This is a genomic window from Phenylobacterium sp. (assembly GCF_035539035.1).
In the GTDB taxonomy this organism is placed as follows: Bacteria; Pseudomonadota; Alphaproteobacteria; order Caulobacterales; family Caulobacteraceae; genus Phenylobacterium.
This window is the reverse complement of the sequence record NZ_DATLJI010000016.1, coordinates 446,952-500,560: the sequence shown is the minus strand read 5'-3', so window position 1 is coordinate 500,560 and position 53,609 is coordinate 446,952. Positions and strand designations below refer to the sequence as shown.

Genomic DNA, 53,609 nt, shown 5'->3' with positions numbered 1-53,609 from the left:
CTGGCCTCGGGGAAGCTGGTGATCCTGCAGAAGGGCGACCACAGACCCGGCATGTTCATGGGACCACTCCGCCTGGGAGCGGCGCGACGTGATCCACGCGGGGCCGGACAAGGTGCACATCGACACCCGCTTCACCCGCTACCGGAAGGACGGCTCGGTGATCGGAGGGTTCGACAGCATCTACGTCGTGACCCTGGAGGACGGCCACTGGGGCGTGAAGATCCGCTCCAGCTACGCGCCCTAGGCCTCGCGCTTCACCCAGAGCATCCGGCGCAGGGTGGCGTCGCGGTCGACGATCAGGTGCTTGAGCGCGCCCAGCACGTGCAGGCCGAGCAGCGGCCAGAACAGGTTGGCGGTCAGCTTGTGCACCGTCTCGGCGCCCTCGTGCAGCCATTCCACCTTGGCGGGGAAGGGGCTGGCGATGGCGAACCAGTCGAAGACCTCCAGCGGCCGGGCGTTCGACCAGATGACCAGCGGCCCGCTGAGGATCTGGATGGCGATCATCGCCAGGAACAGGAACTGCACCGCCTCGGCGATGAACCGGAACGGACGCCGCGTCTCCAGGGCGTCCGGCCGGACCTGCGAGGCGCTCCAAAGGAGGCGCGCCAGCAGGAAGGTGAATAGCAGGAGCCCGATGGAGACGTGCTGGGCCCGCGCCGCGAGCTCGGCGGTGCGGTTGGCCGCCTCTTCCATCTGCTCGCCGGTCAGGTAGAGCACGATCACGCCCACCGCCGAGATCCAGTGCAGGACGATGGCGGCCCAGCCGTAGCCGGTGCGGGTGTTGACGAGGGACATGGCGAGCGTCTCCGGAGGATGACACGCCCAACCTAGGCCTTGCCGCGCCGGCGGGCCTTGATCCAGGTCAGGTCACCGCCGCGCGTTCAGCCAGTCCACGACGGTGCGGTTCACGAGGGCGCTCGCGTCGTGCTGCACGAAGTGGGCGGCGTCCGGGATCATCACGAGGGTGGTGTCGGCCTGCACGTGATCCCAGGTCCCGGAGTGCCCCGCGGCGTTGAGCGCGGTGTCCTTCATCCCGTGGATGACCAGCGTCGGCGCCTTCACCGGCTGGCTCGTGGCCATCGTCGCCGGCGCTGCGGTCTGCTCGCCGGTCGCGCGCGGGTAGTTGGCCCGGTAGTAGTTCAGCATGGCGGCGAAGTCCGACCGCTTCAGCGCCTCGACGTAGCCGGCCTTCTCGGCCGGATCCTTCACCCAGCCGGCCAGCCCCTCGGCGGTGAGGTTCTTCTCGAAGCCGGGCTGCTGGAAGTTGCGGGCGTACTGGCTGTTGGCCTGCTGGTCCTTGTTGGTCGCCATCTCCCGGGCGAAGCCTGCCGGGTGCGGGACGCTCATGACCACCAGGCGGCTCACCAGCTCGGGCCGGTTCATGGCCACCTGCCAGGCGATGGCGGCGCCCCAGTCGTGGCCGACCACGATCGCGTCCTTGCCGCCCTCCGCGGCGATCACCGCCGCCACGTCGCCGATCAGGTTCGGCATGGCGTAAGCGGCCACGCCCTCCGGCTTGTCGGAGAGGTTGTAGCCGCGCAGGTCCAGGGCCGCGGTCCGGTAGCCCGCCCGGTTCAGCGCCGCCGTCAGCGGCTTCCAGGTGGCCGAATAGTCGGGGAAGCCGTGCAGCAGGACCACGAGCGGGCCCTTGCCGTCGGCGACGTAGTGGATCTTCACCCCGCCGTTCTCGGCGTAGCGGTCCTGCGGCGCGGCCTCGGCGGCGCCGGCTAGCGCCAGGGCCGCCAGGAGCCCCATCAACATCCGGATCATCGCTCCCTCCCTCTTCGGCTTACAGCGTAGACCAGACGCGGCCGCCGTGTACCCCGTGTGTCGCACAGTATGCGCTAGACAGTGTGTGTCGCACAGTATATGACGCACAGCATGCCGGTTGAGAGCGACATCTTCGAGACCCTCCGCCTGGAGCTGCGCCGCGGCTCCCTGATCCTGGCCGTCCTCGGTCAATTGCGCGGCGAGCACTACGGCTACACCCTGCGCAAGGCGCTGGCCGAGGCGGGCGTGGAGATCGAGGAAGGGGCCCTCTACCCGATGCTGCGCCGCCTGGAGGCGCAGGGCCTGCTGACCAGCGAATGGCGCGAGGAGGAGAAGCGCAACAAGCGCTTCTACCGCCTGTCCGCCGAGGGCGAGGCCGTGCTCGCCCGGCTCATTGACGAATGGCGGGGGCTGAACGCCGCCGTCGACCAGATCCTGAAGGGAGACGCGTGATGGACCTCATGGAGCGTTACCTGGCGGCCGTCGGTCGCGAGCTTCCCGAAGGCCAGCGGGCCGACATCACCGCCGAGCTGCGCGACGAGCTGCTCTCCAAGGTCGAGGAGCGGGAAGCCGCGCTTGGCCGCCCTATCGACCGGCGCGAGCTCGAGCGCCTGCTCGTGGAGTTCGGCCACCCGCTCGTGGTGGCGCACCGCTACCGCCGGATCCAGCACCTGGTGGGGCCGGCGGTCTTCCCGTTCTGGTGGGCGGGCCTGAAGGCGACGCTGGTCATCGGCGCCGGCGTCTACGTGGTTCTGGCGGTGATCGGACTGCTGACCACCGGCGACCTCAACCGGATCATCGCCCGGGCGGTCCCGGACCTCTGGGAGGCGTTCCTGGTCGCCTTCGCCGTGGTCACCCTCATCGCCGTCGGCGTCGAGCAGGGCGGGGGCGTGCGGCGGCTCGCCAGGTGGCGGCCCTCGCAACTGCCGCCGCCCAGGCTGCGCACCCGCTCGCGCTTCGACCACGTGGTCGAGATCGGCTTCGGGGTGATCTTCATCCTGTGGTGGGTGGGGGCGATCCGCTTCCGCGACCTGGCGCCGGAGCACCTGGAGGGCGCCATCGTCATGGCGCCCACCTGGGACCTCTGGCGGGGCCCGGTGCTCGCCTACCTGCTGTTCGAGCTGTTCGCCAACGTCCTGAGCTTCGTCCGGCCGGCCTGGGCGCGGACCAACGCCACCCTGCGCCTCATGCGCAACCTGGCCGGCGCTGGGCTGCTCGCCGGGATCGCACAGACCGGCCCCTGGATCGAGGTGGCCGACGCCGCCAGGCACTCCCTGAGCGAGGCCACCATCAACAGCTGGATGCAGATCGGCTTCACCGCGACCGCGGTGGTGATGCTGGCGCTCGCCGTCCACTCGGCGTGGCGGCTCGTCCAGTCGCTCGGGCGGGCGGACGGGCCCGACGGGGCCCTGAACGCCGCCTCCTGAGCCGAGGCGGCGGCGCGGGACGTGCCGCCCCGCGCCGCCGGCCGGACCTAGTTCTTGCCGTCGGTGGCCTTGCCGACCGCGGCGCCCGCGGCGCCGCCGACCGCCGCGCCCACCGGGCCGCCCACGACGGCCCCCGCCACCGCGCCGGTGGCCGCCTTCTGCTCGGTGTTGTGGCCGCAGGCGGCGAGGGTGGTCAGAAGGCCCGCGGCGGCGAGCAGGCTCAGCGTCTTGCGCATGTGAATCTCCAGTCTCCAGATGTCGGCAGCCAAACGTAGGTTGTCCGGCGCAGGTTCCTGGAGATGCCGGGGTTGGCGCGGGTCTTGCGGCTGTTCTGTGCGAGTGGACCAGAACGGGAATTAACCAAGCTAAGCCCTAAATCTCATGCTGCATTGCAATATCGGCTTGCCAAACGGCGATGTTGCATTCATAAACGCTTCACCTTTTGCCGTCGCCTGTCCCCACCGTGACCCGGACAGGCCTGCCGGCGGACGCTTCCAGCACGAGCAGGGGCGACCGCGGCGACAAATTGTCGGGGGGCACTGTCGCCCTCGCCGTGCAGGACACGAAATCCCTTGAGTATTGGAACGCAGGCAAGCGCCGAATGGCGCGTGCTGTTCAGCGCCGCTTTGATCGGCTCGGGCGTGGGCCTGGCCCTGGGCGCCGGCTACATGGCCGGCGGCATGGCCGAGGCTGCGTCGGACCATGCGCGCGCCGAACGCATCGCCGAAGCCACCTCGGGCCGACTTTCGGAGACTGTGCTGCAGCGCAACGCCGCCGGCATGGACCCGGGGGTGATGCGCGTCGCCCGTAACCATGATCCCCTAGCCGCCGCCGGTGATCGGGACCGCCAAGCGGTGGTCCTGGCCCAGGGGCTGGAGCGCAAGCAGAACGACAGCCTCGCCCTGCGCGCCAGCCTCACCTCGCTGGGCGCGAGACCCGCGTCCGGCATGGACGCCTCCCGCGAGCTGGATTGCCTCACCCAGGCCGTCTACTTCGAAGCCCGCGGCGAGTCCGCCCAGGGGCAGGCCGCGGTGGCCCAGGTGGTGCTGAACCGCGTCAAGCATCCGGCCTTCCCGAAGACCGTCTGCGGCGTCGTCTTCCAAGGCTCCAACCGCCGCACCGGCTGCCAGTTCAGCTTCGCGTGCGACGGCTCCATGCGCGGTCGGCGCGAGGCCAGCGCCTGGGCCCGCGCCCGCAAGGTGGCCGCCCGCGCCCTGTCGGGCCGCCTGCTGGGCGACGTGGGCTCGGCCACGCACTTCCACACCACCGCGGTTTCCCCCGCCTGGGGCCCGCAGATGCGCCGCGTGGCGCAGGTAGGGATGCACGTCTTCTACCGGTTCAATCCGCGCGGCGCGAAGCCTGCGCGTCCGGCCCCGGGCCTGTCCGAGCCGGTGATGCTGGCCGCCAACACCGGGCCTGCCTCCATGGAGCTGCGCCTGGCGGCTGCCGTCGCCGAGAAGGCGGCCGACGCCGCCGTCAATGCGGTGAGCCAGGCCCCCGATCCCCAGGTGGCCTCTGCTCCTGAAGCGAAGGCCGTTCCCAAGCCTGCGGCGGATCAGGCGCCCGTGGGCCTCGGCAAGGCCGACAACACGGCCCCGCCGGCGCCCGCCGCCGCGGGCACGGAGGCCTCCGCCTCCTGACGGGGGCGCCTAGTGGGCCGCGGCGGTCCGGCGGGCCAGCACCGCGCCCAGGGCGCGGCTGAGCTCGGGGAGCTGATAGGGCTTCGTAAGGATCGGGAACTCGTCGCCCATGGCCTCGGCGGCCTGGCTGTAGCCGGTGGCGAGCAGGATCGGCAGGTCAGGCCGCTCGGCCCGCAGGCGGCGCGCCAGCGCCAGGCCGTCCATCTCACCGGCCATGACGATGTCGCTGAACACCAGGTCCGGCTCGTCGCCGTTGGCCAGCGCCCTCAGCGCCGCGTCGGCGCTGTTGACCACATGGGTCCGGTTGCCGAGCTGCTCCAGCAGGCCCGCCACGACTTCGGCAACCTCGGGGTTGTCCTCCACCACCAGGATGCTGACCCCTTCCGGCGCCGCGGCGGGCGCCGGTCCGAGGTCGCCGCTGGGCTGCAGTCGCGTGCGCGGAAGGTAGAGGGTGATGGTCGCGCCTTCGCCCAGCCGGCTGTCCACGGTCACCCGCCCGCCCGACTGCTGCACGAATCCGTACACCTGGCTGAGGCCCAGGCCGGTGCCCTTGTTCACCTCCTTAGTGGTGAAGAACGGCTCGAAGACGCGCGCCAGGATGTCCGGCGGGATGCCCACGCCGGTGTCGCGGACGGAGAGGGCGACGAAGTCGCCCCGCACGTCCGTATCCACCTCGCCCCCCGTCAGGGTTCGATTGCGGCCGACGATCGACAGCGAACCGCCTGACGGCATCGCATCGCGCGCGTTCACCGCCAGGTTCAGGAGCGCGAGCTCCAGCTCACCCGGGTCGACCTCCACGGCCCAGAGGTCCTTGGGCAGGTTGACGTTCAGGGTGACCGCCGAGCCCAGGCTCGTGCCCAGCAGTTCGCGCAGGTCGGCCGAGCGTTCATGCAGGGAGATCGGCACCGGCTGCAGCCGCTGGCGGCGGGCGAAGGTGAGCAGGTGCCGCGTGAGGTCCTGGCCGCGCTTGGCCGCCATGTCGATGGCGTCCAAGGCCCGCAGCGCCCGGATGTCGTCCGCCACGCGCTTGCGCAGCAGCTGGGCCTGGCCGCTCACCACCATCAGCAGGTTGTTGAAGTCATGGGCCACGCCGCCGGTGAGCTGGCCCATGGCCTCCATCTTCTGCGCCTGTCCCAGGCGCTCGTGCGCCTTCTGGAGCTCCAGCTGGGCGTTGCGGCGCTCGGTGATGTCGCGGGTGATCTTGGCGAAGCCCACCAGCTCGCCGCTCTCGTCCCGGATGGCGTCGATCACCACGCTCGCCCAGAACAGGCTGCCGTCCTTGCGGACCCGCCAGCCCTCCGCCTCGTAGCGGCCCTGCTCGCGGGCGGTCTCCAGCGCGCGGGTCGGGACGCCCGCCGCCCGGTCGGGATCGGTATAGAAGCGGGAGAAGTGCTGCCCGACGATCTCCTGGGCCGAATAGCCCTTGATGTGCTCGGCCCCGACGTTCCAGTTCGTGATGATGCCGTTGGGATCCAGCATGTAGAGCGCATAGTCGACGACGCCGGCGACCAGCATGCGGAACTGCCGCTCGCTCTGGGCCAGCGCGTCCTCGGCGGCCTTCCTGTCGGAGATGTCGCGGGTGATCTTGGCGAAACCGATGTGGCGGCCGTTGTCGTCCCGGATGGGGTCGATCACCACCGAGGCCCAGAACCGCGAGCCATCCTTGCGCAGGCGCCAGGCCTCGGCCTCGAAGCGTCCCTCCCTCAGAGCCGTCTCCAGGGCGCGGACAGGCGTGCCGGCGGCGCGGTCCTCCGGCGTGTAGAAGGTCGAGAAGTGCCGCCCGACGATCTCGCTGGCCTTGTAGCCCTTGATCCGCTCGGCCCCGGGGTTCCAGTTGCTGATCGTGCCGTTCACGTCGAGCATGTAGATGGCGTAGTCGACCACGCCTTCGACGAGGTACCGGAAGCGGCGTTCGCTCTCGAGCAGGGCTTCCTGCGCGGCCCGCCGCTCGGTCATGTCGCGGGTGATCTTCGCGAAGCCGATCAGCCCGCCGTCCTCGCCCCGGATCGCGTGCACGGTAGCGAGCGCCCAGAAGCGGGAGCCATCCTTCCGGACGCGCCAGCCTTCGCTCTCGTAACGGCCGGTCTCACGGGCCTCCGCCAGGATCTTCTCCGGCACGCGATCGCGCTGGTCCTCGGGCGTGAAGAAGCGCCGGAAGTGCTGGCCGTCGATCTCCTCGGCCGTATAGCCCTTGATGCGTTCGGCGGCCGGGTTCCAGCTCGTCACCCGTCCGGCCAGGTCGAGCATGTAGATGGCATAGTCGCTGACCGACTCCACCAGGAGCTGGAAGCGCCGCTCATTGTGCTGGGACGTCTCGCTCACCGTCGCCACTAAGCCGAGGCGCCGCGGCGGTTCAACCCTGCCGACGGGCTTGTGTGGAAGTTTTGCAGCACTGGCGCCCCCCGCGCGATAGCTCAACCCTAGAGAACGGCTTGACCATGGTCCGGTTCCCGAAGGGGGCAGACGCCGCGGGCGCGGTTTTGCTCCGCCTCGACTCCCCTGATGATATCCGGCTGGAGCTCCTTGCGACCCGGAGGCGCCGATGCCCAACCAGCACCGTCAGCAGCTCGCCCAGGAGCTTCTCGGCTGTTCGTACGAAGCGCTCACCGACGTGCAGCGCAGCGTCATCGACCTGATCGCCACCGAGGCGCCCAGCGGCGTGGATCCGCGGCTGCTTATCGACGAGCGGACGCCCGGCCAGCGGCTCGCCGACCGGGTGGCGAAGATCGGCGGCTCCTGGGCCTTCATCGCCGGTTTCGCGCTCGCGCTCGCTCTGTGGATGGGCTGGAACGTGCTGACGACGGAGGAGGGGATGGCCTTCGACCCCTATCCCTTCATCTTCCTCAATCTGATGCTCTCGACCCTCGCCGCCGTGCAGGCGCCGATCATCATGATGAGCCAGAACCGCGCCGCCGCCCGCGACCGGGAGGCCGCCGAGCACGACTACCTGGTCAACCTGCGGGCCGAGCTCGAAATCATGCACCTGCACGACAAGATCGATAACCTGCGCCACCGCGAGATGCTGCAGATGATCAAGCGGCAGAACGAGGCGCTGCGAATTCTGCGGGCCGAGCTCAGCGAGGCGATCAAGCCCGCGCGGCCCGTCGAAGAGCCTGCGGCGGCTGGCCGTAAGCGCGCAGGAAAGCGCGGCGCATCCGCTCCGGATCGCTGAAGCCGGCCGCCTCCGCCACGCGCTCGATCGGCTCCGCCGTGGCCTCCACGCGCGCTCGCGCTGCCTCCAGGCGCAGGCGCTCCACAGCCTTGGCCGGCGTCAGCCCGGTCTCGGCCCGGAAGGCGCGGGCGAAGTTGCGCGGGCTCATGGCGGCCTGCTCGGCCAGCCGGTCCACCGGCAGCGGTTCGGCGAGCCGCTCGCGCGCCCAGTCCATCAGGCCGGCGAAACGACCGTGCACGCCGCCGCCGTCCAGCAGGGCGGAGAACTGAGACTGGCCGCCCGGCCGCCGCTGGTGGACCACCAGCTGCTGGGCCGTGCGACGCGCAACGTCCGCGCCCAGGTCGTCCTCGATCAGCGCCAGGGCCAGATCGATGCCGGCCGTGATGCCGGCGGAGGTCCAGACGGCGCCGTCGCGGATCCAGATCCGGTCCGCCTCTAGCCGGACTTTCGGATAGCGGCGGGCGAAGTCGTCGGATCGGCCCCAGTGGGTCGTCGCGCGCCGCCCCTCCAGCAGTCCGGCCTCGGCCAGAAGATAGGCGCCGGAACAGACGCTCGTCACCCGCCGCACGGAGGGCGCGATCCGCTCCAGCCAGGCGACGATCTTCGCCAGGTCGGGCAGGGCGCGGGTTCCGTCGCCGCCGGACACCAGGATCGTGTCCCAGGGCCCGTCGTCGACGGCGTCGGCGGCCATCTTCACACCGGAGGAGCTTTCGATGTCCCCGGCCTCCGCCGCCAGCACCCAAAGCTCGTAGTCGCCGGGCCTGAAGCGCTCGGCGATCTCGAACGCCGCGATCGGCCCTGCCGCGTCCAGCAGCTGGAAGCCCGGGAAGATCACCACGGCTAGGCGGCGGGTCATGGCAGGATCAGAGGGAACAATGTCATTTCTGCCGTAGCCTAGGTTTGGCAGGATGAGGCGTCAAACCAGGAGCCGTCATGGCCGAATTCGTCGTCGTCTTCCCCCTCTATCCGGGCGTCACCCAGCTGGACTTCACCGGCCCGCACCAGGTGTTCAGCCGCCTGCCGGCCGCGAAGGTGATCGCCGCCTCCATGGGGGGGCAGGACATCGAGGCCGACGGCCTGGTGTTCGCCAAGCTCGCCGATCTGGCGAAGGTCGAGCGCTGCGATCTGATCTGCGTCCCGGGCGGCCTGGGCACGACCGACGCCATGCTGGACGAGGCGTTCGTCCGCGAGGTCCGCCGGCTGGCGGCGGGGGCGACCTATGTCACCTCGGTCTGCACGGGCTCGCTGATCCTGGCGGCCGCCGGTCTTCTGGCAGGCAAGCGGGCGGCCACCCACTGGGCCTGGCGCGGGCTCCTCGAGCCGTTCGGCGCCATCGTCGACGAGGCGCGGGTGGTGCGCGACGGGAACATCTTCACCGGCGGCGGCGTCACCGCCGGCATCGACCTGGCGCTGACGGTCGCGGGCGAGGTGGCGGGCGTGGACTACGCCCAGGGCGTCCAGCTCGGCGTCGAGTATGCGCCGGCCCCGCCGTTCGACTCCGGCCGGCCCGAGCTCGCCCCGCCCGAAGTCCTGGCGCGCGTCCAGCGGGCCATGGCGCCTCTGTCGCAGGGCCGCATGGCCTCGGCGGAGGAGGCGGCCCGGCGGCTGCAGCCCGCCTAGGGCCGCGCCTGCGGGACGTAGGCGATCATCTGGATCTCCACCACGCCGTTGGGCGCGAGCAGGCCGGTCGTGCCGACCGCCGTCCAGGCCGGGTGCGGGGCGCTCATGAACTCGTCCTTCACCGCGCTGAAGGCGGCGAACTGCTCCTCCCGCGTGCCCTCGAAGCCCGGGCCTTCCCAGACGTGGAAGGTGTTGATCATCACCACGTCGGCGAAGCTCGCGCCGCCGGCCGCCAGGGTGCGCTGCAGGTGCCCGAAGGCGCGGCGGGCCTGGACCTTGAAGGCCTCGGCGTCGCGCGCCTCGGCGTCGGCGGGCCCGGCGATCACGCCCGAGACGTAGAGGTAGTCCCCCGCGCGGCGCGCAGGCGCGTAGTGCATGTCGTCGTAGGCGCGCTGCGATCCGGGCGTGGGAATGATCGCCGCGCCGCCGGGGGCGGGGATCAGTTTCGGATAAGGCTGCGCCGCCGGCTGGGCGGCGGCGGGCACGGCGAGGAGCGCGCAGAGCGCGGCGAGGCGGAGCTTCATGCGGCGCCGCTTAAGCCAGGGCCGTCTCCCGTGCAAACCCGGAGGAACGCTTCGTGCGGACGGACCAGCACAAGCGGCCAGGGCGCACCCTGGCCGCTGCGAAGCGTGGTGAGTCCCCGGAGGGCTCCTGCGCGCCTGGACCGGTCAGTGCTGACGGGGCTGTTCGCCGTCGTGCTTGCGCCGCTCTTCGGAGTTCTGCTCGAAGTCGCGCTTGCCCTCGGGGTCGTGGGCGTGGTGGCGGTCGCGTTCGCCGCCACCGCCGGAGACGCCGCTGAACGGCGTGTTGGTCGGCTCGCCCGGGGCCCGGGGATCGATCTTGGCGGGCTCGGGCTCGGTGCGGTCCTCGTGGCTCGCGCCGGGGCCGCCCCAGCGGTGGGTGTTCGGGTGCTTTTCCGGCATGTCAGCGGTCCTGCTGGTAGCCCTGGTGATGGGTGTTCTGGTTGATGTTGCCGTGACGGCCCTGTTCCTCGAGGTTCACGTCGTCGTCGCCGGGCTGGCTGGACTGCAGGTCGGTGACCTCGTCACGCCGCCCCAGGGTCGAGCCTTCGACGTTCGGCTTTTCGCCCGGGTGCGAGCGCTGTTCGGGGGGGATCGGGGGAGCTTTCGAAGCCATGGGTTCGTCTCCTTCGGTTGAAGGGTGAACCCGGCGGGGAGGGGCTGGTTCCGAGGAATCCGCCGCCGTCAGATGGCGTCGAGGCCGATGTCCAGCACGCCCACGGAGTGGGTGAGCGCGCCCACGCTGATGACGTCCACCCCGGTCTCGGCGATCGCCCGGACCGTGTCCAGGTTGACGCCGCCGGAGGCCTCCAGCGGAATCCGGCCCGCCGTGCGCCGCACGGCCTCGGCCAGGTCGCCCAGGCCGAAGTTGTCGAGCATGATCACGTCCGGGGCCTCGGCCAGAGCCTCGTCGAGCTGGGCCAGGCTGTCCACCTCGACCTCGACCTTGGTGAGATGGCCGGCGAAGGCCTTGGCCCGCCGCACGGCCTCGCCCACCGAGCCGCAGGCCGCCACGTGGTTGTCCTTGATGAGAATGGCGTCGTCGAGGCCGAAGCGGTGGTTCACGCCCCCGCCGCAGCGCACGGCGTACTTCTCCAGCGCCCTGAGGCCCGGCGTGGTCTTGCGGGTGTCGACAATGCGCGCCTTCGTGCCCGCCACGGCGTCCACATAGGCCCGCGTCAGGGTGGCGATGCCGGACAGTCGGCCCATCAGGTTCAGCCCGGTGCGCTCGGCGGAGAGCAGGGCGCGGGCGTTGGCGTCCACGCGGGCCAGGGCCGCGCCGGCAGCCACGGCCTCGCCGTCCGCCACCAGCGCCTCGAAGCGCGCGTCGGGGTCCAGCTCTGCCAGCGCCAGACGCGCGCAGGCGAGCCCCGCGATCACCCCCGGCTTGCGGGCGGCGAACACGGCGGCGAGCCGCGCGTCCGCCGGGATGCAGGCCTGGGCGGTGATGTCGCCGGCCCGGCCGAGGTCTTCGGCGAGCGCCGCGCGGACGATCGGGGCGATCAGCAGGTCGGGAAGCGGTTCGATCATTCGGCGGCGTACTTCAGGGCGGGCCGCACCTCGGCCAGGGTGACGAAGGTCCGCCGCGGGTACGCCTGTCCGGCGGCGTCGCTGCGGAAGTGGCCGCCGCGGCTTTCGGCGCGGGCCAGGGCGCAGGCGGCCGTGAGGCGGGCGGCGACCAGCGCCGGCGCCTGCCCGTGGCCGGCCTCCAGCGCGTCGATGACGCCCAAGAGCCGGGTCAGGCCGTGGGCGTCGCGCACCACGCCCGCGTCGCGGCTCATCGCCTTGCGCAGGATCTGCAGCCCCGAGGCGGGCAGGACCGGCGGCACGGCAGGCGAAAGCGCCCGCGTGCCGGGGTCGGCCGCGTCGCGCGCCGCCGCGCCGGCCCGGGCGCCGAACACCGCGGCCTCCAGCAGCGAGTTGGACGCCAGCCGGTTGGCCCCGTGCACGCCGGTGGAGGCGCATTCGCCGGCCGCGTAGAGGCCCTCCAGGCTGGTGCGGCCCTGCGCATCCGTGACGATGCCCCCCATGTGGTAGTGGCAGGCCGGCGCCACCGGAATCGGCTGCTTGCGCGGGTCCACCCCGCCCGACAGGCAGGCGGCGAACACCGCCGGGAACTCGTCGGGGAAGTGCGCGCCCACCGCGGCGCGGGCGTCCAGGAAGGCGCCGCGGCCGGCCTCGCGCTCGGCGTGGATGGCGCGGGCCACCACGTCGCGCGGCGCGAGCTCGGCGTCGGCGTGGTAGCGGGCCATGAACCGCTCGCCGTCGGCGTTGACCAGCACCGCGCCTTCGCCCCGCAGGGCCTCGGTGGCCAGCGGCGCCGGATCGCGGCCGATGTCGATCGCCGTCGGGTGGAACTGCACGAACTCCGGGTCGGCGATCATCGCCCCGGCGAGCGCCGCGAGCCCCAGGCCATCGCCGGTCAGCTCGGCGGGCGTGGTGGTGACGGCGTAGAGCCCGCCGATCCCGCCGGTCGCCAGCACCGTGGCCCGCGCGGTGATCTCCGTAAGCGTGCCGTCCTGTTCGGCCACCACGCCGCGCACCCGCCCGTCGGCGTCCTGCAGGAGCCCGCGCAGCACCGTCCCGGTGCGCACCTCGATGTGCCGCGCGGCGAGCACGGCGACGCTCACCGCCTCCATGATCGCGCGGCCGGCCTGGTCGCCCTTCACCCGGGCGACGCGGGCCTTGGAGTGGGCGGCCTCGAGGCTCTGGGCGAAGTCGCCGCCGGCCGTGCGGTCGAACGGCGCGCCGAGCGCGGCGAGCGCGCGGACCGCGGCGGGGCCTTCCTCGGCCAGCAGCCGCGCCATCTGCGGATCGACCAGGCCCGCGCCGGCCGCCACCGTGTCGGCGGCGTGCAGTTCGGGCGTGTCGTCGCCGGCCAGCGCCGCGGCCATGCCGCCCTGCGCCCAGGCCGAGGAACAGCCCTGGTTCAGCGGCGCGCCGGTCAAGAGCAGCACCTTGGCGGGCGCGGCGGCGAGGGCGGCGGTGAGGCCCGCCAGGCCTGCGCCGACCACGACCACGCCGTCGTGGCGGATGCGCTTCATCAGATCAGCTCCACGTCCACGTGGTGGCGGGCCTTGACCAGGTCGTAGCGGGCGGGGACGGCCGGCGGCGGCAGGTCCACCATCCGCTGCACGGCGAGCCGCGCGCGCTCGGCCACCGCCGGATCGACGCTGACCTCGTGACGGTCGTAGAGCAGGGCCTCGTAGATGTTCTCGAGCGTGATCCGCTTCATGTGCGGGCACAGGTTGCAGGGCCGCACGAACTCCGTGCCCACCGCGTCGGCGGCCACGTTGTCGGCCATGGAGCACTCTGTGATCAGCACCACCCGCTTCGGGCGCTTCTGGATCACGTAGTCGTTCATGGCGGCGGTGGAGCCGGCGAAGTCCGACACCTCCAGCACCTCGGCCGGGCACTCGGGGTGGGCCAGGACCTCGGCGCCGGGGTAGGCGGCCTTGATCTCCAGGATGTCGGCGGCCGTGAAGCGCTCGTGCACCTCGCAGCGGCCCTGCCAGGCGATGATGCCGATGTCGGTCTGCCGGGCCACGTTGCGGGCCAGGAACTCGTCGGGGATCAGGATCACCCGGTCGACGCCCCACATCCGCGCGGCCTCCTCCACCACCTGCACGGCGTTGGCGCTGGTGCAGCAGATGTCGGTCTCGGCCTTCACGTCGGCGGTGGTGTTCACATAGGTGATCACCGGCAGGCCCGGGTAGCGCTGCTTGATCAGGCGCACGTCCGCGCCGGTGATGGAGCTGGCGAGCGAGCAGCCGGCGCGCAGGTCCGGGATCAGGACGCGCTTCTCCGGCGACAGGATCTTCGAGGTCTCGGCCATGAAGTGCACGCCGGCCTGGACGATGATCTTCGCGTCGGAACGGGCGGCCTCCTTCGCCAGGCCCAGGCTGTCGCCGACATAGTCGCCGACGCCGTGGAAGATCTCCGGCGTCATGTAGTTGTGGGCCAGGATGACGGCGTCCTTCTCCCGCTTCAGCCGGTTGATCTCGGCGATCAGCGGGGCGTGCAGGCGCCACTCCATGGGGGTGACGTGCCCCTTCACCTTCTCCCAGGCCGGGAGGGTCTGGGCTTCAACCTCGGGGGTGAAATCGAACTGGAACCCGTCGGCGGCCATGTGAACCTCCCTTATGCTCAATCTGAGCAATTCCCTGGCCCAAAAACACGCCTCGAGCTTCGGGAGCCGGGGCGCTGGTTATGCTCAGATAGAGCAAAACTGGGTCAAATATAGCGCTCCGCCTTCCGGGCGCAAGTCGCATTCGCCGAACGTCGCTTGATTTCCCTCATGGCGAAGCTCGCGCGGGAGGCTTCTACACCCTAAGTACGGGGCCGCCCGGATGGCCACCTTTCGCCGAATTAAGGACCCATCTCCCTGCGTTGATGCCAGAACGCCGCGACGAAAGCCGAAGAGCCGCACCCTGATCCGCACCGCCGACCTCCTGCGCCGCGTCCTGCCGGCCGCCGCCCTCGCGGCCCTGGCCGTGGGCGCCTGCGCGCCGCAGCCGGAGCATGCGCTGACGCACGAGCAGCGCCGCTGGGCCGCGGCCGGCATGTCGCCCGAGGCCCTGCGCCTGCTGACCAATCGGATGGATCCGGCCGCGCGCGCCATCGCCGTCCGGCACGACCCCTTCCTGCGCCAGGCCGATCCCTGGAACCGCACCGAGGGCTGGGAGAGCCTGGACATCCGCCAGGTCCCCGACCTCGGCCTGCCGCAGGTCGGCCGCACCGCCGAAGAGGTGAATGCGCTCAGGCCCTTCACCGACCTGCCGATCCGGCCGATGAAGCCGTTCTACCTGAAGGCCCAGGGGCAGGACCGCGCCCGCGCCGTCGAGTGCCTGACCCAAGCCGTCTACTACGAGGCCGCCCGCGAGCCGGCGCTGGGCCAGGAGGCGGTGGCCCAGGTGGTCCTGAACCGCGTCCGCCACCCGGCCTATCCGAAGTCCGTCTGCGCGGTGGTCTACCAGGGCGCGGCCCGCACCACCGGCTGCCAGTTCACCTTCACCTGCGACGGCTCCCTGCGCTGGGCGCCGGAGCCCGCCCTGTGGCGCCAGGCTCGCCGGGTCGCGGAGCGGGCGCTGGACGGCCATGTGGCCAAGTCCGTGGGCTCGGCCACGCACTACCATGCGAACTACGTCGCCCCGTACTGGGCCCCGACGCTCGTGAAGATGACGAAGGTCGGCGCGCACATTTTCTACCGCTGGACCGGCCCCTGGGGTGAGCCGCCGGCCTTCACCGGCCGCTACGCCGGCCGCGAGGCCGAGCTGACGCCCGCCATCCTCACCGGCCTCGACGCCCGCACCCAGGGCCTGCTGTCGCCCGAGAAGCAGGACGTGCCGGCCGCTCGGGAGATCAAGCTGGCCGTGGCCGGCGAGGTCCGCACCTACACCGTCGTCGACGCCACCGCCGCCGACGGCGAGCGCACCCGCGTCCGCGGCACGCTCTACGCCCCCCGCCGCCAGCCGACACCCGACGAGGTCCGCAAGATCAACGAGAGCCTGGCGGCCATGGAAAAGGGCCTCGCCTCGCCCTCCGCCCCGGCCCAGAGCGCCGCCGAGTCCGCCAGCCCCGCCAGCGACGCCGCGGCGAGCCAGTAGCCGCCCGGCGATCCCGCTCCCGCCGCTGCGCCCCGGGAGTTGAAGAACCGACGCCCTCCACCGGTCGGCCGACGGCCACGGAACCGGTCCCCTCAACCTAGCCGTCGAGACCGTTGACCTTCTCCCGCAGCGGTCCGGGCACGAGGTTCCGCTACTTGCCCGCTTCCGCCTGGGCTCGCAGCAACTCCCGCTCCAGGCTCGTGTATTCCGTGGTCCAGGTGACGCCGTCGTCGCTCGAGTGCGAGATCAGGTCGTAGTCGGGCGTGCCCATCGTGACGGGCTTGGCCAGCTTGAAGAGGCCCGTCGTGGGCATGACCAGCACCACGTCGGTCACGGCCACCTTGTCGCTCAGCACGGCCCAGGTCTTCCCAAGATCCCTGCTGCCCTGCAGGGCAGCGCCGCCGAACACGCCCCCCGACTGCAGCATCAGCCCCGACGTGGTGAGCTTCGGCGGCTGGACCTTCACCCTGTAAGGCGAACCCGTCGACTCCCAGGTGTTCGCGCCATCGCGGGAGAGCCAGGCGGCGGCCGTCACGCCGCCGAACCCGCCACCGGGCGACGAGAGGATTCCGATTTCGCCGCCTGGGCTCTCGTAGATGGTGATGATCGGCTTCTTGTTCGGCGAGGTGCGGTCGGTCCAGCTCCGCGTGGCCGTGTTGTAGAACCTGATCTCGCCCGTGGAGCGGGCATATCCGAACCCGGTTTTCGTCGGCCAGAGCCAGAGCTGCTGGCCGCCGCTCCAGAAGTTGGCGGTCAGCTTGTCCGTCAGCAGCGGGGTCCAGTCCGGCTTGTCCAGCGAGTCCGTGCGGTAGAGCGTCACCGTGGTGTTGAGCTTGAGGGCCACGACCCATCCGTGCGCCGCGTCGCCGGCGACGAAGATCAGGGTGCCCATCGGCAGGTTGCCGCGGTCCACGGGGTGGAAGGCGCCGGCCGCATCGACCCTGGCGATGTTCGAATACTCGCCGACGGCCACCAGCATGGCGTCGGGTCCCGTGCCCGGAGCGACCCCCAGCCATGCGTCAAGCGTGCCGCTGCGTAGCGCCTTCCATCGTCCGTTGGCGCCGCGTAGCAGGATCGTGCCCAGTCGGGTCGCCGCCGCCACTTGCCCGTCTGGCAGTTCGACGAGGGTGCTGGCGCCCACGGGATGATCGAGGGCGAACTGCTCGATGACGTCCGTTTCCGAGCGGGGTGTGTTCCAACCGCTTGAGAGGGTCTCACGATAGAAGTTGCTCGTCGACGGGGCGAAGCGCGCCACCAGCGCCGCGTTGCTCGGCACGAGACTGCTGCGGCCAACCCCGACGTGGAAGTTGACCGGAGTGACGACGATCCGCCCCAGATCGGTCAGCTTGCCGGCCGCGATCTTGAAGCTGCCGAGCGTCGAGTTCGCCTTGCCCGGCGTGAAGGTCGTCAGCCGTTCGGAGTCGCGAAGCTCGACAATGACGTAGTCGCCCGCCTTCAGCGAGGCGACGAACAGGGACGTGTCGCGCGCGACCCGACCGGTGATCTCGGGCGCCCGGTACTCGTACTTGGCCTCCGGAGCCTTCGGATCGGAGATGTCGGCGCGCTTGAGCACCAGCGTATCGAACTGGCCCACTGCGCCGGTGTTCACCGTGACGGAGAGCGTGAGCACCCCCTCGTCCGGGGCCGGCGCGCGCTGGGAAGGCGGAACCGCATTGATGACCTGGGCGGCGGTCGCCGGTCCGGCCAGCAGGAGGCTCAGCACGAAGCATGAGGAGAGTAGCGCCTGGACGACGGATCGCATGCATCCGCTCCTGATCAATGGGGAATGTAGACGGGAATGACGATGGGACCGGGAATCTCGACGGGTTGGATCCATCCGGGAGATTCGAAGGTGCGGACGCCGGCCGCGATCAGGCGCTCGTAGATCTGGGACGCCAGATTGGCGCTGTCGATGAGCTTTCCGAAGTTGCAGGCGACGAAACCGCTCTCCGTCCGGATCTGCAACTGCCGGCGGCCCAACGGCCCCGCAACCAGGGCGACACCCGGAATGGACGCCGTCTCGAAGGACATGTCCTGCCGGAAGGATTTGCTGACGCGGTCATAGCTCAGCAGGTGGATGTGCCGTGCGCTCTGCGCGAAGACACCGGACACGAAGTCCACGTTCATGCGCCCGCCGTAGGTGCTGGCGTATACGGCGGGGGCGTAGAGGATCAGCCCGCCGCTCTCGACGTTCGCGGCCTTCTCCAGCTCAGCCTGCTTGACGGCGGCGATGGCTGGCGCAGGTGCGGAGACGTACGCCGCGACGGCGAGGCCCGTGGACAGAAGCGCGCTGATGCGCGTCGTCATGAGAAACCCCCCGGCTTCCATTGGCGGCGCCAGCTTAGCGAAGCTGGGCCGTGGCGCACAACGCTGTCGTGTGTTGCGGTCGAGGGCGCAGGCGAGGCGGCCTCCGCCGGTTGCTGACGCGCCCTAGCCCGCAAACGCGTCCGGATAGGCCACCGTCATCGGCGCGTCGAACGCCCCCGGCTCCAGGGCCAGCGCCATGAACGACGGCTGCCCCGCATAGGGCGAGCTCACCTTCGCCGCCGTCTCCGCCGAGAAGCCGAAGCGGGGATAGTAGGCTGGGTGGCCCAGTACGATGACGCCGTGCGCCCCGAACTCCTTGGCGCTCTCCAGCCCCGCGCGGACCAGGGCCGAGCCCAGGCCTGTGTTCTGCAGGTCCGGCCGCACGGCGAGCGGGGCCAGCGCGGCGAACATCTCGTAGCGGTCGGCCCACAGGCGGCTGAACAGGACGTGGCCGACCACCTCGTCGGCCTCCACCGCCACGAGTTCAAAGAGGGCGTCTTCCTCGGCGCGCAGGCGCTCCACCAGCCGCGCCTCGGCCGGCTGGCCGAAGGCGGCCTCTACGACGGCGGCTATGGCGGGGTGATCTCCGGGGCGGGCGTAGCGGATCATGCGCCGAGCTTACGCGGGCTCCGGCGCGCGCGGGAGGCTATTCGGCGGCCCTCAGGCCCTCGCCTTCGCGGCGGTCGGCCTCCTGCCGCTCGTTGCGCATGGCCTCGCCCGCCAGCTTGCGCCAGCCTTCGGCGATACTCAGGTACACCGCCTTCTCGGCCGGGCTCTCGGCCCGGACGGCGAGCCGCGCGACCGCGTCGGCTTGCGCGAGGTATCGCTCACTGTCTCTCATTCGACTGTACGCTCTCCCCGCCCTCAACCTGCCAAAAGGCGGTCGGGTTGCGGTCGGCAGGCGAGGATCAGTCGAAAATATCGCCTAAGTCATTGGTGAAGCTCACCAAGCTCCGATCTTCTCGGCCTCGGCGTGGCTGATCGGCTTGTGCGCCTTGGCGTGGTCCTCCTCGGCCAGGAAGCGCACCGCCTCCAGGGCCGCCATGCAGCCCATGCCCGCCGCCGTCACCGCCTGGCGGTAGACGTCGTCGGTGACGTCGCCGGCGGCGTAGACGCCCTTGATGGCCGTCGAGGCGGTGCCGGGCTTCACCTTCAGGTATCCGGAAGAATCCATCTCCAGCTGGCCCTGGAACAGCTGCGAGGCCGGGGCGTGGCCGATGGCGACGAAGACGCCGTCGCAGGGAATGGTGCGGGTCTCGCCGCTCTTCACGTTCTTCAGGCGCACGCCGGTTACGCCCATGGGGTCGGTGTCGCCGATCACCTCGTCGATGGCGTTGTCCCACACCACCTCGATCTTCGGATGGGCGAACAGCCGCTCCTGCAGGATCCGCTCGGCGCGGAACTCGTCGCGCCGGTGCACCACCGTGACCTTGGCGGCGAAGTTGGTGAGGAACAGGGCCTCCTCGACGGCGGTGTTGCCGCCGCCCACCACCACGACGTTCTTGCCGCGGTAGAAGAAGCCGTCGCAGGTGGCGCAGGCCGAGACGCCGAAGCCCTGGAACTTCTGCTCGCTCTCCAGGCCCAGCCACTTGGCCTGGGCGCCGGTGGCGATGATCAGGGTCTCGGCGAGCCACACCTGGCCGCTGTCGGTCTCCAGCCGGAACGGCCGCTTGGAAAGGTCCGCTGTCACCACGATGTCGTTGACGATCTCGGTGCCCACATGCTCGGCCTGGGCCTGCATCTGCTCCATCAGCCAGGGGCCCTGAATCACGTCGGCGAAGCCCGGATAGTTCTCCACGTCGGTGGTGATGGTGAGCTGGCCGCCGGGCTGGATGCCCTGGATCAGCACCGGCTTCAGCAGCGCGCGGGCGGCGTAGATGGCGGCGGTGTAGCCGGCGGGGCCAGAGCCCACGATCAGGCAGCGGACGGAGCGGGGATTTTCGGACATGGCGCCAATGTAGTGACGATTCCGCCGGACCGCGACGGCCGAGCGGCGCTTGCGGCGCCATGCCCCCCCGCCGTAAGCCAGCGGGGATGAGCGACGTCCTCGACATCGCCGCCCGCGGCGCGAATATCCGCTTCCACGTGGGCAACGGTCGGCTGCGCGTCTGGGCCGAGCGCTACGAGGAGATCGAGCCCGAGCTCCTGGACCTCGTGGACGCCCTGCCGGAAGGGACCGTGCTCTACGACGTGGGCGCCTCCATCGGCCTCTTCTCGCTCTACGCTGCGATCCAGCGCGGCTGCCGCGTGGTGGCTTTCGAGCCCGAGGCGCAGAACTACGCCACTCTGGAGCTCAACCACTTCCTGAACCGCGACCGGCTGAAGACGCCGCTCACCGCGCTCAACGTCGCCCTGTCCGACGAGGCGGGGCTTGGGGCGATCCACACCCGGGTCTACGGCGCGGGCGAGCACGGCAAGATCCTCGACCAGGCGATCACCCAGGACACCAAGGAGCGCTTCGACCCGGCCCACGTGCAGTCGGTGCTCAAGTACCGGCTGGACGACCTGATCGACCTCTGCCGGCTGCCGCCGCCGCAGGTGCTCAAGGTGGACGTGGACGGGGCCGAGGCCGCCGTCCTGCTGGGCGCGGCCAAGACGCTCCGGGCCCCGTCGCTCCACACCGTCTTCATCGAGCTGTCCGACCATAGCGCCTCGGACGAGGCGGCGGTCCTAGAAGCCCACGGCTTCCGCCCGGCGGAGAAGCACCCGGTGGTGCGCCTGCGCGGCGGTCACTACCCGGGCCTCTTCAACTGCGTCTTCCGGCGCTGAGCCTCAGCCGAACAGCGCCCTGATCTGCTCCGGCGTCGGGAAGTCCGCCACGTACTGGTCGCGGTGGACCGTGCGCTGATAGGCGGTGGGGTAGGCGCGGCCGACGAAGGTCGGCTCGGCGGCGTTGTCGAAGCGGGTGGAGAGCGCCAGCCGCAGCCTCGCCGGATCGCCCTCCCGCCGGCTGCGGTGCACCGTGAACACCGACAGGAACACCACGTCGCCCGCTTTCGCCTCCACAGGCCGCCACTCGGCGTCGCCCAGGGCCTCGGGCCGGATCTCCCAGCCGTTGCGGGTCTGGTCCACGTCGGTGATCAGGCCCCGCCGGTGGCTGCCGGGGATCACCTCGACCGGCCAGCCGTCGCGGTCCACGTCGGTCAGCGGGATCCAAGCCACCACCCCGTCCAGGCTGCCCTGCACGGACGGGAAGTCCTGGTGCGCGCCCAGGCCGAAGTAGCCGCCGGGGATCTTCAGGTCGGCGGCCATCAGGAGCGCCACCTCGCCGCCGGGCAGGAAGACGTCGGTCCAGCCGAACGCCTCGCGCAGGAAACCGAACAGCGCCGGATGGCGCATGAGCCCCGAGACCTCCGCCTTGCGCCAGAGCGCGCCCAGCACCCGCTTGTAGCGCTCGATGTCGGCGGCGTGCAGGGCGCGCAGCGCGCCGTGCAGGTCGTTCCCCGACGCCGTGGCCCCGATCTCCCGCAGCTGGTCGCGTATGGTGCGGTGGACGCTGTCCAGCGTCGCGGTCACGTCGGCCTTCGGCAGCAGGCCGCGGGCGATGCAGAAGCCGTCACGGCGCAGGGTCTCGAGCTCTTCCGACATCGGCGTCCTGTCTGGCAGCGCGGTGGTGGCCAAGACATACAGCCCGGAAGACGGCGAGGCGACTTCGTGCCATAGGCGCGGACATGGGGGAGCCTGGGGCCCGCGCGGACACGGTTGCGATCATGCAGCCCTACTTCGTCCCGTATGCGGGCTATTTCCGCCTGCTCGCCGCGGCGGACCTCTTCGTGATCTACGACTGCGTGCAGTTCCCCCGCCGCGGCTGGGTGCACCGCAACCGCTTGCCGGACGCGACGGGCGAGCTGCAGTGGCTGACCCTGCCGCTGGCCAAGGCGCCGCGCGACGCCGCCATCCGCGACCTCGCCTTCCGCCCGGACGCGCCCGAGGCCATGGCCGCCGAGATGCGCCGCTTCCCGCTGTTGGCCGGCGAGGACCCGCACGGGCTGGTCGAGGCCGTGCGCGATGTGCGCGGCGCGCCGCTGGACTACATCGAGCGCCTGCTGGCGCTGGCGGCCGGCGCGCTCGGCCTGCCCTGGCGCGTCCTGCGCTCCTCCAGCCTGGAGATCCCGCCCGACGTCCGCGGCCAGGACCGCATCCTGGCCATCGCCCGGGCCATGGGCGCCAAGCGCTACGTCAACCCGCCCGGCGGCCGCGAGCTCTACCGGCACGAGGCCTTCGCCGAGGCCGGCGTCGAGCTGCGCTTCCTCAGCGACTACGAGGGCGGCTACGCCTCCATCCTCGCGCGCCTGCTGCAGGAGCCGGCCCCGGCCGTCGCGGACGAAGTCCGCGCCAACACCCGGCTGCTGGCCTAGGCCCTCAGTCCTCCCAGACCGCCAGCCCGAAGCCCGAGCGGCCGAAGCCGTCGCCGCAGTAGAGCATCCAGCGCCGCCCGAGCTGCTCGAACACGTGCGGATAGGCGATCATCCCGCTGTCCCAGCCGCTCTGCGCCGGCTCCAGTCCCGCTAGCTCCGGCGCTCGCGTCCAGGTCTCCCCATCCGCCGAGCGCGCGGCCCGCAGCCGGTAGGGCCGGGTGCGGGTGCGGGCGCAGAACCACATGAGCCACTCGCCGCCGGTTCGGAGCACACTGGGCCGGGCCAGGGCGTACTCGTCGCCCTCCAGCGGGATCGCCGTGCGGCCGCGATCGCGCCAGGTACGCCCATCGTCCGAGCGGGCGTGGCGGATGTCGTAGGAGGGCGACCAGCGGCCGTCGATCTCGTGCCAGCCCAGGCCGCCCAGGTACCACATGCGCCAGCCGTCCCCCTCCGGCAGCACGCAGGGATTGGAGCAGAACCAGGGGTCCTCCGGCGTCCGGTCCAGGATCGGGCCCTCGACCCGCCGCCAGCCGCCGTCCGCCGCCGCCTCGGCGAGCCCGATCGAGACGTGGAAGGGCACCGTCGCGCGCACGTTCCAGCCGATGTAGTAGAGCCGCCCGCCGGCCAGCCACGACATCATCGCCCCGCTGTCGTCGAACGCCCCCGCGGGCCCGCAGCCCAGCACCGGCGCTTCGGCGTGCTCCAGGACCGCGTCCGGCCGGGCGAGGTCCACCACGAGCCAAGCCACGTGCGAGCGGTTCGCCGCGTCCCGGGGCGAGAACCAGATCCGCACCAGGCCGCCCTCGAGCGGCTCGGCGAACGGCACGGAGGCGTGCGAGGCCAGCCAGGGCGCCTCGCCCCGCGGCTCGTAGATCCGGCCCAGCCTGCGCCAGCCCAAGGTCAGATCCGGACGCGGGAGGAGGGGACCCGCGAGGCGGGCGTCGGCTCGGCCATGAACACCTGCTCCTCCTCGGTGTCGGCCAGCAGCAGGGCGCCGGCGCCCACCAGGCACCGGGGGGCCACGGTGATGCCGTCGCGCAGGGTCGCGTTGACGCCGATGAAGCAGTGGTCGCCGATCGTCACCCGGCCCGAAACCACGATGTGCGAGGCCAGGAAGCAGTGGTCGCCGATGATCGAGTGATGGCCGATATGGTTGCCGGCCCACAGCGTGGTGTCGGCCCCGATGCGGGCGAACGGCTGCACCACATTGTGCTCCATGACGAAGCTGTTCTCGCCCACCTGCAGCCCGTCCCAGACCTGGGCCTTCGGGCTGACGTGGCTGGCCAGGCGATAGCCCGCGGCCTTAGCGGCGGCGAACTTCTCCGCCCGGATGCGGTTCATCTTCGCGTAGCTCAGCGCCACGAACATCTCGTGCTCGTCCGGCCCGAACCGCCGCGCCACCTCCTCGAACGCCACCACCGGCCGGCCCTGGAAGCTGGTCTCGGTCAGGTACTCGCCGTCGACCGTGAAGGCTTCGATCCGGTAGTCGCTCTCGCGCTCGATGTACCAGGCCAGCACCTCGGCGATCTGCCGGGTTCCGAACATCACCAGCTTGCGGGTCATCGCGTCCACCAGTCTTCCGGCGCCAGCGGCGCCGGCCGCTGCGGCTCCCGCCAGGCGAAGGCGGTGAACTCGTAGAGGCCATAGTCGGCGCGGAACGCCATGTGCCGGGTGACGTCCCGCTTCAGGAAGGCCGCCACCTCGTCGAAGCCCCAGTGGAAGAGGTCGTCGCGCTCCCAGTCCACATGCTTGCTCATGGCGTTGAAGGCCACGCCGTAGCGGGCGGCCCGGAAGGCGGCCGCCACGATCCCCTCGGCCAGGGCGACCATCCGCTCGCGCGGGATGCCCTGCCGCTCGGTGAGCACCCCGTTCATGATCGCCGCGTCGACGCTCTCCGGCTCGAGCGGCTCGGCGACGATGTCGCGGACCTCGAAGGCCTGCTCCGGCCAGCGCGCCCGCGCGGCGGCGACCATGGCCGGCGAGATGTCCACGCCGCGGTAACGCACCTGCGAGAGCCGGCCGGTCTCGGCGAGGTAGTCCAGCAGCAGGCCCGGGCCGCAGCCGACGTCCAGCAGCAGCGGCGCCTCGCCGCCCGCCGGGACCGCGTCGAGTACGCGAAGCTGGGTGGCGAAGCGCGCCTCCAGCCCGGGGCCGTCGGGCCAGTCCACGCCCTGTGGCGTCGCCCCGGCCTCCCGCAGGCGCCGCTCGTAGTGGTCCTGCAGGGGCAGCCAGTCGCCGGACATGCGACCGGCGTAACACGACTGTTCCCGGGGCGGGAAGGGCGGCTCAGGTGAGCGCGCGCGCCGCGATCAGTTTCAGGAAGGCCTCGGCGGTTCGGCTGGCGCCCTGGCCGTCGCAGATCTCGGCGCTGGCCTCGGCCAGCTGGCGGCGCAGGTCGGCGTCCTTCAGAAGCTTCGTCACGGCCCGGTCGAACTGGGCGTCGAAGTCGGAGGCGGCGGCGTCCACGACCAGGGCAGCGCCCCGCTGGGCCAGCGCCGCGGCGGCGGAGCGCTGGTTCTCGGCGACCACCACCAGGATCGACGGAAGCCCCAGCGTGCAGCGCTCCCAGGTGGTCGAGCCGGCCGAGCCGATTCCGATGTCGGCCTCGGCGGTGAGCCGGGCCATGTGCGGGGTGTCCACGTGCAGGACCAGGCGCGGGTCCCGCCGGGCGACCTTCTGGAATCCCGGCAGGCTCGGCGCGCCGCTGCCCAGAACCACGTCGATGCCGGCCTCGCCGACGCGCAGGCGCAGGCGCTCCACCACGCGCGCGGTGATCCCGCCCACGTCCGTCAGGCCCATGGAGACCAGGAACCGCTGCACCGGCTCGCCGCGCCAGGCGAGCGCGGTCTGGCGCAGCGCCGCGAACTCCGGCCGCACCGGGGCGTAGCTGGGGCCGAGCAGCAGGCGGGCGTGCTCGGGGATCAGGCCGTCATAGTCCTGCACCCGGCGCTCGGGTCCGGAGTCGAGGACCAGGTCCGCGCCCAGCGGCCGGTCGGCCAGGTCGTCGATCACCAGCACCGGGCGGCCCTGGCCCATGGCCCGGTGGTCGCGCTCGGAAAGGCCGTAGTGGTCGAAGACGATGGCGTCGAACTGCTCCGAGCCGATGGCGGCGGCGAGGTCGCGAGGCTCCGTCGAGGCCGCCGCCAGCTGCTGGGCCGCCGGCGCGAAGCTCTCGAGGATGGCGCTCACCGCTGGAGGGCCCATGAAGGCGCAGGTGGCGCCCTGGGCGGACAGCGCGCCGGCCAGGGTCAGGCAGCGCATCACATGGCCGCCGCCCACCTTGGCGCCGGCGTCGACCACGAAAAGGATCCTGGGCCCGGTCATATCCGCCGATCACTTCCGAATGCGGCCGAAGCGGGGCGAGGGCGTCGAGTCATGCCGCGGGAGAAGACGGCGCCTCGCCCGAAAAGCAAAGGGCCGCTCCGAAGAGCGGCCCCCGCCGTGATCGATCGTACGTGTCGTCAGCTGAAGTCGGCGAAGGAGATATCCGCGAGGGTCTTGCCCACGAGGATGATCGCCTGGTCGTCGTTCTGGATATCGCCGTCATTGTCGACGTCGACGAACACCACCACGTCCGAGCCCACCTGCACCGCGACCAGCACGTCCGCAGGGGTCGCGCCGATAAGGGTGTTGGCGTCGCTCAGGGCCGCGTCGAAGTCGGCCGCCGTGTCGGTCTGGAGCCCGGTGCCCAGGCCGCCGCCCGCCGTCACGTCGAGGATGTCGTCGGAGCCCCAGTCGAGGATCCGGTCGGCGGCCACGCCGCCGGCCGTGGCGAGCGAGTCGCCGGCCGCCGCGAAGGTGTAGGTGTCGACGCCGCCGCCGCCGGTCATGCGGTCGACGCCGCCGCCGCCGGTCAGGGTTTCGGCGCCGGAGCCACCGACGATGGTGTCGTTGCCGCCTTCGCCGTTGAAGTGGTCAGCGCCGCCGCCGCCGGAGACCGAGTCGTTGCCGCCGCCGGCGCTGATGCTGTCGTTGCCGACGCCGCCGAAGATCGCGTCGTCGCCCGTGCCGGAACCGACGGTATTGGCCCCTGCGCCGACGTTGATCTGGTTACCGCCGTTGCCGGCCACCACGTGGTCATCGCCGGCGCCGCCGGTGATGGTGTTGGCGCCGTCACCCATGGTGATGGAGTCGTTGCCGTTGCCGCCGTCGACGATCGAGGCGGTGTTCAGGCCCGTGATCGTGTCGTTGTCGTCGCCGCCCTGGACGCCGCCCTGGCCGTCGAAGTCGATGCTGTCATCGCCCGCGCCGCCGTTCAGGATGTCCGAGCCGGAACCGGTCGTGCCGCCGGAGGTGATCGTGTCGCCCCCCGCGCCGCCGGACAGGGTGTCGTTGCCCACGCCCGAGGTGATCGAGTCCGCGCCGCCGCCGCCGAAGATCGAGTTGTTGCCCGCATCCCCGGCGATGCTGTCGACGCCGTCGCCGGCAGTGACCGTGTCATGGCCCGTGCCGCCGGTGATGGTGTTGGTCCCGCCCGTGTCGGTGACGGCGTTGTTGCCGTTGCCGGTGGTGACGTTGTCGTTGCCGGCGCCGACGGTGATGGTGTCGGACCCGCCGCCCGTCGTGATGACGTTGTTGCCCGCGCCGGCCGCAACCGTGATGGCGTCGGTGGCCGCGCCCGCGATGACGGTGTCGTTGCCCGTGCCCATGGTCACGGAGCCGCCGCCACCCATGGTGACGCTGTTGGCGCCGTCGCTGACGGTGATGGTGTCGGTCCCGCCGCCGCTGTTGACGGTGTCGTCGGCGACGCCGGTGGCGATCGTGTCGTTGCCGCCGCCGCTGCTGATCGAGCTGGCGCCGGTCCCGCCGTCGATGCTGTTGGCGCCGGTGCTCGCGGTGATGGTGTCGGCCCCGTCGCCGCCGCCGATCGTGTCGTCGCCGGTCCCGGCGGTGATCGAGTCGTCGCCCGTGCCGCCGAAGATGGAGTTGTTTCCGTCGCTGGCGGCGACACTGTCTCCGCCGGCGCCCGCGTCGACGATATCGACGCCCGTGCCGCCCGTGATGTCGTCGTTGCCGCCGCCGGAGGTCACGGTGTTGGCGCCCGCGCCCAGGGTGATGGTGTCGTTGCCCGAGCCGGCGTCCACGTTGTCGTTGCCGGCGCCGCCGTCGACCGTGTTCTCACCGTCGCCGGCCGAGAGGGAGTCGTTGCCGTCGTTGCCGCGGAGATCGTCGTCGCCTTCCTGGCCCTGCAGGGTGTCCGCGCCGAGGCCGCCGTCGAGCGTGTCGTCGCCCAGGTTGCCGAGCAGGTAGTCGTTGCCGTCGCTGCCGCTGATGTTGTCGTTGCCCTGACCGCCGAGCAGCAGGTCGAAGCCCGCGCCGCCGGTGATGGTGTCGTCGCCCTTGTTGCCCTGGGCGAAGTTGTCGTTGGTCCCCAGGTCGAGCGTGTCGTTGCCCTGGCCGCCGTAGACGACATCGTTGCCGGCCCCGCCGGTGATGGTGTCGTTGCCCTGGTTGCCCTGCAGCACGTCGCCGCCGGCGTCGCCCACGATGCTGTCGTTGCCGTCGCCGCCGTAGATGCCGTCGGACGCGGCCGTGCCCGCCTGGCTGTCGTTGCCGGTGGTGCCCGCGTAGAGCTTCGTTCCGTCGGGGAAGATGACGGCGTTGGCCTGGTTGCGCAGAACGGCGTCGTCGAAGGTCAGCGACTTGCCCGGCGCAACCAGCGTCACGCTGGCGGGGGTGTCGATGGTGAACGCATTGAACACGACGGCGACCTGAGCGGCCGTGCCGGACGTGAAGACGATGCGGTCAGACGCGGTGAAGGCCTGGGCCTGCGCCGTCGTCATTTCATCCCAGAAGTAGATCGCCACGTGATGGCCCCCGACTCAGAATTCAGAAAGAGAGAGCTGCACCCTAGGAGCAGGGTGTTGCGATTTTCTTGCCAAGGTTGAAGGACGTTAACCCTCTGGGCAAGCTCGCCTTTGGGGCGAGCGCGACTATTCGCGCGCGTCAAAGCGGCGCAGCAGCTCCTTCGCGGCGCGATCCGTTTCGGCGAGCGGGGCGTAGCGCCAGGCTGGAAAGCCGTCGTCGAACGGCCGGGCGACGCCTCTGCGGGCGAGGTCTTCGTGGAATTTCCGGAACTTGTCGCTGCCCCGGCCGACCATGGGCAGGACGTGCACGGGCTTGCCTGTGGCCGCAGCGTCGGTGGCGAGGTTGGTGGAGTCCTCGGTGATCAGGATCGCGTCGGCCGCCGCCAGGAAGGCGAAATAGGGGTTCTCGCCCTGATCGTCCCAGATGATCCCCGGCAGGCGGGCCAGGCGCTCACGCATGGCCCGCCTGGCTGCCTCGGGGGTGCGGCGGGTGAAGCTGAGCAGCAGCGAGCCGCCGGCGCGCTCCACCGCCCCGGCGATGCGGGTGGCGAGCGCCGCGGCGTGCGCTTCGGGCAGGTCGAACACCTTGGACCGGCCGCCGACGATCACGGCCACCCGCGGATGGGGCAGGGCCGCGAGCCGGTCCTGCCAGCGGGCGAGCTCCTCGGCCAGGCGCTCCGGCGTCAGGCGGTTCGGCGCGCCCAGGATCGGGAAGACGTTGGGCCCCACGAGCTGGTCGTGGGCCGGCGGGATCACCAGGTCGAACGGATCGAGCGGGACCCGCGGATCCTGGGTCTGGACCACGAAGGTGCGGCCGCCGGACCGGGCGCGCATCCGTACGGAGAGCGGCAGGGTCGCGCGGCCGGCCGCGATCCACAGGTCGGGCCATGGCGGCGCGATGGGACTGTCCGCCTCGATGGTCCAGGGTAGCGCCGGGTTGAGGCGCGAAGGCAGGCGGCCCAGCCCCCACCGCCAGCCGATCCGCTTGACGATGACCTCGGCCGACCGCAGCCGCGCGACCGCGTGCGCAAGGCCGACCGCCTGGGCTTCGATACCGGCTCGGCCGTCTGAGACGGCCCAGATGGTCAGGGGAGGCTTGGCGGCCCGGCCCATGCGGAGTGGGTCAGACCCACTCCACCTTGAGGATCTCGTAGGCCTTCACGCCGCCGGGGGTGTTCACCTCGACCACGTCGCCCGTCTCCTTGCCGATCATCGCGCGCGCGATCGGTGACGTGATGGAGACCCGGCCCTGCTTCACGTCGGCTTCGTGCTCGCCGACGATCTGGTAGCGGGCCTCCTCCTCGGTGTCCTCGTCCACCACCGATACGGTGGCCCCGAACTTGACCTGGGTGCCCGAGAGCTTGGAGACGTCGATCACCTGGGCTCGGGCCATCTTGTCTTCGATGTCGGCGATCTGGCCTTCGATCCAGCCCTGGCGCTCCTTGGCGGCGTGGTACTCGGCGTTCTCGGAGAGATCGCCGTGCGACCGCGCTTCGGCGATGGCGGCGATGACCGCCGGCCGTTCCACCGTCTTCAAACGCTTCAGCTCTTCGTCGAGGGCTTGATAGCCCTCGGCGGTCATCGGGACTTTTTCCATAGAGGTGATGACTCGGGTCCGCCCTAAGTGAGAGTTCCGTCCAAACCGGCCGCGGGCGCAGGCGTCCGGGGGGAAAGAAACTAGGATTGTGCGCCGCAAAACTCAAGAGCGGCGGTACGCAAGGCGGTTTGGGCTCCGCCTTCAGCCTGGCGGGCGCATCTGGACCGGGTCGTAGAAGAACTGCTCCTCGACGATCCGGTCGCCCTCCCAGCGCTGCAGCGCCAGCTCCTCGAGCAGGAGGGTAGGACCGCCCTCGTGCGGCGTGAACTCGAAGCGCCAGCGCACCACCGAGCGGTCGCCGTCCACCAGGATCACGTCCGCGGGATGGGTGTGGACCCGGTTGCGGGCGAGCATCCGCCGCTCCCCCTCGACCAGCGCGTCGCGGCCCGCTCGCGGCGGCTGCTGGTTCTCCTGCATCGAGGCATGCGGATGGTAGAAGGCCTCTATCGCCTCCACGTGCCGGTTGGATTCGACCATGGCGACGAAGGCCGCCACGCGTTCCCGGGTGGGCATCGGCTCCTCCTTCAGGCGCTCTCGCTCACGATCGCCCCCTCGAGTTCGGAGGGCTCAGGCGTCTCGAACACCCCTTCCACGAACTCGAACATCTCGGGCGAGACCTCGATGGCGAAGTTCTCGCCGCGGACCACGTTCCGCTCGGCCACCCGGGCCCGGCGCACCTCGGCCGAGGCGGTGACGTAGTGGAACTGCAGCGGAAGCTCCGCGGCCTCGGCGATCTCGCGCACGCGATCACGGTCGGCTTTCCGCATCAGGCCGATGTCGAGGATCACGGGCGTGCCGGTGGCCAGCACGCCGGCGGCCACCGACCAGATCTGCGCCTCGCAGCGGGCGACGCGCTGGATCATCCACTCGTATTCGATCGGCTCGGGCATGTCCGGCGCGAAGAGCCGCGCCATCCACTCGTCGAGGATGAAGGCCACGGCCTTCTCTCGCCGGGCGAAGGCGTTGGCGTAGGTCGTCTTGCCGGCTCCGGAGGGGCCGAAGATCACATGCAGGGTCGCGGGCATGGCCGCGGTCTAGCGGACGGAGAGGCCCCCGTCGATCACGAGCTCGGCGCCGGTGACGTAGCGGCTCTCATCGGAGGCCAGCCAGAGGACGCCGTTGGCGATGTCGGCCGGCACGCCCTTCACGCCCAGCGGCACGGCGAGTTCCGACAGGGCGTCGAGGTCCGGCGGGGCGTTGGTCCCGAACTCTCCCCCGAGCACCGTGCTCCAGATCGGCGTCTCGATGATGCCAGGGTGCACGGAGTTCACCCGCACGCCGTCCTTGGCCTGGGCGCATTCCAGGGCCACCGCCTTGGTGAACAGCCGCACGCCGCCCTTGGTGGCGCAGTAGCCGGCGAGGCTCGGCGCGCCCTTCAGTCCGGCCACGGAGGACATGTTGACGATCGAGCCGCCGCCGCCCTCCCGCATCAGGGGGATGGCGTGCTTCACGCCCAGGAAGACGCCGTCGAGGTTGACCGCCGTCTGCTTGCGCCAGGTCTCCAGCGTCATTTCCAGGATCGAGCCGCCCAGCCCGATGCCGGCATTGTTCACGAGGATGTCGAGCCGGCCGTGCCGGGCGCGGACCTGGCCCAGGACGTCGATCCAGGCCTGCTCGTCGACGACGTCATGGTGGATGTAGTCGGCCACGCCGCCGGCCTTGCGGATCGCGGCCGCCGTCTCGTCGCCCTTGAGGTCCTGAAGGTCGGTGATCACCACCGCGGCGCCTTCCTGCGCCAGCCGTTCGGCGCAGCTTCGCCCGATGCCGCTCGCGCCCCCGGTGACCAGCGCCACCTTTCCCGCCACGCGTCCCGCCATGATGTCCTCCCGACTTTTCCCTTGGCTTACGGCGCCGGAGGGCGGCGGGCCAGAGCGACGCCACGGAAGCATCTGTGCTAAGCGGCGCGCGGGAGGCGTAACCATGGAAGTCACCGTCCGGCCCTGTGACGCGAACGATGCGGCGGCGCTCGCCCTCGTGGGACAGGCGACGTTCTTGGAAACCTATGCGGGCGCGCTGCCCAAGACCGACATCCTCGCGCACTGCCGCGTGGAGCACGGCGAGGCGCGCTACGCCGAATGGCTGGCCGACCCGCGCTATGCCCTATGGATCGCCGAGGTGGACGAGGGGCGCGCGCCGCTCGGTTACGCCGTCCTGTCGCCGCCCGACCTGCCGGTGCCGCTGGCCGAGGACGACATCGAGCTGAAACGGATCTACCTGCTGCACCGCTTCCACGGCGTGGGCATCGGCGCGCGGCTGATGGCCGCCGCGGCGGACGGAGCCCGGGCCATGGGGGCGCGCCGCCTGCTCCTGGGGGTGTTCGGCGGCAATGTGCTGGCCATGGCCTTCTACGCCCGCCAGGGCTTCGTCCAGGCGGGCGAGCGCAAGTTCAGGGTGGGTGCGAACGAGTACGACGACCTCGTGCTCGCCCGCACCCTGCCCGCCTAGCGGCCGACAGGCGCGGCCGCGCGCCCTCCCGGGACCGGAAGCTCGTCCTTCCGCCCGGTTGCGACAGGCGCCGCCCAGGAGCGCGGGCCCGGCGTCGCGCCGGCGCGCCCATGCGCCTGTGGCAGCCCGGCGCCGTCCTCGGAGACGGCGCGGGAGCTACTGCAGATAGCTGGGCGTGCTGCCGTTCATCAGGCCCCAGATGAGCACCACCGCCAGAATGGCGACGGCGATCAGCATCAGGACCGGGATCACCCCTTCCATCTTCTCGGGGAGGTGGCTGTTCTTATGGTGGGGGCGAGCGTCGCCGTGATGTTCAGTCGACATGCCGTAATCCTCACAATCTGCAGGGGATTTCTCCCCTGTGAGCCAGACTGCGGCAGGCGCCACGGGCGCGCCTTTGGCTGGTCGATCTCGCGGCCGCCGGAGCGCGCCATATGCCGCCTGTTTCAGTCAGGCGATGACGCGACTCTGCGCCCCGGAAGAACAACGGTCAATTAACAGATCGGTCATGCGTAGCTCTGGAGCGGACGCACCTCCAGCGGGGCCTGCGAGGTCGCGACGATCGCCTGGGCGGCGGCCAGGGCGCCGGCTGCGGTCGTGAAGTAGGGGATCTTCATCATCAGCGCCGAGCGACGGATCTCGAAGCTGTCGACCAGCGACTGCTTGCCCTCGGTGGTGTTGAAGACGAGCTGCACGTCCCCGTTCTTCATCGCGTCGACGATGTGGGGACGGCCTTCCAGCACCTTCTTCACCTGCTCCACCTTCAGGCCCTGCTCCTGCAGGAACTTCGCCGTGCCGGCCGTGGCCAGAACCTTGAAGCCCTGGCCGAGCAGCAGCCGCGTGGGCTCCAGGATCCAGGCCTTGTCGGCGTCCTTCACCGAGACGAAGACGCACCCCTTCTGGGGCAGCGTCACGCCGCCGCCCAGCTGGCTCTTGGCGAAGGCGCGGGCGAAGGCGGGGCCGAGCCCCTCGCCGGGCCGCACCCAGTCCAGCCCCATGACCTCGCCGGTCGAGCGCATCTCGGGGCCCAGCACCGTGTCGACGCCGGCGAACCGGGCGAACGGGAAGACCGCTTCCTTCACCGCGATATGGTCGTAGGGCGTCTCGGTCAGGTCGAAGTCGGCCAGCTTCTTGCCCGCCATCACCTTGGCGGCGATGGAGGCGAGCGGACGGCCGATCGTTTTGGCCACGAACGGCACCGTGCGGCTGGCGCGCGGGTTGACCTCCAGCACATAGATCCGCGGGCTGTCGGAATGCGGCTCCTCGATCGCGAACTGCACGTTCATCAGGCCGCGCACCTTCAGCGCCCGCGCCATGGCCTCGGTCTGGCGCTTCAGCTCGGCGATGGTCTCCGGCTTCAGCGAGAACGGCGGCAACGAGCAGGCGCTGTCGCCCGAGTGCACGCCGGCCTCTTCGATGTGCTCCATCACGCCCGCCACGAACACCTGGCCGGTGTCGTCGCAGATCGCGTCCACGTCCACCTCGGTGGCGCGCGAGAGGTACTGGTCGATGAGCACGGGGCTGTCGCCGGACACCTGCACGGCGGTGCGGATGTAGCGGTCGAGCTGCTCGTCGTCGCGGACGATCTCCATCGCCCGGCCGCCCAGCACGTAGGAGGGGCGGATCACCACCGGGTAGCCCACCTTGTGGGCCCCGGCGAAGGCCTCGTCGCGGCTGCGGGCGATGGCGTTCACCGGCTGCTGGATCTCCAGCTTGTGCAGCAGCTGCTGGAACCGCTCGCGGTCCTCGGCGAGGTCGATGGCGTCCGGCGAGGTGCCGAGGATGGGAATACCCGCGTCCTCGAGCGCCTGGGCGAGCTTGAGCGGGGTCTGGCCGCCGAACTGCACGATGACGCCCAGGAGCTCGCCCCTCGAGCGCTCCACGTCGATCAGCTCCAGCACGTCCTCGGCGGTGAGCGGCTCGAAGTAGAGGCGGTCGGAGGTGTCGTAGTCGGTGGACACCGTCTCCGGGTTGCAGTTGACCATGATCGACTCCACGCCGATCTCGTCGAGCGCGAAGGCCGCGTGGCAGCAGCAGTAGTCGAACTCGATGCCCTGGCCGATGCGGTTCGGACCGCCGCCCAGGATGATCGCCTTCCTGCGGTCGGAGGGATCGCTCTCGCAGTCGGGCGCCTGGCCGAGCGCGCCGGTCTCGTAGGTCGAGTACATGTACGGCGTATCGGCCCGGAACTCGCCGGCGCAGGTGTCGATGCGCTTGAACACCGGCCGCACGCCCAGCGCATGGCGCGCCTGGCGCACCTCGCGCTCGCTCATGCCGGTGAGGGCGGCGATGCGGGCGTCGGAGAAGCCCGCCGCCTTCCAGGTGCGCAGCGTCTTCTGGCGCCTCAGCGCCTCGTCGTGCCCGAGGCTCAGCGCCACGCCCTCGGCGTCGCCGCCGGCGCGCAGGTCCACCGACGAGAGGAGGTGGCGGCCGTCGCGGGCGATCTCGCCCTCGGTGCGCACCAGGTCCTCGAGCTGCCGTAGGAACCAGGGCTCGTAGGAGCAGGCCGCGTGGATCTCGTCGCAGGTCAGGCCCTGGCGGAAGGCCTGGGCGATCACCCGCAGCCGGTCGGGCGTGGGGGTGGCCAGGGCCCGCAGTACCGCGGCGTGGCCCATCTCCGGATCGCCGGCGTTCTCGATGGCCACCTCGTCCAGGCCGGTGAGGCCGGTCTCCAGCCCGCGCAGCGCCTTCTGCAGGCTCTCGGCGAAGGTGCGGCCGATGGCCATCACCTCGCCCACGGACTTCATGGAGGTGGTCAGGTACGGCTCCGACCCCGGGTACTTCTCGAAGGCGAAACGCGGGATCTTGGTGACCACATAGTCGATCGACGGCTCGAACGAGGCGGGCGTCGCGCCCGTGATGTCGTTCATCAGTTCGTCGAGGGTGTAGCCGACGGCCAGGCGCGCGGCGACCTTGGCGATCGGGAAGCCGGTGGCCTTCGACGCCAGCGCCGAGGAGCGCGACACGCGCGGGTTCATCTCGATGACCACCATCCGGCCGTCGGCGGGGTTCACCGCGAACTGGACGTTGGAGCCGCCGGTCTCGACGCCGATCTCGCGCAGCACCGCGATCGAGGCGCGGCGCATCCACTGGTATTCCTTGTCGGTGAGCGTCAGCGCCGGGGCGACGGTGATCGAATCTCCCGTGTGCACGCCCATCGGATCGATGTTCTCGATGGAGCAGACGATGATGCAGTTGTCCGCCTTGTCGCGGACGACCTCCATCTCGTACTCCTTCCAGCCCAGCACGCTCTCCTCGATGAGGACTTCGGTGGTGGGCGAGAGGTCGAGGCCACGCTCGACGATCTCGCGGAACTCCTCGAGATTGTAGGCGATGCCGCCGCCCGTGCCGGCCAGGGTGAACGACGGGCGGATGATCGCGGGGAGGCCCACGAAGTCCAGGCCGGCCATGGCCTCGTCCAGGGTGTGCGCCACCTTCGAGCGCGGGCTCTCGAGCCCGATCGCGTCCATGGCGTCGCGGAATTTCTGGCGGTCCTCGGCCTTGTCGATGACGTCGGCGCGCGCGCCGATCATCTCGACGCCGTACTTCTCCAGCACGCCCATCTTCTCGAGGGCCAGGGCCGTGTTCAGCGCCGTCTGGCCGCCCATGGTGGGCAGGAGCGCGTCGGGGCGCTCCTTGGCGATGATCTTCTCGACCATCTCGGGCGTGATCGGTTCGATGTAGGTGGCGTCGGCGATCTCCGGATCGGTCATGATCGTCGCCGGGTTCGAATTGACCAGGACGATCCGGTAGCCCTCCGCGCGCAGCGCCTTGCAGGCCTGGACGCCGGAATAGTCGAACTCGCACGCCTGGCCGATGACGATCGGGCCGGCGCCAATGATCAGGATCGAGGAGATGTCGGTGCGTTTGGGCATCTTTTCTCGCGCGCGACGGCGGCCGCGAGGTGAGCGCGCCCGACACCGGTCAGAACTGCAGGTTAAGCGGGCGATTTAGAGAGGAGGGCCCGCGCGCGCAAGCGTGGCGCGCGCCGGGGCCGCACCCATAAGAAAAGGGCCGGCGCAGCGGCCGGCCCTTTCCGTCGTTCTGGAAGCGGTCCTCAGACCTGCAGCTGGCCTGCCGAGGACTTGCCGCTGCGCGCATCGCGCTCGATTTCGTAGGTCACCTTCTGGCCGTCGTTGAGCGAGGTCAGGCCCGCCCGCTCGACCGCGGAGATGTGCACGAAGACGTCCGGGCCGCCCTCATCGGGTTGGATGAAGCCGTAGCCCTTGGCGCCGTTGAACCACTTGACCGTGCCAGTAGCCATGTAATTTCGAAGTCCCGTATTGGTTTAATCCCGCCCGGCGCAAGCATTTGCGCGTTCGATCAAGTTCGAGAGGGGTCGGGAGGCACGTCCGCGCCCGTTCGAAGCGGGCAGGAAGAGACGGCCGAACCATGACGAATTCGATGCGGCACCCTGCCGGATTTCCTCCGCCCCGGCAAGGTGACTAAAAAAACTGCTGATTCGGCGAAACTATTTCGCGCCTTAGCCATATTGGAAGGGGAAGACAGCGGCGCGCACGCCGCCGTCCTCCCGTATGGAGAAGTAGCGTCCATGTCCCTGATCGAGAAACTCCCCCTGATGAGCGACGAGGAGGTGATGAACCTGCTCGCGAACGCCCGTCGCCTGCAGGCCCAGGGGGACGACAAGCAGCAAGCCGCCGCGGCCGAGCTCCTTCCCGCGCTCGAGGAAGTCGCCGCCGAGCGCCGCGCTGCGCGCCAGGAAGCCATCCAGGCCAAGCGCGCCGCCGCCCGCCGCCCGAAGAAGGCCGCCGCCTGACCGCTCGCGCCGGGGCGTGACCGGCGGACCAAGCTGCGCCATGGTCGGCGCATGAAGTCCGTCCTGATCTTCGCCCTGGCGCTCGCGACCGGCCCCGCCGCCGCCCAGCCCGCGGCCGTCTCCAAGCCCATCTCCGCCCAGCAGAAGACCCTCTCGGGACAGGCGATCGTCCTGCCTCAGGGGCCGGTGGAGGTGACCTTCTCCGAGATCGTCGTGCCGGCCGGCGGGGCGATCGCTCCACACAAGCACCCCTATCCCCGCTACGCCTACCTGGTGTCCGGCCGGCTGAAGGTGACCAATCTGGTCACCGGGACAGCGGCCGAGGTGAAGGCGGGCGACCTCGCCATCGACGCCATCGACCAATGGCACGAGGCCGCCGTCGTGGGCGGGGAGCCCGTCCGCATGCTGGTCATCGACCAGGCGCCGCCCGGCTTCGTGAACACCGTCAGGCGGGACTAGGCGCTACCCTCTTTCCTTTTGAGCCCTTGCCGCAGCGCGCCGGAGCAGGCAGCTTCGGCGCCGGTTCCTCCGCATGCGCGAGATCTCCTTGGCCGCCTCAGACACGCTTGCGCCGCTCATGGCGCGGATCGCGGCGGGCGACCGGGCGGCCCTGCGACAACTTTACGACGCCACCTCCGCGAAGCTTTTGGGCGTCTGCCTGCGTATCCTCTCCGACCGGGAGGAGTCCGAGGACGTGCTGCAGGAGGTCTATGTCACGATCTGGCGCCGGGCCGACCGCTTCGAGGCGGCGCGGGCCAGCGTCATGACCTGGATCTCGACCATCGCCCGCAACCGGGCCATCGACCGGCTGCGCGCCCGCGGGCCGCTGGCCTACGCCGAGCCGGTGGAGGGGTTGGAACTCGCCGACGGCCAAGCCAGCGCCGAGGCCCTGCTCGAGGCCGGCGACGACGCGGCCCGCCTGCAGGGCTGCCTGTCCGAACTCGACGACCGGACGCAGGGCGTGATCCGCACCGCCTTCTTCGAGGGCGTCACCTACGAGGCCCTGGCCCGGCGCATGGACGCGCCGCTCGGCACGGTGAAGAGCTGGATCCGCCGCGGTCTGGCCAAGCTCAAGGGGTGCCTCGAGCGATGAGCGACGCGCCCGACCTTTCCGAAACCGAAGCCCTGGCCGCCGAGCACGCGCTGGGCGTCCTCGCCGGTCGCGAGCGCGCCGAGGCCGAGGCGCGCATGGCCCGCGACGCCGAGTTCGCCGCCCTGGTGGACGCCTGGCGCGAGCGCCTGCAGCCCCTGGCCGACGCCGTGCCGGCGGTTGCGCCGCGGCCGGCCGTCTGGACGGCCATCGAACGCAGCCTGCCGGCCAACGACGACAACGCCGGGGCGGTTCGGAGCCTGCGATTCTGGCGGGGCGCGACCCTGGGCTCGCTGGGTCTCGCCGCGGCCAGCCTCGCCGCGGTGGTGGTCCTCGCCAACCGACCGCCCGCCGCTGCGCCGCCGGCGCCGATGGCGCCGCTGCTCAACGCCAACCTGGCGGGCCAACCCGGGGCCCAGCCGCTGTTCGTCGCGGCGTACGACCCGATGCGCAAGGCGCTGATTGTCACCTCGCTGGTTCCCGCGGGGACAGACCCGCTGCATGTCCACCAGCTCTGGCTGATCCCGCGGGACGGCAAGCCGCGCTCGCTGGGCATGGTCGAGCCGGGCACGTCGAAGACCATGACCATGCCCAGGCCCATGGAGGAGCTGGTGGCCGAGGGCGCCCAGCTCGCCGTCTCCGTGGAGCCGCCGGGCGGCTCGACCAACCCCGAGGGACCGTCGGGCCCGATCGCGGCGCGCGGCCTGCTCGCCAAGATCTGACGGCGCCGCCGGCCTTGGCGGCCGGGGCCGGTGCGTGCTGAAGATGGCGGATGCAGACGCCCTCGCTCACCCGCCGCGCCCTGACCGCCGCCGGCTTCGCCCTTCTCGCCACGCCCGCCGCCGCGGCCAGCGCCGCCGACGCCCGCTTCGCCCGGCTCGCCGCGCGCTACATCGACACCGCGGCCAGGCTCTCGCCGATCGGCGCGACCACGCTGGGGGATCACCGCTTCGACACCGAGATCGACGATGTCTCCGCCGCGGGACGCGCCAGGCGGCGGGCGGCGGCCCAGGAGCTCCTGAAGGCGGCCGAGGCCGTTCCGGTGGCGCAGCTCAGCCGCGACAACCAGGTGGACCTGGCGCTGCTCAAGAACCAGCTGCGCTACGACCTGTGGACCGACGAGCTCCTTCAGCCCTGGGCCTGGGACCCGCTGATCTACAACAGCGCCGCCGGCGGGGCGCTCTACGGCCTCATGGCCCGGGAGTTCGCGCCCCGGCCCCAGCGCCTCCGCTCGGCCATCGCCCGCATGGAGAAGCTACCGGGGCTGCTGGCCCAGACCCGGGCCGAACTCGTGCCGGCCCGCGTGCCGCTGATCCACGCCCAGACCGTCTCGCGGCAGAACCCCGGCGTGATCTCCATCGTGGAGACCATGATCGCCAACGACCTCTCAGGCCTCACGGCGGCCGAACAGGCGCGGTTCAAGGCGGCGGAGGCCGGGCTGCGGGCGGCGGTGGCCGAGCACCAGGCCTGGATCGACAAGACCCTCGTCCCGCAGGCCAAGGGCGACTTCCGCCTGGGCGCGAAGCTCTACGACCAGAAGCTGGCCTTCGCCCTGATGTCCCCGATGTCGCGGGCCCAGATCCGGGCGGCCGGCGAGGCCGCGCTCAAGGCCGCGCGCGCCGAGATGTACGCGCTCTCGAAAAACATCCTGGGCGCGAGCGCCCCGGCCGGCGACGAGCAGAAGGTCATCGAGGCGGCGCTCGAACTCTCCTACCGCGACCACGCCCCGCGCGACGGCGTCGTCGAGATGGCCCGCGGCTCCATCGACCAGGCCACCCGCTTCGTGCGGGAGAAGGACTTGATCACCCTGCCGGACGCGCCGGTGGACATCATCATCATGCCGGAGTTCCAGCAGGGCGTGGCCGTGGCCTACTGTGACAGCCCGGGGCCGCTGGAGCGGCATCTGAAGACCTTCTACGCCATCTCGCCGATCCCCAAGGACTGGAGCGAGGAGCGGGCGGAGAGCTTCCTGCGCGAATACAACCGCCGCATGATCCACGACATGAACGTGCACGAGGCCATGCCCGGGCACTTCGTGCAGATCTGGCACTCGAACCGCCATCCCTCGACGCTGCGGGCGGTGCTGGGCTCGGGACCGTTCGTGGAGGGCTGGGGGGTCTACGCCGAGGACCTGATGGCCAGGGAGGGCTTCCTCGCCGACGATCCGCTCTTCCGGCTGACCCAGCTGAAGATGCGGGTGCGCTCGATCACCAACGCCATCCTCGACCAGATGGTGCATGTCGATGGCGCTGACGAGGCGGAGGTGATGAAGTTCCTCACCGTCACCGCCTTCCAGCAGGAGCGGGAGGCGGCCGGCAAGTGGACCCGCGCCCGGGTAAGCTCGGCCCAGCTGCCCAGCTACTTCGTGGGGGTGGTCGAGCACGACGCGCTGCGCGCCGAGGCCGAGCGCCGCGCGGGTTCAGGCTTCAGCCTGAAGCGCTACCACGACCAGGTGCTGTCGTACGGCTCGCCCCCCGTGCGCTATGCGCGGGCCCTGATGTTCGACGAGCCGATCGCCGACGCGTGAGCCCTCAGGCCTTGGCCTTGTCCATGTTCTCGGCGAAGCGCTCGAAAAGGTAGAGGCTGTCGGTGGGCCCCGGCGAGGCTTCCGGGTGGTGCTGGACGCTGAACACCGGGCGGTCCTTCAGCGCGATGCCGGCGTTGGTGCCGTCGAACAGGCTGACGTGGGTCTCGACCACGGGGGCGGGGAGGGTGTCCCGGTCCACGGTGAAGCCGTGGTTCATGGAGACGATCTCCACCTTGCCGGTGGTCAGGTCCTTCACCGGATGGTTCGCGCCGTGGTGGCCCTGGTCCATCTTCACGGTCTTGGCGCCCAGCGCCAGCGACAGCATCTGGTGGCCGAGGCAGATGCCGAAGACGGGCGTGCCGCTGTCGACGATCTTCTGGATCTCGGGCACCGCGTACTCGCCGGTCGCCGCCGGGTCCCCCGGTCCGTTGGAGAGCAGGACGCCGTCGGGTTTGCGCGCCAGGATCGCCTCGGCGCTGGTGTTGGCCGGCACCACGGTCGCCCGGGCGCCCACCGAAGTGAGGGCCCGCAGGATGTTGCGCTTCACGCCGTAGTCGATGACCACGACCTCGTACTTCGGCGTCTCCGCGGGCTTGGCGTAGCCCTCCGGCCAGCTCCACAGGCCCTCGTCGTAGACGAAGGGCTGCAGGCAGGAGGCGTCCTTGGCGAGGTCGAGCCCGACCAGGCCGTCCCAGGCGCGGGCCCGCTCCACCAGGGCGTCCAGGTCGAAGACGCCTGTCGGACTGTGGGCGATGACGCCATGCGGCATCCCGGTCTCGCGGATCTTGCGGGTCAGCGCCCGGGTGTCGACGCCAGCCAGGCCCACCACGCCCCGGCGCTCCATCCAGGTCTGCAGGTCGGCGTCGGCGCGCCAGTTGGCGGGCCGGGTGGGCACGTCGCGGAAGATCGCGCCGCGGGCCGCGGTCTCGGCCGAGCCGGACATCTGCTCGATGTCCTGCACGTTGGTCCCGACGTTGCCGACGTGCGGGAAGGTGAAGGCCACGATCTGGGCCATGTAGGAGGGGTCCGTCAGGATTTCCTGGTAGCCGGTCATGGCGGTGTTGAAGCAGACCTCGCCCACCGCCTCACCGACCGCGCCGACGCCGATGCCCTGGAGGATGGTCCCGTCGGCGAGGGCGAGGACGCCGGTGACGCCAGGCAGCAGGTCGCGGGTCATCGGCAGGCTCCTTGTGGGCAAACGGCCGCGTAGGTAGTGACTCGCACCGGCACGGTCAATCAGGCGGGGACCCTATGGCGCACATCGACCCGGAACGCGAGGCCTGGGAGGTCTTCAAGTCGCTGCCGCGCGACGAGCCGATCCAGATGCTCAACCTGATCCGGCTGAAGCCGAAGGCCGAATACCCGCCGGGCCACCCGGACCACGGCAAGGCCCTGACCGGCCTCGACGCCTACCGCGCCTACGGCCGGACCACGGCGCACATCTTCAGGCGGCTGGGCGGGCGGCAGGTCTGGGCCGGCAAGCCGCAGGTTATGGTGACGGGCCCGCAGTCCGAGGCCTGGGACCTGGCGTTCATCGCCGAGTACCCGAACGCCGACGCCTTCATCGCCATGGTGCGCGACCCGGAGTACCGCGAGCTGGTGGCGCACCGCACGGCCGCCGTCGCCGACTCCCGGCTGCTGCGGCTGGCGCCGGTGGAGCCCGGCGAAGGCTTCGGAGAATAGCGGCAGGAAAGGTGGGAAACCTGTCCTTCAGGCCAAGCTTGCCGTCTGGCATCCTGCCGGCTCCCGGAGGTTCCTGATGCTCGCCCTGCGCCCGAACTGCGAATGCTGCGACCGCGACCTGCCCCCCGAGAGCGCCGAGGCGCGGATCTGCACCTTCGAGTGCACCTTCTGCGCCGACTGCACGGACAACCGCCTGGGCGGGACCTGCCCCAATTGCGGCGGCAACCTCGTGCGGCGCCCGATCCGGCCGGCGCAGCTGCTTGGCAAGCATCCCGCGTCGACCGAGCGGGTGCTCAAGCCGCACAAGGCCTGCGCGGCCTAGGCGCGGCGGCCGGGCTCCCTTAAGAGCGCGGCCATGCGCATCACCACGGTCGGCCTCGACGCCGACGACACGCTTTGGCACAACGAGACCCTGTTCCGGCTGACCCAGGACCGGTTCCGGGCGCTGATGGCCGACGTGGCTGCGCCGGAGGTGCTGGACGCCCGGCTGGCCGAGATCGAGCGGCGCAACCTCAGGCTCTACGGCTACGGGGTGAAGGGCTTCACGCTCTCCATGCTGGAGACGGTGATGGAGCTGACCGGCGGGGAGCCGCCGGGCCGCGTCATCGCCGACATCCTGGCCGCGGGCCGCGAAATGCTGAGCGAGCCGGTGGAGCCGCTGCCCGGCGTCGACCAGGCCCTGGCCGAGCTGTCGGAGAGCTACCGGCTGGTGCTGATCACCAAGGGCGACCTGCTGCACCAGGAGCAGAAGCTGGCGGCCTCGGGCCTCGGCGACCTGTTCGTGGCGGTGGAGATCGTCTCGGAGAAAGACGCGGCGACCTACGAGCGGGTGTTCGCCCGCCACGGCACCGGGGCGGCCGAGGCGGTGATGTGCGGCAACTCCATGCGCTCCGACATCCTTCCGGCGCTGGAGGCCGGGGCGTTCGCGGCGCATGTGCCCTATCCCCTGACCTGGGCGCACGAGATGGCCGACGCGCCCGAGGGCCATCCCCGGTTCTGCGAACTGGCGACCATCCGCGACCTGCCCGGCTGGATCCGATCGCTGGCCTGATGTCACAGACCTGAACCCTGCGCCGTCCTTGGGTTGAAGAGGGCGGAGGAGGGCAGGGATGTCCCGGATCATCGCAGGGGTGCTGGCGGCCGTGTTCACGGCCAATGCGCTGGCCATGCTGCTGGCGGGCTGGTGGTGGTACGGGGCGGTTCCCGGCGTGACGGCGACAGGGCCCTACAACCCGCACTTCGTGAGGGACATCGGCGCGGCCTACCTGGTGACCGCGGCCGGCCTCGCCTGGTTCGCCTGGCGACCGCGGGAGGGCTGGCCGGCGCTGGCGATCGGCGCAGGCTTCCTGACGCTGCACGCTGCGGTCCACGTCTACGACGCCGCCTGCGGGACCACGCCCATGGCCGACGTCCTGCGCGACCTCGCCGGCGTCTACCTGCCGGCCCTCCTGACGCTCGCCATCGCGCTCACCACACCGAAGGAGACCTCGCCATGCTGAAAGCCATCCTCTCGCGCCAGATCGACGCCTTCGAGCGGGCCTGGGGCTATGACGCCAGCTACATGCGCCACGTGCTGCGGGCGGCGCCCCTGAGCTTCCTGAAGTTCAGCTTCGTGGCCCGGATGACCGACCACCGGGCCGCCCCGGCCGAGGCGCTGGCGGCGGCGGGGCTGGTGGGCACGCTGCACGAGGACTGCGGGCCGTGCGTGCAGATCGGCGTCGACATGGCCACGGCCGGCGGCGCGCGGCCGGAGGTGCTGCGGGCGATCCTGGCCGGAGACGAAGCGGCGATGAGCGACGAGGCCCGGCTGGCGTGGCGGTTCGCCCGGGCCAGCCTGGCCCGCGACCTCGAGGCGGTGGAGCCGCTGCGCGACGAGATCGTCCGGCGCTGGGGCGACCGGGGGCTCGTGGCCCTCTCGCTCGCCCTGACCACGGCCCGGATGTACCCGACGCTCAAGTACGCCCTGGGCTACGGCAAGGCCTGCTCGAAGGTGACGGTGGGCGGCGTGGCCGCGCCGGTCGCGCACCTGCCGGTGGCGGCGTAGGCTCGCGCGCCATGGAAGCGGTCCTGACCGACGCCTTCGAGGCGCAGCGGCCCCGGCTGAAGCGGCTGGCGTACCGGATGCTGGGCTCGGTCTCGGAGGCCGAGGACGCGGTGCAGGACGCCTGGCTGCGCTGGACCCGGGCGGCCGAGGGCGTGACCGACCCGGCCGCGTGGCTGGTGCGGACCACAACGCGGCTCTGCATCGACCGGCTGCGGGCGGCGAAGGCGGAGCGGGCGGCCTATCGCGGCCCCTGGCTGCCCGAGCCGCTGATCGAGCCCCTGGAGGACCCGGTGGAGCGGGCGGAGGACGTCTCGGTGGCCTTCCTGCTGGCGCTCGAGCGGCTGTCGCCGCTGGAGCGCGCCGTGTTCCTGCTGCACGACGTGTTCGACGAGGACTATGCGGCGGTGGCCGAGACGCTCGGGCGGACGGAAGGCGCGGTGCGCCAGCTGGCCAGCCGGGCGCGGGAGCATGTGCGCGACGCGCGGCCCCGGTTCTCGGTGGACCGGCAGAAGGCGCTGGAGCTGGCCCAGGCCTTCGTGGCCGCCGCGGCCGGGCAGGACATGCAGGCCCTGGCGGCGCTGCTGGCCCGCGACGCGATCATGGTCACCGACGGCGGCGGCAAGCGGAAGGCGGCGCTCAGGGTGATGGTCGGTCGCGACGACATCATCCGGCTGCTGGAGGGCATCGCCTGGCGCACTGGCGGCCTGCCCGGCGTGGAGCGGTTCGAGACGGTGCGGGTCAACGGCCTGCCGGGGCTGGTGCTGCACCTCGCGGACGGGCCGGAGACGCTGGCCTTCGAGCCCGGCGAGGACGGGCTGATCGCGGCGATCTATGCGGTGCGCAACCCGGAGAAGCTGGCGCACCTGGCGGCGGACGCGAGTGACGGAAGCTGACACGTCTTCGCGTACGCGCACGCACGTAAGGGGCGCAGGAGGTGGATCGACGATGGGAAAGACCGCGTCCGGGCAGGGTGCGGTCGCTCCGGCGGATTGTCCAAGATTTGGTGCATGAATCTGCGCGGCCGGCCCTGCTACAATCCGCGCCGTGCGCTTCGACGAACGCTTCCTCGACGAGATCAAGAGCCGCCTTCGCCCGTCCGACGTGATCGGCAAGACGGTGAAGCTGCGCAAGCAGGGGCGCGAGTACGTGGGCCTCTCGCCCTTCACCAAGGAGAAGACCCCGTCGTTCTACGTCAACGACGACAAGGGCCAGTTCTTCGACTTCTCGTCGGGCAAGACGGGCGACCTGATCACCTTCCTGCAGGAGACCCAGCGGCTGTCGTTCACCGAAGCCGTGGAGGTGCTGGCGGCGGAGGCGGGCGTGCCGCTGCCGGCGGTCGACCCGCGGGCGGTGGAGGTGGAGAAGAAGCGCCAGGGGCTCTCCGACTGGCTGGAGCTGGCGGCGCAGTGGTTCGAGGCGGAGCTGCGCCGGCCGTCGGGCCGGGATGCGCGGGCCTACCTGGAGAAGCGCGGCCTGCCGGAGACGGAGTGGGCGAGGTTCCGGCTGGGCTTCTCCCCGCCGGGACGGACGGCGCTGAAGGACTACCTGGTCACCAAGGGCGCGCGGCCGGCGGAGCTGGTGGAGGCGGGCCTGCTGATCGCGCCGGAGGAGGGGGGCAGCCCCTACGACCGGTTCCGCGACCGGATCATCTTCCCGATCGCCGACCAGCGGGGCCGGGTGGTCTCGTTCGGCGGCCGGGCGATGGATCCGCAGGCCCGCGCCAAGTACCTGAACGGCCCCGAGACCAGCATCTTCCACAAGGGCCACAACCTCTACGGCCTGCACGAGGCCCGGAAGATCCTGGCCGCCGCGCCCGCGGGCGAGCAGCCGCCGCTGGTGGTGGTGGAAGGCTACATGGACGTGATCGCCTGCCTGCGGGCCGGCGTCCCGGCCGTGGCGCCCATGGGCACGGCGCTGGGCGAGGACCAGATGGAGATCCTCTGGCGCCACCATCCCGAGCCGACGCTCTCCTTCGACGGCGACCGGGCCGGGCGGCAGGCCGCGGCGCGGACCATGGATCGCGCGCTGCCGCTGCTGAAGCCGGGCAAGAGCTTCAAGTTCGCCATCGTCGAGGGCGGCAAGGACCCCGACGAGGTGCTGCGCGAGCAGGGCCCGGTGGCGCTGAAGCAGCAGCTCTCCGAGACCACGGCCTTCGCCGACGCCCTGTTCATCCGCGAGCGCGACCTGGAGCCGCTGGACACGCCCGAGCGCCGGGCCGGCTTCAAGGCCAGGCTGCGGCAGGCGGCGAACGCCATCGCCGACAAGGACCTGCAGCAGGCCTACCGCGACGCCCTGCTCGAGAAATACGACGCCCTGTTCGCCGCCGCCCGCGCCGAGCGGCCGCGGGACCAGCGCCCGGGGGAGGGGCGGCGGGGGCCGTGGAACGGCCAGAAGGGCGGCAAGCCGTGGATCGAGCCCTCCACGCCGCAGGGCAAGGCTGCGGCGAAACGCCTCGCCCATGCCCTCGAACCGGTGGTCGCCGCGTTGGCTCAGTATGCGGTGCAGGATCCGGCCGTTCTGGACGACCATCTGGAGGAAGCCTTCACCGCCGGCGGGTTCGGAAATCCGGAGCTGGCGAAATTGACGAAGGAAATCATTCGGCTCCGTCTGGAAGCGGAGCACCTTGACACGGGCGCCCTACAACGCCATCTGGCCTCGTGCGGATTTAGCGCGCTGTTGACAGACATCGATCGGGCCGCTGCGACTTCGGGCGCGCCCATACTCAAAGATGATGTCTCCCTCGATGCGCGGAGATCCCAGTGGTCGCGTGGCTTCGCCGCCCTGGCACGGGTGGCGGCGCTCGATGACGCCATCGGAGCTGCGAAGGGAAACCTCCGCGGTCGTTCCGACATGGCGGCATTGGAGCGTCTCAAGGGCGAGCGTGACGCACTGAAGCGCGCGATCAGAACGGGAACGATTTGGACGGAAGACGGGTCGTAGAGTCGCACGCGGCTTAACGAACCGACCGCCGCCACCATTTTTTCGTCGGCCCGGGCCTTGCAGGAGGCGCGGCAGCCGATTTCGGAGATTTCGATGAGCACCAATACGGCCGAAGCGGAAACGCCCGAAACGACCGGCGGCGATGGCCCGCTGCTCGACCTGACGGACGCCGCGGTCAAGAAGTTCATCAAGCAGGCCAAGGCCCGCGGCTACGTCACCATGGACGAGCTGAACAAGGTGCTGCCGTCCGAGGAAGTCACCTCGGAGGCCATCGAGGACACGCTGGCCATGCTGTCCGAGATGGGCGTCAACGTGGTCGAGGCGGAAGAGGACGCCGAGGGCGGCGAAGTCGCCGTCCGCGAAGAGTCCGCCGTGGTCGAGACGACCAAGGAGCCGGCCTACGACCGCACGGACGACCCGGTGCGGATGTATCTGCGCGAGATGGGCTCGGTGGAGCTGCTCTCCCGCGAGGGCGAGATCGCCATCGCCAAGCGCATCGAGGCCGGCCGCGACACCATGATCCGCGGGCTGTGCGAGTCCGCCCTGACCTTCGAGGCCATCATGGTGTGGCGCGAGGAGCTGGGCTCGGGCCGCATCCTGCTGCGCGAGGTGATCGACCTCGAACAGACCTACGGCGGCCAGAACCAGGGCGCCGACGCCCTGCCGGTGGAAGCCACCGCCGAGGCCGAGGAAGAGAAGGAAGAGGCCGAGGCCGCGGAAGGCGCCGCCGAGGGCGAGGGCGACGACGACTTCGACGACGGCGCGGGCCCGACCATCAGCGCGATGGAAGCCGAGCTGCGCGACGGCGTCATGGCCACCCTCGACGCCATCGCCGCCGAGTTCGAGAGCTTCCGCCTGCTGCAGGAGAAGCTTGTCGCCCAGAAGCTGAAGGGCCAGGACCTCTCCGACGCCGACCGCAAGACCTATCAGGCGGCGACCTCGACCATCGTCCAGCACCTCAAGACGCTGAAGCTGAACAACAACCGCATCGAGGCGCTCGTCGAGCAGCTCTATGCGATCAACAAGCGCCTGATGGGGCTGGAAGGCCGCCTGCTGCGCCTGGCCGACAGCTACGGCATCAGCCGCGCCGAGTTCCTGAAGGCCTACTTCGGCCAGGAGATGCGCCCGGACTGGGGCGACCAGGTGAAGGCGCTGGGCGTCCGCTGGACCAAGTTCGCCGAGAACGACGCCAGCCAGATCGGCGAGATCCGCCAGGAGATCGCCGCGCTGGCCATGGAAACCGGCGTGCCGATCGACGACTACCGCCGCATCGTCCAGACCGTGCAGAAGGGCGAGCGCGAGGCCCGTCAGGCGAAGAAGGAAATGGTCGAGGCCAACCTGCGCCTCGTGATCTCCATCGCCAAGAAGTACACCAACCGCGGCCTGCAGTTCCTGGACCTGATCCAGGAGGGCAACATCGGCCTGATGAAGGCGGTGGACAAGTTCGAGTACCGCCGCGGCTACAAGTTCTCGACCTACGCCACCTGGTGGATCCGGCAGGCGATCACCCGCTCGATCGCCGACCAGGCGCGGACCATCCGCATCCCGGTGCACATGATCGAGACGATCAACAAGATCGTCCGCACCTCGCGTCAGATGCTGCACGAGATCGGCCGCGAGCCGACCCCGGAGGAACTGGCCGAGAAGCTGGCCATGCCGCTGGAGAAGGTGCGCAAGGTCCTGAAGATCGCCAAGGAGCCGATCTCCCTCGAGACGCCGATCGGCGACGAGGAAGACAGCCACCTGGGCGACTTCATCGAGGACAAGAACGCCGTCCTGCCGATCGACGCGGCCATCCAGTCGAACCTGCGCGAGACCACCACCCGCGTCCTGGCGTCGCTGACGCCGCGCGAGGAGCGGGTGCTGCGCATGCGCTTCGGCATCGGCATGAACACCGACCACACCCTCGAAGAGGTCGGCCAGCAGTTCAGCGTGACCCGCGAGCGGATCCGCCAGATCGAGGCCAAGGCGCTGCGCAAGCTGAAGCACCCGTCGCGGTCCAGGAAGCTGCGCTCGTTCCTCGACAGTTGACGTGGCTCGCCGTCGGACGGAGCCTCTCGAGCCATGGCCGACGGCGAACTGACCCTGCGACTCGACGACGAGACGGCCCGCCGCCTGCGGGAGGCGGCGGAGGCCGCGGGCGTGGCCGTGGAGGCCTATGCGGCGGACGCGATCGCGCGGGCGCTGACCGACCCGGACGAGGACGTCGCCGAGGACCTGCGCCGCTACGCCGAATACCGCCGCACGGGCCAGAGCCTCTCGGTGGAGGAGGCGGTGAAGGTCTTCGACGATGAGCTGGAAAGGCGCTCGGCGGGCGGCGCTTGAGCTACCGGGTCCTGCTGTCGATCGAGGCCAGCGACGATCTCCGTCGGCTGGTGGTCCATCTCCACGAGGTCAGCCCGCAGGCGGCGCGACGCGCGCGTGCGACCCTGCTGCAGGCGCTGGAGTCCCTGACCTCGATGCCCGAGCGCGCCCGTCCGATCGTAGCGGGGGTTCGCGAGCTGCCGGTGAAGTTCGGCCACTATGGCTATGCCCTACGCTACGTCGTGGAGGAGCAGGTTGTCTTCGTCACGCGCATCCGGCACGTGCGGGAGCAGCCCTGAGCTGGCGAAGGCCGCCGCCGCTCGTCTAGAAGCGCGCAACATTCCTTGGAGTCGTGATGCGTCACCTGAAGCTGATCCCCGTCGCGGCGGCCCTGTTCGCGATCTCTGCGCCGGCCGTCGCCCAGCCCGCGCCGCCGCTGTCGGACGCCGCGCGGCGGGTGCAGGCGCACATGGAGTTTCTGGCCAGCGACCTGCTGGAGGGGCGCGAGGCCGGCTCGCGCGGCTACGACATCGCCGCCGACTATGTGGCGGCGCAGTTCAAGCAGCTCGGCCTGACGCCGGCGGGCGACGCCGGCTCCTACTTCCAGCGCGTGCCGATGATCGCCTACCGGCCGGTGGACGAGGGCAGCCTGGTCCTGAAGCGGGGCGGGGCGGCGACGCCGCTGGTGTTCGGCGACGACTATGTGATCGGCCGCAATCCGCTGGCCGCCGAGACGAAGCTTTCGGCCCCCATGGTCTTCGTGGGCTACGGCGTAGTGGCGCCCGAGCACGGCCGCGACGACTACGCGGGCCTGGACGTGCGCGGCAAGATCGTGGTGGCGCTGGACGGCGCGCCGAAGGGTATCCAGACCGAGGAGCGGGCCCACTACCGCAGCGGCCGGGTGAAGCGCGAGGAGGCCGCCAAGCGCGGCGCAGCGGGCTTCCTGACCATCAACACGCCGGAGGGCGAGAAGCTGCGTCCCTTCGCCCAGGGCGCCAAGCGCTGGCGGAGCTGGAGCATGACCTGGGCGGACAAGGGCGGCCAGCCGTACATCGTGGCGCCCGAGGTCCTGTCGCTGGGCGAGCTCAGCGTGGCCGGCGCGGCCAAGCTGTTCGCCGGGGCCCCGTCGACCCTGGAGCAGATCTACGCGGCGGCCGAGACGCCGGCGGCGGACGTCCCGCGCTTCGCCCTGCCGGCCGTGCTGGAAGCCAGCTACCGCACCGAGACCAAGACGGTGGAGAGCCGCAACGTCGCCGCCATGCTGGAGGGCTCCGACCCCAAGCTGAAGGGCGAGGTGGTGGTGCTGTCCGCGCACCTGGACCACGTGGGCGTGGCCAACGGGACCGAGGGCGACCGGATCCACAACGGGGCGCTCGACAACGCCGGCGGCGTGGCCACCACGCTGGAGGTGGCGCGCATGGCCGTGGAGGCGAAGAAGCGGCCGAAGCGCTCCATGCTGTTCCTGATGGTGACGGCCGAGGAGAAGGGCCTGGTCGGCGCGGAATACTTCGCCCGCAACCCGACCGTGCCGCTCGCCGCCCTGGTCGCCAACGTGAACCTCGACATGCCGATCCTGACCTACGACTTCACCGACGTCGTGGCGTTCGGCGCCGAGCGCTCGGCGATCGGGCCGGCGGTGCGGCGGGCGGCGGGGCGGATGGGCGTGGCGCTGTCCGGCGACCCGATGCCGGACGAGGGCCTGTTCACCCGCTCGGACCACTACCGGTTCGTCGAGGTGGGCGTGCCCTCGGTGTTCCTGATGACCGGCTTCGGCAACGGCGGCGAGGCGAAGTTCCGCGGCTTCCTGAAGGACTGCTACCACAAGGCCTGCGACGACCTCTCCCAGCCGATCGACTATGCGGCCGGGGCCAAGTTCGCCCGGATCAACTACGAGATCACCCGCGAGCTCACCGACGCGCGCACGCGGCCGACCTGGAACAGCGGCGACTTCTTCGGCGGCCGGTTCGCCAATCCGACGGGGACGCGGGCCGCCGCGCCCTAGACCGAGCGACGTCCGCGCTCCCCAGCGGCTCGCGCCCCTTCCTCCTCGATGGAGGAAGGGTAGGGATGGTGGTGGATGCAGGTCGGTGGGGTGAGGCGCTCCGTTGGGCGCCGGCGTCAAAGCACGCCATCGCGTCATCTCAGCGGCCACACCACCACCCAACCCTCCTCCATCGAGGAGGAGGGCTTTTTCGGGCGAGGGCCGGCGGCGGGCGTCTTTAGGAATGTGATCGAGCCCTGGAGCTAGTGGGCCCAGCCGCGGGCCATCTGGAACAGGGTCAGGCCGATCTCGGCGACGATCAGGATCACGATGGCGGCCTCCAGGTGGAGGGACCGCTCGGTGTCGATCAGGTCGGTCATCAGGCGCGCCGTCTGGCCGATCAGGCCGAGCTTGCGGTTGAGGATCTCGGCGCGCTCGTCGAGCTCGTACTCGGTCTCCAGCCGCGCGTAGAGCCGCTCCAGGTCCGGCCGGTCCCAGAGGAGGTCCGGCTTCTCGCCCACCGCGACCCGGGTGCTGACCCGGTGCTCCACCAGGAGCGCCTGGCCGATCAGGCGGATCACGGCGCGGCGGCCACCGTGCCGGCGGCCCCGCTGGGCGAGGTCGCGGGCCCAGGGCTCGATGCTGTCCAGCACCTCGGCCACCTGGCGCTCGTGGTGGGCGAGGACGGCGCTCTTGGCCAGCGCGAAGGCGACCACCAGCAGGCGGTCGGACGAGCGGTCGGCGATGCGCACCAGGCCCTCGGCGTCGATGCGTTCCTCCGCGCCCTGGGCCGGGGCGAGCCGGGCGGTCTCCTCCTCCCGCGGGCCGAAGGGGGCGATGACCCGCGGGGCGATGCTGCGCAGCACCTCGTCCTCGGCCAGAGGATCGAGGCCGATCAGCACCACCACGCCGTAGCGGAACACCACGGCCATGCCGTCGTCGCCGACGCGGAAGGCGAGCGGCGCGGTGGCGAGCGCGTCGCGGCGCTCCAGCCCGGCGGTGTCGATGCGCTCGCCCAGCAGGACGGCGCGGGCGGTCAGCGGGCGCTGCAGGGGCTCGGCGTCGGGCAGGTCGGCCATGGGGCAAGGGGAGCACAGCCGACGGCGGGCGGCTAGCCGGAGGCGCCGCGGGTCAAGCGATTGGCGCGTCGGATCATGGCCCCGGCGGCTGGCGGGCGCGAGGCTGCGGGCGTGCCCTGCCTAGCGCCAGCCGTAGTTGAAGCTGACCGAGATGCGCTCGGTCCTGGCCCGGTTCGCGGGCACCTCGTGGCGCAGCCAGCTCTCCCACAGGAACACCGTCCCGGGCTGAGGCGCGAGGTAGACGAAGCTCCGCTGGGCCTCGGGGGCGTCGGGCAGGCGCGGCGGGGCGGCCATCATCATCGGCAGGCGCGGGTCCTCCAGCTTCAGCGCGCTGGCGCCGGGCGGGGTGCGCACATAGACGGTGCCGGAGATGACGCTGTGCGGGTGGATGTGGCCGGTGTGGCCGGCGCCGGGCTTGAGGATGTTGACCCACAGGCTGTCGAGCCGCAGGCGCCCGGCGCCCAGGTCGTAGGCGAGGTCCTGCGCGAAGGCGGCCACGTGGCGGTCGAGCTTCCTCTTCAGGTCGCCGAAGACGCTGGCCCTCCGGGGCAGGTCGTCGAGGGAGGCGTAGGAGGTGTAGCCGCCATAGGCGTGCTCGCGACACCAGCGCCGGCCGGCCTCGTCCTCGTCCGCCAGCATGCGGCAGGCGGCCTCCAATTCGGCATTGAAATTTTCGAACATTCGGTCTGTGGTAAGCGAGGCTTCGTAGACCGGAGTCGGGAAGAGGAGACGCAGGGTCATGCGGCGGCGCTAGTCGCCCGGGGCCCGAATGTCAAAGGCCGCGCGCTGGCGCGGTCGCCGAAGCTTGGTTAGAGTCATTTCAAAATACGGTCCCGCGAGAGCAATGCCGGGGCCTGGGGGAGCGGAACAGATGATCAGGACTGTGGCGGCGCTGGCCTTGGCGAGCGTGGTGG

60 protein-coding genes (1 of these 60 only partly in view) are annotated in these 53,609 nt (G+C 71.0%); 27 read left to right on the top strand and 33 right to left on the bottom strand.

Features of this window, described 5'->3' with window-relative positions; all coding sequences use genetic code 11:
- Positions 1–88: 88 nt before the first annotated feature.
- Positions 89–244 carry a hypothetical protein gene (locus tag VM685_RS16395; protein WP_325461251.1) on the top strand — a complete coding sequence of 52 codons (156 nt, stop codon included), beginning with the start codon at positions 89–91 and terminating at the stop codon, positions 242–244.
- Here the strand turns inward: VM685_RS16395 and VM685_RS16390 are convergent.
- On the bottom strand, positions 241–795 hold the full coding sequence (locus tag VM685_RS16390) for a cytochrome b (protein WP_325461250.1): 555 nt from the start codon (positions 793–795) through the stop codon (positions 241–243). The genes VM685_RS16395 and VM685_RS16390 overlap by 4 nt on opposite strands.
- Before the next feature lie 72 nt (positions 796–867).
- Complete coding sequence (locus VM685_RS16385; protein ID WP_325461249.1) at positions 868–1,770, bottom strand: alpha/beta hydrolase; 903 nt, start codon at positions 1,768–1,770, stop codon at positions 868–870.
- Between the two features lie 111 nt (positions 1,771–1,881).
- On the opposite strand from VM685_RS16385, the gene VM685_RS16380 reads away from it, so the two are divergent.
- Positions 1,882–2,223, top strand: coding sequence for a PadR family transcriptional regulator (locus VM685_RS16380; protein WP_325461248.1), 342 nt, complete (start codon positions 1,882–1,884; stop codon positions 2,221–2,223).
- On the top strand, positions 2,223–3,197 hold the full coding sequence (locus VM685_RS16375; protein ID WP_325461247.1) for a hypothetical protein: 975 nt from the start codon (positions 2,223–2,225) through the stop codon (positions 3,195–3,197). Before VM685_RS16380 ends, VM685_RS16375 begins: the two co-directional genes overlap by 1 nt.
- Before the next feature lie 47 nt (positions 3,198–3,244).
- Here the strand turns inward: VM685_RS16375 and VM685_RS16370 are convergent, their stop codons facing one another.
- The gene (locus VM685_RS16370) at positions 3,245–3,433 is read right to left on the bottom strand and encodes a hypothetical protein (RefSeq protein ID WP_325461246.1); all 189 of its coding nucleotides are present in this window, start codon (positions 3,431–3,433) and stop codon (positions 3,245–3,247) included.
- Between the two features lie 372 nt (positions 3,434–3,805).
- Between VM685_RS16370 and VM685_RS16365 the strand changes: the two genes are divergently transcribed.
- Positions 3,806–4,837 (top strand): cell wall hydrolase, encoded by a 1,032-nt coding sequence (locus tag VM685_RS16365; RefSeq protein ID WP_325461245.1) that lies wholly within the window; start codon positions 3,806–3,808, stop codon positions 4,835–4,837.
- A gap of 9 nt (positions 4,838–4,846) precedes the next feature.
- Here the strand turns inward: VM685_RS16365 and VM685_RS16360 are convergent, their stop codons facing one another.
- On the bottom strand, positions 4,847–7,159 hold the full coding sequence (locus tag VM685_RS16360) for a PAS domain S-box protein (protein ID WP_325461244.1): 2,313 nt from the start codon (positions 7,157–7,159) through the stop codon (positions 4,847–4,849).
- A 220-nt stretch (positions 7,160–7,379) separates the two neighbouring features.
- Here VM685_RS16360 and VM685_RS16355 point away from each other — a divergent pair, with 220 nt between their 5' ends.
- Positions 7,380–8,009 carry a DUF1003 domain-containing protein gene (locus tag VM685_RS16355; protein WP_325461243.1) on the top strand — a complete coding sequence of 210 codons (630 nt, stop codon included), beginning with the start codon at positions 7,380–7,382 and terminating at the stop codon, positions 8,007–8,009.
- Here the strand turns inward: VM685_RS16355 and VM685_RS16350 are convergent.
- Complete coding sequence (locus VM685_RS16350) at positions 7,924–8,865, bottom strand: GlxA family transcriptional regulator (RefSeq protein ID WP_325461242.1); 942 nt, start codon at positions 8,863–8,865, stop codon at positions 7,924–7,926. The two genes, VM685_RS16355 and VM685_RS16350, sit on opposite strands and share 86 nt — an antisense overlap.
- Positions 8,866–8,942: 77 nt before the next feature.
- On the opposite strand from VM685_RS16350, the gene VM685_RS16345 reads away from it, so the two are divergent.
- On the top strand, positions 8,943–9,629 hold the full coding sequence (locus VM685_RS16345; protein ID WP_325461241.1) for a DJ-1/PfpI family protein: 687 nt from the start codon (positions 8,943–8,945) through the stop codon (positions 9,627–9,629).
- Here the strand turns inward: VM685_RS16345 and VM685_RS16340 are convergent.
- The 6 genes from VM685_RS16340 to nadA all read right to left on the bottom strand — a co-directional run bounded on the left by VM685_RS16340 (position 9,626) and on the right by nadA (position 14,279).
- On the bottom strand, positions 9,626–10,153 hold the full coding sequence (locus VM685_RS16340) for a Rid family hydrolase (RefSeq protein WP_325461240.1): 528 nt from the start codon (positions 10,151–10,153) through the stop codon (positions 9,626–9,628). The genes VM685_RS16345 and VM685_RS16340 overlap by 4 nt on opposite strands.
- Positions 10,154–10,297: 144 nt before the next feature.
- A complete protein-coding gene (locus VM685_RS16335; RefSeq protein WP_325461239.1) occupies positions 10,298–10,552 on the bottom strand; it encodes a hypothetical protein in 255 nt (84 codons plus the stop codon).
- A 1-nt stretch (position 10,553) separates the two neighbouring features.
- Positions 10,554–10,766 (bottom strand): hypothetical protein, encoded by a 213-nt coding sequence (locus tag VM685_RS16330; RefSeq protein ID WP_325461238.1) that lies wholly within the window; start codon positions 10,764–10,766, stop codon positions 10,554–10,556.
- A gap of 68 nt (positions 10,767–10,834) precedes the next feature.
- The gene (gene nadC / locus VM685_RS16325; protein WP_325461237.1) at positions 10,835–11,680 is read right to left on the bottom strand and encodes a carboxylating nicotinate-nucleotide diphosphorylase; all 846 of its coding nucleotides are present in this window, start codon (positions 11,678–11,680) and stop codon (positions 10,835–10,837) included.
- On the bottom strand, positions 11,677–13,194 hold the full coding sequence (locus VM685_RS16320; RefSeq protein WP_325461236.1) for an L-aspartate oxidase: 1,518 nt from the start codon (positions 13,192–13,194) through the stop codon (positions 11,677–11,679). Before VM685_RS16320 ends, nadC begins: the two co-directional genes overlap by 4 nt.
- Positions 13,194–14,279 (bottom strand): quinolinate synthase NadA, encoded by a 1,086-nt coding sequence (gene nadA / locus VM685_RS16315; RefSeq protein WP_325461235.1) that lies wholly within the window; start codon positions 14,277–14,279, stop codon positions 13,194–13,196. The genes VM685_RS16320 and nadA overlap by 1 nt, the downstream gene beginning before the upstream one ends.
- Before the next feature lie 220 nt (positions 14,280–14,499).
- Between nadA and VM685_RS16310 the strand changes: the two genes are divergently transcribed.
- Positions 14,500–15,756 (top strand): cell wall hydrolase, encoded by a 1,257-nt coding sequence (locus tag VM685_RS16310; RefSeq protein ID WP_325461234.1) that lies wholly within the window; start codon positions 14,500–14,502, stop codon positions 15,754–15,756.
- Between the two features lie 151 nt (positions 15,757–15,907).
- On the opposite strand, the gene VM685_RS16305 is transcribed toward VM685_RS16310, so the two are convergent.
- The 5 genes from VM685_RS16305 to trxB all read right to left on the bottom strand — a co-directional run bounded on the left by VM685_RS16305 (position 15,908) and on the right by trxB (position 20,011).
- Positions 15,908–17,518 (bottom strand): hypothetical protein, encoded by a 1,611-nt coding sequence (locus VM685_RS16305; protein ID WP_325461233.1) that lies wholly within the window; start codon positions 17,516–17,518, stop codon positions 15,908–15,910.
- A 14-nt stretch (positions 17,519–17,532) separates the two neighbouring features.
- Positions 17,533–18,063, bottom strand: a complete 531-nt coding sequence (locus VM685_RS16300) for a hypothetical protein (RefSeq protein ID WP_325461232.1) — start codon at positions 18,061–18,063, stop codon at positions 17,533–17,535.
- 123 nt (positions 18,064–18,186) lie between these two features.
- On the bottom strand, positions 18,187–18,672 hold the full coding sequence (locus VM685_RS16295; RefSeq protein WP_325461231.1) for an N-acetyltransferase: 486 nt from the start codon (positions 18,670–18,672) through the stop codon (positions 18,187–18,189).
- Positions 18,673–18,709: 37 nt separating this feature from the next.
- Entirely contained in the window at positions 18,710–18,904 is a 195-nt protein-coding gene (locus tag VM685_RS16290; protein WP_325461230.1) for a hypothetical protein, read from the bottom strand.
- Positions 18,905–19,006: 102 nt separating this feature from the next.
- A complete protein-coding gene (gene trxB, locus VM685_RS16285) occupies positions 19,007–20,011 on the bottom strand; it encodes a thioredoxin-disulfide reductase (protein WP_325461229.1) in 1,005 nt (334 codons plus the stop codon).
- An 86-nt stretch (positions 20,012–20,097) separates the two neighbouring features.
- Between trxB and VM685_RS16280 the strand changes: the two genes are divergently transcribed.
- Positions 20,098–20,832 (top strand): FkbM family methyltransferase, encoded by a 735-nt coding sequence (locus VM685_RS16280; RefSeq protein ID WP_325461228.1) that lies wholly within the window; start codon positions 20,098–20,100, stop codon positions 20,830–20,832.
- 3 nt (positions 20,833–20,835) lie between these two features.
- Here VM685_RS16280 and VM685_RS16275 read toward each other — a convergent pair whose 3' ends face one another.
- Positions 20,836–21,651 carry a phytanoyl-CoA dioxygenase family protein gene (locus tag VM685_RS16275; protein ID WP_325461227.1) on the bottom strand — a complete coding sequence of 272 codons (816 nt, stop codon included), beginning with the start codon at positions 21,649–21,651 and terminating at the stop codon, positions 20,836–20,838.
- A 122-nt stretch (positions 21,652–21,773) separates the two neighbouring features.
- Here VM685_RS16275 and VM685_RS16270 point away from each other — a divergent pair, with 122 nt between their 5' ends.
- The gene (locus tag VM685_RS16270; RefSeq protein ID WP_325461226.1) at positions 21,774–22,421 is read left to right on the top strand and encodes a WbqC family protein; all 648 of its coding nucleotides are present in this window, start codon (positions 21,774–21,776) and stop codon (positions 22,419–22,421) included.
- 4 nt (positions 22,422–22,425) lie between these two features.
- On the opposite strand, the gene VM685_RS16265 is transcribed toward VM685_RS16270, so the two are convergent.
- The 10 genes from VM685_RS16265 to VM685_RS16220 form a co-directional block, all read right to left on the bottom strand.
- Positions 22,426–23,319, bottom strand: a complete 894-nt coding sequence (locus VM685_RS16265; protein ID WP_325461225.1) for a hypothetical protein — start codon at positions 23,317–23,319, stop codon at positions 22,426–22,428.
- A gap of 2 nt (positions 23,320–23,321) precedes the next feature.
- Positions 23,322–23,984: an acetyltransferase gene (locus VM685_RS16260; protein WP_325462035.1), complete on the bottom strand. Its 663-nt coding sequence runs from the start codon at positions 23,982–23,984 to the stop codon at positions 23,322–23,324.
- Entirely contained in the window at positions 23,981–24,664 is a 684-nt protein-coding gene (locus tag VM685_RS16255; RefSeq protein WP_325461224.1) for a class I SAM-dependent methyltransferase, read from the bottom strand. Before VM685_RS16255 ends, VM685_RS16260 begins: the two co-directional genes overlap by 4 nt.
- Before the next feature lie 43 nt (positions 24,665–24,707).
- A complete protein-coding gene (pseG, locus tag VM685_RS16250) occupies positions 24,708–25,745 on the bottom strand; it encodes a UDP-2,4-diacetamido-2,4,6-trideoxy-beta-L-altropyranose hydrolase (protein ID WP_325461223.1) in 1,038 nt (345 codons plus the stop codon).
- Positions 25,746–25,882: 137 nt separating this feature from the next.
- Positions 25,883–28,204 (bottom strand): calcium-binding protein, encoded by a 2,322-nt coding sequence (locus tag VM685_RS16245; RefSeq protein ID WP_325461222.1) that lies wholly within the window; start codon positions 28,202–28,204, stop codon positions 25,883–25,885.
- A 150-nt stretch (positions 28,205–28,354) separates the two neighbouring features.
- Positions 28,355–29,341, bottom strand: coding sequence for a mitochondrial fission ELM1 family protein (locus VM685_RS16240; protein WP_325461221.1), 987 nt, complete (start codon positions 29,339–29,341; stop codon positions 28,355–28,357).
- Positions 29,342–29,351: 10 nt separating this feature from the next.
- Positions 29,352–29,825 carry a transcription elongation factor GreA gene (gene greA, locus VM685_RS16235; protein ID WP_325461220.1) on the bottom strand — a complete coding sequence of 158 codons (474 nt, stop codon included), beginning with the start codon at positions 29,823–29,825 and terminating at the stop codon, positions 29,352–29,354.
- A 141-nt stretch (positions 29,826–29,966) separates the two neighbouring features.
- Complete coding sequence (locus tag VM685_RS16230) at positions 29,967–30,338, bottom strand: nuclear transport factor 2 family protein (protein WP_325461219.1); 372 nt, start codon at positions 30,336–30,338, stop codon at positions 29,967–29,969.
- Positions 30,339–30,349: 11 nt separating this feature from the next.
- On the bottom strand, positions 30,350–30,850 hold the full coding sequence (locus VM685_RS16225; protein ID WP_325461218.1) for an ATP-binding protein: 501 nt from the start codon (positions 30,848–30,850) through the stop codon (positions 30,350–30,352).
- A gap of 9 nt (positions 30,851–30,859) precedes the next feature.
- Positions 30,860–31,642, bottom strand: coding sequence for a glucose 1-dehydrogenase (locus VM685_RS16220; RefSeq protein WP_325461217.1), 783 nt, complete (start codon positions 31,640–31,642; stop codon positions 30,860–30,862).
- 103 nt (positions 31,643–31,745) lie between these two features.
- On the opposite strand from VM685_RS16220, the gene VM685_RS16215 reads away from it, so the two are divergent.
- The gene (locus VM685_RS16215; protein WP_325461216.1) at positions 31,746–32,270 is read left to right on the top strand and encodes a GNAT family N-acetyltransferase; all 525 of its coding nucleotides are present in this window, start codon (positions 31,746–31,748) and stop codon (positions 32,268–32,270) included.
- A 156-nt stretch (positions 32,271–32,426) separates the two neighbouring features.
- On the opposite strand, the gene VM685_RS16210 is transcribed toward VM685_RS16215, so the two are convergent.
- The 3 genes from VM685_RS16210 to VM685_RS16200 form a co-directional block, all read right to left on the bottom strand.
- On the bottom strand, positions 32,427–32,594 hold the full coding sequence (locus tag VM685_RS16210) for a hypothetical protein (protein WP_325461215.1): 168 nt from the start codon (positions 32,592–32,594) through the stop codon (positions 32,427–32,429).
- A gap of 182 nt (positions 32,595–32,776) precedes the next feature.
- Positions 32,777–36,145: a carbamoyl-phosphate synthase large subunit gene (gene carB / locus VM685_RS16205; RefSeq protein WP_325461214.1), complete on the bottom strand. Its 3,369-nt coding sequence runs from the start codon at positions 36,143–36,145 to the stop codon at positions 32,777–32,779.
- A 182-nt stretch (positions 36,146–36,327) separates the two neighbouring features.
- Positions 36,328–36,534, bottom strand: coding sequence for a cold-shock protein (locus tag VM685_RS16200; RefSeq protein WP_325461213.1), 207 nt, complete (start codon positions 36,532–36,534; stop codon positions 36,328–36,330).
- Between the two features lie 288 nt (positions 36,535–36,822).
- On the opposite strand from VM685_RS16200, the gene VM685_RS16195 reads away from it, so the two are divergent.
- From VM685_RS16195 to VM685_RS16175, 5 genes are all read left to right on the top strand, one after another.
- The gene (locus tag VM685_RS16195; RefSeq protein WP_325461212.1) at positions 36,823–37,047 is read left to right on the top strand and encodes a hypothetical protein; all 225 of its coding nucleotides are present in this window, start codon (positions 36,823–36,825) and stop codon (positions 37,045–37,047) included.
- Between the two features lie 51 nt (positions 37,048–37,098).
- Positions 37,099–37,506, top strand: coding sequence for a cupin domain-containing protein (locus VM685_RS16190; protein ID WP_325461211.1), 408 nt, complete (start codon positions 37,099–37,101; stop codon positions 37,504–37,506).
- Between the two features lie 88 nt (positions 37,507–37,594).
- Complete coding sequence (locus VM685_RS16185; RefSeq protein WP_325461210.1) at positions 37,595–38,140, top strand: sigma-70 family RNA polymerase sigma factor; 546 nt, start codon at positions 37,595–37,597, stop codon at positions 38,138–38,140.
- Positions 38,137–38,859: an anti-sigma factor gene (locus VM685_RS16180; protein WP_325461209.1), complete on the top strand. Its 723-nt coding sequence runs from the start codon at positions 38,137–38,139 to the stop codon at positions 38,857–38,859. Before VM685_RS16185 ends, VM685_RS16180 begins: the two co-directional genes overlap by 4 nt.
- A 50-nt stretch (positions 38,860–38,909) precedes the next feature.
- Entirely contained in the window at positions 38,910–40,664 is a 1,755-nt protein-coding gene (locus VM685_RS16175) for a DUF885 domain-containing protein (RefSeq protein ID WP_325461208.1), read from the top strand.
- Positions 40,665–40,668: 4 nt separating this feature from the next.
- Here the strand turns inward: VM685_RS16175 and carA are convergent, their stop codons facing one another.
- A complete protein-coding gene (gene carA, locus VM685_RS16170) occupies positions 40,669–41,841 on the bottom strand; it encodes a glutamine-hydrolyzing carbamoyl-phosphate synthase small subunit (protein WP_325461207.1) in 1,173 nt (390 codons plus the stop codon).
- A 74-nt stretch (positions 41,842–41,915) separates the two neighbouring features.
- Here carA and VM685_RS16165 point away from each other — a divergent pair, with 74 nt between their 5' ends.
- From VM685_RS16165 to VM685_RS16115, 11 genes are all read left to right on the top strand, one after another.
- A complete protein-coding gene (locus VM685_RS16165; protein WP_325461206.1) occupies positions 41,916–42,347 on the top strand; it encodes a DUF1330 domain-containing protein in 432 nt (143 codons plus the stop codon).
- Positions 42,348–42,423: 76 nt separating this feature from the next.
- Positions 42,424–42,669: a DUF1272 domain-containing protein gene (locus VM685_RS16160; RefSeq protein WP_325461205.1), complete on the top strand. Its 246-nt coding sequence runs from the start codon at positions 42,424–42,426 to the stop codon at positions 42,667–42,669.
- 33 nt (positions 42,670–42,702) lie between these two features.
- On the top strand, positions 42,703–43,398 hold the full coding sequence (locus VM685_RS16155; protein WP_325461204.1) for an HAD family hydrolase: 696 nt from the start codon (positions 42,703–42,705) through the stop codon (positions 43,396–43,398).
- A 58-nt stretch (positions 43,399–43,456) separates the two neighbouring features.
- Positions 43,457–43,846, top strand: coding sequence for a hypothetical protein (locus tag VM685_RS16150; protein WP_325461203.1), 390 nt, complete (start codon positions 43,457–43,459; stop codon positions 43,844–43,846).
- Positions 43,840–44,391 (top strand): hypothetical protein, encoded by a 552-nt coding sequence (locus VM685_RS16145; RefSeq protein ID WP_325461202.1) that lies wholly within the window; start codon positions 43,840–43,842, stop codon positions 44,389–44,391. Before VM685_RS16150 ends, VM685_RS16145 begins: the two co-directional genes overlap by 7 nt.
- Before the next feature lie 11 nt (positions 44,392–44,402).
- Entirely contained in the window at positions 44,403–45,284 is an 882-nt protein-coding gene (gene sigJ / locus VM685_RS16140) for an RNA polymerase sigma factor SigJ (RefSeq protein ID WP_325461201.1), read from the top strand.
- A gap of 151 nt (positions 45,285–45,435) precedes the next feature.
- Positions 45,436–47,331, top strand: a complete 1,896-nt coding sequence (dnaG, locus tag VM685_RS16135) for a DNA primase (protein ID WP_325461200.1) — start codon at positions 45,436–45,438, stop codon at positions 47,329–47,331.
- 93 nt (positions 47,332–47,424) lie between these two features.
- A complete protein-coding gene (rpoD, locus tag VM685_RS16130) occupies positions 47,425–49,362 on the top strand; it encodes an RNA polymerase sigma factor RpoD (protein ID WP_325461199.1) in 1,938 nt (645 codons plus the stop codon).
- A gap of 33 nt (positions 49,363–49,395) precedes the next feature.
- Entirely contained in the window at positions 49,396–49,656 is a 261-nt protein-coding gene (locus tag VM685_RS16125) for a hypothetical protein (protein ID WP_325461198.1), read from the top strand.
- Positions 49,653–49,934 (top strand): type II toxin-antitoxin system RelE/ParE family toxin, encoded by a 282-nt coding sequence (locus tag VM685_RS16120; protein ID WP_325461197.1) that lies wholly within the window; start codon positions 49,653–49,655, stop codon positions 49,932–49,934. Before VM685_RS16125 ends, VM685_RS16120 begins: the two co-directional genes overlap by 4 nt.
- Before the next feature lie 56 nt (positions 49,935–49,990).
- Positions 49,991–51,637 carry a M28 family metallopeptidase gene (locus tag VM685_RS16115; RefSeq protein ID WP_325461196.1) on the top strand — a complete coding sequence of 549 codons (1,647 nt, stop codon included), beginning with the start codon at positions 49,991–49,993 and terminating at the stop codon, positions 51,635–51,637.
- Between the two features lie 242 nt (positions 51,638–51,879).
- Here VM685_RS16115 and VM685_RS16110 read toward each other — a convergent pair whose 3' ends face one another.
- Together VM685_RS16110 and VM685_RS16105 are read right to left on the bottom strand one after the other, a co-directional pair.
- Complete coding sequence (locus VM685_RS16110) at positions 51,880–52,695, bottom strand: RMD1 family protein (protein WP_325461195.1); 816 nt, start codon at positions 52,693–52,695, stop codon at positions 51,880–51,882.
- A gap of 120 nt (positions 52,696–52,815) precedes the next feature.
- Positions 52,816–53,436, bottom strand: a complete 621-nt coding sequence (locus VM685_RS16105; protein WP_325461194.1) for a TIGR02466 family protein — start codon at positions 53,434–53,436, stop codon at positions 52,816–52,818.
- Positions 53,437–53,566: 130 nt separating this feature from the next.
- Here VM685_RS16105 and VM685_RS16100 point away from each other — a divergent pair, with 130 nt between their 5' ends.
- A protein-coding gene (locus tag VM685_RS16100) for a hypothetical protein (RefSeq protein WP_325461193.1) crosses the window boundary here: on the top strand, positions 53,567–53,609 show its beginning. 821 nt of this gene lie beyond the right edge of the window; 43 of the gene's 864 nt are visible here — the first part of the coding sequence; its start codon is at positions 53,567–53,569; its stop codon lies off the right edge, out of view.

Excerpts from the sequence above, each read along its gene's own strand:
- VM685_RS16390 (WP_325461250.1), bottom strand. The coding sequence starts at position 795 with ATGTCCCTCGTCAACACCCGCACCGGCTACGGCTGGGCCGCCATCGTC.
- VM685_RS16385 (WP_325461249.1), bottom strand. The coding sequence starts at position 1,770 with ATGATCCGGATGTTGATGGGGCTCCTGGCGGCCCTGGCGCTAGCCGGC.
- VM685_RS16380 (WP_325461248.1), top strand. The coding sequence starts at position 1,882 with ATGCCGGTTGAGAGCGACATCTTCGAGACCCTCCGCCTGGAGCTGCGC.
- VM685_RS16375 (WP_325461247.1), top strand. The coding sequence starts at position 2,223 with ATGGACCTCATGGAGCGTTACCTGGCGGCCGTCGGTCGCGAGCTTCCC.
- VM685_RS16370 (WP_325461246.1), bottom strand. The coding sequence starts at position 3,433 with ATGCGCAAGACGCTGAGCCTGCTCGCCGCCGCGGGCCTTCTGACCACC.
- VM685_RS16355 (WP_325461243.1), top strand. The coding sequence starts at position 7,380 with ATGCCCAACCAGCACCGTCAGCAGCTCGCCCAGGAGCTTCTCGGCTGT.
- VM685_RS16350 (WP_325461242.1), bottom strand. The coding sequence starts at position 8,865 with ATGACCCGCCGCCTAGCCGTGGTGATCTTCCCGGGCTTCCAGCTGCTG.
- VM685_RS16345 (WP_325461241.1), top strand. The coding sequence starts at position 8,943 with ATGGCCGAATTCGTCGTCGTCTTCCCCCTCTATCCGGGCGTCACCCAG.
- VM685_RS16340 (WP_325461240.1), bottom strand. The coding sequence starts at position 10,153 with ATGAAGCTCCGCCTCGCCGCGCTCTGCGCGCTCCTCGCCGTGCCCGCC.
- VM685_RS16335 (WP_325461239.1), bottom strand. The coding sequence starts at position 10,552 with ATGCCGGAAAAGCACCCGAACACCCACCGCTGGGGCGGCCCCGGCGCG.
- VM685_RS16330 (WP_325461238.1), bottom strand. The coding sequence starts at position 10,766 with ATGGCTTCGAAAGCTCCCCCGATCCCCCCCGAACAGCGCTCGCACCCG.
- nadC (WP_325461237.1), bottom strand. The coding sequence starts at position 11,680 with ATGATCGAACCGCTTCCCGACCTGCTGATCGCCCCGATCGTCCGCGCG.
- VM685_RS16320 (WP_325461236.1), bottom strand. The coding sequence starts at position 13,194 with ATGAAGCGCATCCGCCACGACGGCGTGGTCGTGGTCGGCGCAGGCCTG.
- nadA (WP_325461235.1), bottom strand. The coding sequence starts at position 14,279 with ATGGCCGCCGACGGGTTCCAGTTCGATTTCACCCCCGAGGTTGAAGCC.
- VM685_RS16310 (WP_325461234.1), top strand. The coding sequence starts at position 14,500 with ATGGCCACCTTTCGCCGAATTAAGGACCCATCTCCCTGCGTTGATGCC.
- VM685_RS16305 (WP_325461233.1), bottom strand. The coding sequence starts at position 17,518 with ATGCGATCCGTCGTCCAGGCGCTACTCTCCTCATGCTTCGTGCTGAGC.
- VM685_RS16300 (WP_325461232.1), bottom strand. The coding sequence starts at position 18,063 with ATGACGACGCGCATCAGCGCGCTTCTGTCCACGGGCCTCGCCGTCGCG.
- VM685_RS16295 (WP_325461231.1), bottom strand. The coding sequence starts at position 18,672 with ATGATCCGCTACGCCCGCCCCGGAGATCACCCCGCCATAGCCGCCGTC.
- VM685_RS16290 (WP_325461230.1), bottom strand. The coding sequence starts at position 18,904 with ATGAGAGACAGTGAGCGATACCTCGCGCAAGCCGACGCGGTCGCGCGG.
- trxB (WP_325461229.1), bottom strand. The coding sequence starts at position 20,011 with ATGTCCGAAAATCCCCGCTCCGTCCGCTGCCTGATCGTGGGCTCTGGC.
- VM685_RS16280 (WP_325461228.1), top strand. The coding sequence starts at position 20,098 with ATGAGCGACGTCCTCGACATCGCCGCCCGCGGCGCGAATATCCGCTTC.
- VM685_RS16275 (WP_325461227.1), bottom strand. The coding sequence starts at position 21,651 with ATGTCGGAAGAGCTCGAGACCCTGCGCCGTGACGGCTTCTGCATCGCC.
- VM685_RS16270 (WP_325461226.1), top strand. The coding sequence starts at position 21,774 with ATGCAGCCCTACTTCGTCCCGTATGCGGGCTATTTCCGCCTGCTCGCC.
- VM685_RS16260 (WP_325462035.1), bottom strand. The coding sequence starts at position 23,984 with ATGACCCGCAAGCTGGTGATGTTCGGAACCCGGCAGATCGCCGAGGTG.
- VM685_RS16255 (WP_325461224.1), bottom strand. The coding sequence starts at position 24,664 with ATGTCCGGCGACTGGCTGCCCCTGCAGGACCACTACGAGCGGCGCCTG.
- pseG (WP_325461223.1), bottom strand. The coding sequence starts at position 25,745 with ATGACCGGGCCCAGGATCCTTTTCGTGGTCGACGCCGGCGCCAAGGTG.
- VM685_RS16245 (WP_325461222.1), bottom strand. The coding sequence starts at position 28,204 with ATGACGACGGCGCAGGCCCAGGCCTTCACCGCGTCTGACCGCATCGTC.
- VM685_RS16240 (WP_325461221.1), bottom strand. The coding sequence starts at position 29,341 with ATGGGCCGGGCCGCCAAGCCTCCCCTGACCATCTGGGCCGTCTCAGAC.
- greA (WP_325461220.1), bottom strand. The coding sequence starts at position 29,825 with ATGGAAAAAGTCCCGATGACCGCCGAGGGCTATCAAGCCCTCGACGAA.
- VM685_RS16230 (WP_325461219.1), bottom strand. The coding sequence starts at position 30,338 with ATGCCCACCCGGGAACGCGTGGCGGCCTTCGTCGCCATGGTCGAATCC.
- VM685_RS16225 (WP_325461218.1), bottom strand. The coding sequence starts at position 30,850 with ATGCCCGCGACCCTGCATGTGATCTTCGGCCCCTCCGGAGCCGGCAAG.
- VM685_RS16220 (WP_325461217.1), bottom strand. The coding sequence starts at position 31,642 with ATGGCGGGACGCGTGGCGGGAAAGGTGGCGCTGGTCACCGGGGGCGCG.
- VM685_RS16215 (WP_325461216.1), top strand. The coding sequence starts at position 31,746 with ATGGAAGTCACCGTCCGGCCCTGTGACGCGAACGATGCGGCGGCGCTC.
- VM685_RS16210 (WP_325461215.1), bottom strand. The coding sequence starts at position 32,594 with ATGTCGACTGAACATCACGGCGACGCTCGCCCCCACCATAAGAACAGC.
- carB (WP_325461214.1), bottom strand. The coding sequence starts at position 36,145 with ATGCCCAAACGCACCGACATCTCCTCGATCCTGATCATTGGCGCCGGC.
- VM685_RS16200 (WP_325461213.1), bottom strand. The coding sequence starts at position 36,534 with ATGGCTACTGGCACGGTCAAGTGGTTCAACGGCGCCAAGGGCTACGGC.
- VM685_RS16195 (WP_325461212.1), top strand. The coding sequence starts at position 36,823 with ATGTCCCTGATCGAGAAACTCCCCCTGATGAGCGACGAGGAGGTGATG.
- VM685_RS16190 (WP_325461211.1), top strand. The coding sequence starts at position 37,099 with ATGAAGTCCGTCCTGATCTTCGCCCTGGCGCTCGCGACCGGCCCCGCC.
- VM685_RS16180 (WP_325461209.1), top strand. The coding sequence starts at position 38,137 with ATGAGCGACGCGCCCGACCTTTCCGAAACCGAAGCCCTGGCCGCCGAG.
- VM685_RS16175 (WP_325461208.1), top strand. The coding sequence starts at position 38,910 with ATGCAGACGCCCTCGCTCACCCGCCGCGCCCTGACCGCCGCCGGCTTC.
- carA (WP_325461207.1), bottom strand. The coding sequence starts at position 41,841 with ATGACCCGCGACCTGCTGCCTGGCGTCACCGGCGTCCTCGCCCTCGCC.
- VM685_RS16165 (WP_325461206.1), top strand. The coding sequence starts at position 41,916 with ATGGCGCACATCGACCCGGAACGCGAGGCCTGGGAGGTCTTCAAGTCG.
- VM685_RS16160 (WP_325461205.1), top strand. The coding sequence starts at position 42,424 with ATGCTCGCCCTGCGCCCGAACTGCGAATGCTGCGACCGCGACCTGCCC.
- VM685_RS16155 (WP_325461204.1), top strand. The coding sequence starts at position 42,703 with ATGCGCATCACCACGGTCGGCCTCGACGCCGACGACACGCTTTGGCAC.
- VM685_RS16150 (WP_325461203.1), top strand. The coding sequence starts at position 43,457 with ATGTCCCGGATCATCGCAGGGGTGCTGGCGGCCGTGTTCACGGCCAAT.
- VM685_RS16145 (WP_325461202.1), top strand. The coding sequence starts at position 43,840 with ATGCTGAAAGCCATCCTCTCGCGCCAGATCGACGCCTTCGAGCGGGCC.
- sigJ (WP_325461201.1), top strand. The coding sequence starts at position 44,403 with ATGGAAGCGGTCCTGACCGACGCCTTCGAGGCGCAGCGGCCCCGGCTG.
- rpoD (WP_325461199.1), top strand. The coding sequence starts at position 47,425 with ATGAGCACCAATACGGCCGAAGCGGAAACGCCCGAAACGACCGGCGGC.
- VM685_RS16125 (WP_325461198.1), top strand. The coding sequence starts at position 49,396 with ATGGCCGACGGCGAACTGACCCTGCGACTCGACGACGAGACGGCCCGC.
- VM685_RS16115 (WP_325461196.1), top strand. The coding sequence starts at position 49,991 with ATGCGTCACCTGAAGCTGATCCCCGTCGCGGCGGCCCTGTTCGCGATC.
- VM685_RS16110 (WP_325461195.1), bottom strand. The coding sequence starts at position 52,695 with ATGGCCGACCTGCCCGACGCCGAGCCCCTGCAGCGCCCGCTGACCGCC.
- VM685_RS16105 (WP_325461194.1), bottom strand. The coding sequence starts at position 53,436 with ATGACCCTGCGTCTCCTCTTCCCGACTCCGGTCTACGAAGCCTCGCTT.